This window comes from Pseudomonas nicosulfuronedens, assembly GCF_005877905.1.
Classification (GTDB): domain Bacteria; phylum Pseudomonadota; class Gammaproteobacteria; order Pseudomonadales; family Pseudomonadaceae; genus Pseudomonas; species Pseudomonas nicosulfuronedens.
The window spans coordinates 1-55,145 of the sequence record NZ_SWDV01000038.1; the positions used below are offsets into that span (position 1 = coordinate 1).

The window sequence follows — 55,145 nt, forward strand, 5'->3', positions numbered from 1 at the left end:
AACTGTTCTTTAAAAATTTGGGTATGTGATAGAAGTAGACTGAATAATCTCTTTCACTGGTGATTATTCAAGTCAAGGTAAAATTTGCGAGTTCAAGCGCGAATTTTCGGCGAATGTCGTCTTCACGTTCGAGACAATAACCAGATTGCTTGGGGTTATATGGTCAAGTGAAGAAGCGCATACGGTGGATGCCTTGGCAGTCAGAGGCGATGAAAGACGTGGTAGCCTGCGATAAGCTTCGGGGAGTCGGCAAACAGACTTTGATCCGGAGATCTCTGAATGGGGAAACCCACCCGGGATAACCTGGGTATCTTGCACTGAATACATAGGTGTAAGAGGCGAACCAGGGGAACTGAAACATCTAAGTACCCTGAGGAAAAGAAATCAACCGAGATTCCCTTAGTAGTGGCGAGCGAACGGGGATTAGCCCTTAAGCTTCTTTGAATCTAACAGAACGCTCTGGAAAGTGCGGCCATAGTGGGTGATAGCCCCGTATGTGAAAGGTTCTTTGAAGTGAAATCGAGTAGGACGGAGCACGAGAAACTTTGTCTGAATATGGGGGGACCATCCTCCAAGGCTAAATACTACTGACTGACCGATAGTGAACCAGTACCGTGAGGGAAAGGCGAAAAGAACCCCGGAGAGGGGAGTGAAATAGAACCTGAAACCGTATGCGTACAAGCAGTGGGAGCCTACTTTGTTAGGTGACTGCGTACCTTTTGTATAATGGGTCAGCGACTTATATTCAGTGGCGAGCTTAACCGTATAGGGAAGGCGTAGCGAAAGCGAGTCTTAATAGGGCGTTTTAGTCGCTGGGTATAGACCCGAAACCGGGCGATCTATCCATGAGCAGGTTGAAGGTTAGGTAACACTGACTGGAGGACCGAACCCACTCCCGTTGAAAAGGTAGGGGATGACTTGTGGATCGGAGTGAAAGGCTAATCAAGCTCGGAGATAGCTGGTTCTCCTCGAAAGCTATTTAGGTAGCGCCTCACGTATCACTCCAGGGGGTAGAGCACTGTTTCGGCTAGGGGGTCATCCCGACTTACCAAACCGATGCAAACTCCGAATACCTGGAAGTGTCAGCGTGGGAGACACACGGCGGGTGCTAACGTCCGTCGTGAAAAGGGAAACAACCCAGACCGTCAGCTAAGGTCCCAAAGTTATGGTTAAGTGGTAAACGATGTGGGAAGGCTTAGACAGCTAGGAGGTTGGCTTAGAAGCAGCCACCCTTTAAAGAAAGCGTAATAGCTCACTAGTCGAGTCGGCCTGCGCGGAAGATGTAACGGGGCTCAAACCATACACCGAAGCTACGGGTGCATCGCAAGATGCGCGGTAGAGGAGCGTTCTGTAAGCCTGTGAAGGTGAGTTGAGAAGCTTGCTGGAGGTATCAGAAGTGCGAATGCTGACATGAGTAACGACAATGGGAGTGAAAAACTCCCACGCCGAAAGACCAAGGGTTCCTGCGCAACGTTAATCGACGCAGGGTTAGTCGGTCCCTAAGGCGAGGCTGAAGAGCGTAGTCGATGGGAAACAGGTTAATATTCCTGTACTTCTAGTTACTGCGATGGAGGGACGGAGAAGGCTAGGCCAGCTTGGCGTTGGTTGTCCAAGTTTAAGGTGGTAGGCAGAGATCTTAGGTAAATCCGGGGTCTTAATGCCGAGAGCTGATGACGAGTCATCTTTTAGATGATGAAGTGGTTGATGCCATGCTTCCAGGAAAAGCTTCTAAGCTTCAGGTAACTAGGAACCGTACCCCAAACCGACACAGGTGGTTGGGTAGAGAATACCAAGGCGCTTGAGAGAACTCGGGTGAAGGAACTAGGCAAAATGGCACCGTAACTTCGGGAGAAGGTGCGCCGGCGAGGGTGAAGTATTTACTACGTAAGCCCATGCCGGTCGAAGATACCAGGCCGCTGCGACTGTTTATTAAAAACACAGCACTCTGCAAACACGAAAGTGGACGTATAGGGTGTGACGCCTGCCCGGTGCCGGAAGGTTAATTGATGGGGTTAGCGAAAGCGAAGCTCTTGATCGAAGCCCCGGTAAACGGCGGCCGTAACTATAACGGTCCTAAGGTAGCGAAATTCCTTGTCGGGTAAGTTCCGACCTGCACGAATGGCGTAACGATGGCGGCGCTGTCTCCACCCGAGACTCAGTGAAATTGAAATCGCTGTGAAGATGCAGTGTATCCGCGGCTAGACGGAAAGACCCCGTGAACCTTTACTGTAGCTTTGCACTGGACTTTGAGCCTGCTTGTGTAGGATAGGTGGGAGGCTTTGAAGCGTGGACGCCAGTCTGCGTGGAGCCATCCTTGAAATACCACCCTGGCATGCTTGAGGTTCTAACTCTGGTCCGTTATCCGGATCGAGGACAGTGTATGGTGGGCAGTTTGACTGGGGCGGTCTCCTCCTAAAGAGTAACGGAGGAGTACGAAGGTGCGCTCAGACCGGTCGGAAATCGGTCGTAGAGTATAAAGGCAAAAGCGCGCTTGACTGCGAGACAGACACGTCGAGCAGGTACGAAAGTAGGTCTTAGTGATCCGGTGGTTCTGTATGGAAGGGCCATCGCTCAACGGATAAAAGGTACTCCGGGGATAACAGGCTGATACCGCCCAAGAGTTCATATCGACGGCGGTGTTTGGCACCTCGATGTCGGCTCATCACATCCTGGGGCTGAAGCCGGTCCCAAGGGTATGGCTGTTCGCCATTTAAAGTGGTACGCGAGCTGGGTTTAGAACGTCGTGAGACAGTTCGGTCCCTATCTGCCGTGGACGTTTGAGATTTGAGAGGGGCTGCTCCTAGTACGAGAGGACCGGAGTGGACGAACCTCTGGTGTTCCGGTTGTCACGCCAGTGGCATTGCCGGGTAGCTATGTTCGGAATAGATAACCGCTGAAAGCATCTAAGCGGGAAACTAGCCTCAAGATGAGATCTCACTGGGAACTTGATTCCCCTAAAGGGCCGTCGAAGACTACGACGTTGATAGGTCGGGTGTGTAAGCGCTGTGAGGCGTTGAGCTAACCGATACTAATTGCCCGTGAGGCTTGACCATATAACACCCAAACAATTTGCGTGTTGTACGGTGAAGACGTAACGAACCGAAAGTTCGTGTGAACCGCAAATACCTGTCACATACCCGAATCTGGATGAGCGTGTGCACCTGCCACGAGCGTCCATAAAGAATTGCTTGACGACCATAGAGCGTTGGAACCACCTGATCCCATCCCGAACTCAGTAGTGAAACGACGCATCGCCGATGGTAGTGTGGAGTTTCTCCATGTGAGAGTAGGTCATCGTCAAGCTCCTATCCCAAGACCCCTGGTCAGCTTCGCTGGCCGGGGGTTTTGCTTTTATGGCGCAAAAAAGGACGCCGCTCGACATGGAAACGTTGATCTCTACCTTCATCCTGCTAGGCGTCCTGAGCCTCAGCGTCGGTCAGTTGCTTGCTTTTTGCCTGCTTGTTAAACGAGCCGGGCCAGCTGCGCTTCTCGCCTTGATCATCCCGGGTTTCGGCTTCTTTCTCGGGCGCCGGCACGGCATCTACAAATGGCTCCTGCTGCCGTACCTGGTGTGCATGGGTTGCTTCCTCGTCGCCATGATCATGGCTGGATGAGGCTCGCTATGAGCCTGTAAACGTTCGCTGGCTGAGCTGAGAGCGGCGCTAATAGCCTCTCTAGAACAGCCTTTTCAGCGTTTCTTGCCCTCTCCTGCCGGGGCGGCGTTCCTGTTACAAAACGCCTGCTGTCTTACTGATGGCATTTCATCCAGCTGTCACATTTGCGTCATAGAGTCTTCATGCGGCCTGACGATACTGGCCCCCGTTCCATCCAACCCCATTCTCCTTAAGGAGCAAGGCATGAAACTCAAGCGTTTGATGGCGGCCCTGACTTTTGTCGCCGCAGGCGTAGGCACCGCCAGTGCGGTAGCCGCGATCGATCCGGCTCTGCCGGACTACCAGAAAGCCAGCGGTGTGTCGGGTAACCTGTCGAGCGTCGGTTCCGACACTCTGGCCAACCTGATGACCATGTGGGCGGAAGAGTATAAACGCCTGTACCCGAACGTGAACGTGCAGATCCAGGCCGCCGGTTCCTCCACCGCGCCGCCGGCTCTGACCGAAGGTACCGCTAACCTCGGCCCGATGAGCCGCAAGATGAAGGACGTCGAGCTGCAGGCTTTCGAACAGAAGTACGGCTACAAGCCGACTGCTGTTCCAGTTGCCGTCGACGCCCTGGCGATCTTCGTGCACAAGGACAACCCCATCAAAGGCCTGACCATGCAACAGGTCGATGCCATCTTCTCCTCCACCCGCCTGTGCGGTGGCAAGTCGGAAGTGAAGACCTGGGGTGATCTGGGCCTGACCGGCGACTGGGCCAACAAGCCCGTCCAGCTGTTCGGTCGTAACTCCGTGTCCGGCACCTACGGCTACTTCAAGGAAGAAGCCCTGTGCAAAGGCGACTACAAACCGAACGTGAACGAGCAGCCGGGTTCGGCTTCCGTGGTGCAGTCGGTGAGCCAATCGCTGAACGGCGTTGGCTACTCCGGTATCGGTTACAAGACCGCTAGCGTGAAGACCGTTGCCCTGGCCAAGAAAGAAGGCGGCGAGTTCATCGAAGACAACGAAGCTAACGCCCTGAACGGTAGCTACCCGCTGTCCCGCTTCCTGTACGTCTACGTCAACAAGGCGCCGAACAAGCCGCTGAACCCGCTGGAAGCACAGTTCCTGAAAATGGTGCTGTCCAAGACTGGCCAGCAGGTAGTCGTCAAAGACGGCTACATCCCGCTGCCGTCCAAAGTCGCCGAAAAAGCGATCAAGGACCTGGGTCTGTAATCAGCCCTCCAACCGGACGGAGATCCCCGTCCGGCATGGGCTGACGCATACTCGACCGAGCCCGCCAGCATGGCTCTGCTGGCGGGCTTTGTCGCGTCACTTCCATGTCATCTTTCTGTCATATAGGGCCGCTAGGGTGTCACTCCATGAACGACATGGCCAACTCCCCGATGACTTCTTCTCTCCCCGAGCGGATCGATTTCAATACGCCTGCCCTGCAGCGCAAGCGCCGTATCCGGGCGCTCAAGGATCGACTGACACGTTGGTACGTCCTGGTCGGCGGGCTCGCCGTACTGGCCGCCATTACCCTGATTTTCTTCTACCTCGCTTACGTCGTGCTGCCGCTGTTCCGCGGTGCCGAACTGGAGACGCGTGACCCCCTGGCTCCGGCCTGGCTGAAGACGGCCCAGGCGCCGCTGCTGCTGAGCATCGAAGAGCAGAACATGGTGGGCATGCGCGTTGCCGCCAACGGCGAGGTGGTGTTTTTCGACGCCAAGAAAGGCGACGAGATGGACCGCGTTGCGCTGAAGCTGCCCGCCGGTACCAGCGTCACCTCCATCGCCGAGGACCAGCCGGGTCATCCTACCGTTGCGCTGGGCCTGTCCAACGGTCAGGTGCTGGTGTTCAAGCACAACTACAAGGTCACCTATCCGGACAACAAGAAGACCATCACCCCGCACATCGACTATCCCTACGGCGAAGCCCCGATGAACCTGGATCCCCAGGGCCGTCCGCTGGAGCACGTGGCGATCGTCTCGGGTGATGACAGTCTGTTGCTGGCCGCTTCTACCGGCAGCGAAATGCTGCTGCTCGGCCTGACCCAGCAGGAAAACATGCTGACCGGTGAGAGCACCCTGCAGGAAGAGCGCATCAACCTGCCGCAGATCGCCGATCCGGTGAAGGCCATCTACATGGACCCGCGCAAGCAGTGGCTCTATGTGCTCAATGGCCGCGCCCAGGCCGACGTGTTCGACCTGAACAGCCACCAGCTCAATGGCCGCTACAAGCTGCTGGACGACGCCTCTGCCGAAGTGACCGCCAGCAGCCAACTGCTGGGTGGCATCTCGCTGATGGTCGGCGACTCCAAGGGCGGCATCAGCCAGTGGTTCATGGCACGTGGCGAAGATGGTGAGCCGCGCCTGTCCCATGTGCGTGATTTCAAACTGGGTGACCAGCCGATCTCCAGCATTGCACCGGAGCAGCGCCGCAAGGGCTTCCTGGCCCTCGACAAGCAAGGCAACCTGGGTATCTTCCACAGCACCGCGCACCGCACGCTGCTGGTGGAGAACGTCGCTCCGTCCGCCGGTCCGATGGCCCTGTCGCCGCGCGCCAACCGCCTGATCGTCGAGCAGGGTGGCGAACTGCGCCGCTTCAGCCTGAGCAACCCGCATCCGGAAGTCTCCTTCAGTGCTCTGTGGGGCAAGGTCTGGTACGAGAGCTACGACAAGCCGTCCTACGTCTGGCAGTCCACCGCCGCGACCACTGACTTCGAGCCCAAGCTGAGCCTGTCGCCGCTGACCTTCGGTACGCTGAAGGCGGCGTTCTACGCGATGATCCTCGCCGCTCCGCTGGCCATCGCCGCCGCCGTCTATACCGCCTACTTCATGGCTCCGGGCATGCGCCGCAAGGTGAAGCCGGTGATCGAGTTGATGGAAGCGTTGCCGACGGTGATCCTCGGCTTCTTCGCCGGCCTGTTCCTGGCGCCGTATGTCGAAGGCCACCTGCCGGGTATCTTCAGCCTGTTGCTGCTCACGCCACTGGGCATCCTCGCTGCTGGCCTGATCTGGAGCCGCCTGCCGGAGCGCATCCGCCTGAGCCTCCCGGCCGGCTGGGAAGCGGCGATCCTGATCCCCGTCGTCCTCGCCACCGGCGCCTTCGCCCTGTGGATGAGCCCGCACCTGGAGACCCTGTTCTTCGGCGGTGACATGCGCCTGTGGATCAGCCACGACCTGGGCATCACCTACGACCAGCGCAACGCCCTGGTGGTCGGTCTGGCCATGGGCTTCGCGGTGATCCCGAACATCTTCTCCATCGCCGAAGACGCCATCTTCAGCGTGCCGCGCAGCCTGACCTACGGCTCCCTGGCCCTGGGTGCGACGCCCTGGCAGACGCTGACACGCGTGGTGATCCTGACCGCCAGCCCGGGCATCTTCTCCGCGCTGATGATCGGCATGGGCCGCGCCGTGGGCGAGACCATGATCGTGCTGATGGCCACCGGCAACACCCCGGTCATGGACGTGAACATCTTCCAGGGCATGCGAACGCTGGCGGCGAACGTCGCGGTGGAAATGCCGGAGTCGGAGGTGGGCGGGACTCACTACCGTGTGCTGTTCCTTTCGGCACTGGTGCTGCTGTCCTTCACCTTCGTGATGAACACCCTGGCAGAGCTGATCCGTCAGCGCCTGCGCAAGAAATACGCGTCGCTCTAAGCGACGCCCGACGAGGCTACGTTCCGTGAAACAGAAACAGGAATCCGTCAAAGCGTGGTTTGCCAGCGGTTCTCCCTGGGTGTGGATGAACGCGGGTGCAGTGTCCATCGCCGTGATCATGACCATCGGCCTGCTCGCCGTGATTGCCGTGCGCGGTCTCGGCCACTTCTGGCCGGCGGACGTGATCGAGGCGACCTACACCGTCCCCGGTGAAGCCCCCAAGACCCTGATCGGCGAAGAAGTGCAGATCGAGCAGGTACCGCGCGAACGTCTGCGCGGCGCCGGCTTGCCGGTGCCGGACAACGGTCCCGAGTTCATGACTCGCGAACTGCTCAAGCTGGGCAACCGCGACCTCTACGGCAGCGACTTCTCCTGGGTGATTGGCGAGTGGCTGAACGACCGTCGCCACCCGGCTGACCTGGTGACCCTGGAACGCCGCGAGTGGGGCAACTTCTATGGCTACCTGCTGAGCGTGAAGGAAAACGGCAAGGTGGTCGCCGAAGGTCCGGGCGCCATGGCCGAGTTGCAGACTCGTCTGAAGCGCGTCGATGACCTCTACGCCCAGCTGTACCGGCTGGAGAAGAGGGACATCGGCGGCATCAACCACGGCCTGGAGCGGCTGCGCCTGAAGGAACGTGGCCTGCAGCTGAACAACAAGCTGGATGCCACCGCCGAGGCTGACATCGCCGCCGGCCGCGCCGAGCTGAATGCCCAGTACAAGGTGCTGGAAGAACAGCTCAACGGCCTGCACCAGGAGTTCAACCGCGACAGCATCGTCATGCGCGACGCCACCGGCCAGCAGACCGAAATCAGCGTCGGCAAGCTGGTGCATGCCTACCAGCCGAACCAGATGGGCGTGGCCACCAAGCTGAGCTTCTACTTCAAGAAACTGTGGGAATTCCTCAGCGACGACCCGCGTGAGGCCAACACCGAAGGCGGCATCTTCCCGGCCATCTTCGGCACCGTGATGATGACCCTGGTGATGGCCGTGATCGTCACCCCGTTCGGTGTGATCGCTGCTGTCTACCTGCGCGAGTACGCTCGCCAGGGCCTGCTGACCCGCATCATCCGCATCGCGGTGAACAACCTCGCGGGCGTTCCGGCGATCGTCTACGGCGTGTTCGGCCTGGGCTTCTTCGTCTACGTGCTGGGCGGCTCGCTCGACCGGATGTTCTTCCCCGAAGCCCTGCCGGCGCCGACCTTCGGCACGCCGGGGCTGTTCTGGGCCTCGCTGACCCTGGCCATCCTCGCAGTGCCAGTGGTAATCGTTGCCACCGAGGAAGGCCTGGCGCGTATCCCGCGGGCCACCCGCGAAGGCTCCCTCGCCCTGGGCGCAACCAAGGCCGAGACCCTGTGGAAAGTGGTCCTGCCGATGGCCAGCCCGGCAATGATGACCGGCCTGATCCTCGCCGTCGCCCGTGCTGCCGGTGAAGTGGCGCCGCTGATGCTGGTGGGCGTGGTGAAGCTGGCTCCGGCGCTGCCGGTCGACGGTAACTACCCGTACGTGCACCTGGACCAGAAGATCATGCACCTGGGCTTCCACATCTACGACGTCGGCTTCCAGAGCCCGAACGTCGAGGCAGCGCGTCCGCTGGTGTACGCCACCGCGCTGCTGCTGGTGATGGTGATCGCTCTGCTGAACTTCTCGGCCATCGCGATTCGTAACCGCCTGCGCGAAAAGTACAAGGCGCTGGAAAACTGATTCTGCCGGCGGCGGGCCGTGCTCGCCGCCAAGCCTCCCAAGGAGACTGAACATGCAACATGAAACCGCATCCCACGGCATCGACATCGGCGCGCTCGGCCGCGGCGACCGTCAGGGCATGAACCTGGAAAGCGAGACCGTCGCCCTCGAAGTGCCCGGCCTGAGCCTGTTCTATGGCGAGAAGCAGGCACTGTTCGACGTCAGCATGAACATTCCCAAGCAGCGCGTGACCGCCTTCATCGGCCCGTCCGGCTGCGGCAAGTCGACCCTGCTGCGTTGCTTCAACCGCATGAACGACCTGGTCGACGGTTGCAACGTGAAGGGCGAGATCCTCCTGGACGGCCACAACATCTTCGCCAAGAACGTCGACGTCGCCGAACTGCGCCGCCGCGTCGGCATGGTGTTCCAGAAGCCCAACCCGTTCCCCAAGAGCATCTACGAGAACGTGGTGTACGGCCTGCGCATCCAGGGCATCAACAAGAAGCGCGTGCTCGATGAGGCCGTCGAGTGGGCCCTCAAGGGCGCCGCGTTGTGGGACGAGGTGAAGGACCGCCTGCACGAATCCGCACTCGGCCTCTCCGGTGGCCAGCAGCAGCGTCTGGTCATTGCCCGCACCATCGCCGTGGAGCCGGAAGTCCTGCTGCTCGACGAACCCTGCTCGGCACTGGACCCGATCTCCACCCTGAAGATCGAAGAGCTGATCTACGAGCTGAAATCCAAGTTCACCATCGTCATCGTGACCCACAACATGCAGCAGGCCGCGCGCGTCTCCGACTACACGGCGTTCATGTACATGGGCAAGCTGATCGAGTTCGGCGATACCGATACCCTGTTCACCAACCCGGCCAAGAAGCAGACCGAAGACTACATCACCGGTCGTTACGGCTAGTTTCGCGGACTTGCGTGCGCGGTAGAACTTCCCGGAGAACATCACAAGCCAGCGGCCCGGAGCCTGCGGCTTTCGCGGAGCGAACATGATCAACAAAGAAAGCCTCACCCACCACATCTCGCAGCAGTTCAACGCCGAGCTGGAAGATGTGCGCAGCCATCTGCTGGCCATGGGCGGCCTGGTGGAGAAGCAGGTCAACGACGCGGTCAACGCGCTGATCGACGCCGACTCGGGCCTGGCCCAGCAGGTGCGCGAGATCGACGACCAGATCAACCAGATGGAGCGCAACATCGACGAGGAATGCCTGCGCATCCTCGCCCGCCGTCAGCCGGCCGCCTCCGACCTGCGCCTGATCATCAGCATCTCCAAGTCGGTGATCGACCTGGAACGCATTGGTGACGAGGCGTCGAAGATTGCCCGCCGTGCCATCCAGCTGTGCGAGGAAGGCGAGTCGCCGCGCGGCTACGTCGAGGTGCGTCACATCGGCAACCAGGTGCGCAAGATGGTGCAGGAGGCGCTGGACGCCTTCGCCCGCTTCGACGCGGACCTCGCACTGTCGGTGGCGCAGTACGACAAGACCGTCGACCGTGAATACAAGACCGCCCTGCGTGAGCTGGTCACCTACATGATGGAAGACCCGCGGGCCATCTCCCGCGTGCTCAACGTCATTTGGGCCCTGCGTTCGCTGGAGCGTATCGGTGACCACGCACGCAACATCGCCGAGCTGGTGATCTACCTGGTGCGTGGCACCGATGTCCGCCACATCGGCCTGACCCGCATGAAGGAAGAAGTGCAGGGCAAGGCTGACAAGGCTGACAAGGCCGAATAAGCCAGACGCCCGTACCAGAACGAACCCGGCCAGCGCGCCGGGTTCGTCATTTTATGGCCGAGCGGTCCCTCACCAATGGCATGTAGCCACCCGGCAAGGCTATTCTTCTCCCTATCGTTTTCGGGAGATGCCGATGGGCAAGGTCAGTGTGCTGGTCGTGGATGACGCTCCGTTCATCCGTGACCTGGTGAAGAAGGGGCTGCGGGACCATTTCCCCGGTCTGCAGATCGAAGAAGCGGTCAACGGCCGCAAGGCGCAGCAGTTCCTCGCGCGCCAGGCCGTGGACCTGATCCTCTGCGACTGGGAAATGCCCGAGCTGTCGGGCATTGAGCTGCTCACCTGGTGCCGCGAGCAGGACAGCCTGAAGACCACGCCCTTCATCATGGTCACCAGCCGCGGCGACAAGGACAACGTGGTGCAGGCCATCCAGGCCGGCGTCTCCGACTTCATCGGCAAGCCGTTCTCCAACGACCAGCTGGTGAGCAAGGTGAAGAAGGCGCTGTCGCGCGCCGGCAAGCTGGAAGCCCTCGCCGCCCAGGCGCCGCAGCGCAGCCTGGTCGGCTCCATGCCCAATGACTCCCTCGCTGCGCTCACCGGCGGCAAGGCCGAGGTAGTGCGCCCGGCGGCAGCTCCCGCGGCAACGCGCCCCGCTCCGGCAGCGGCCGCCGCCGCTCTTGCCGCGCCGGCCACCCGCAGTGGCGCCAAGGGCCAGCAAGGCCAGCTGCGCCTGCCTTCGGCGAGCCTGCCCTGCGTGATCAAGGCGCTCAGCCTCAAGGAAGCGCTGCTGGTGGTGAAGCGCGGCACGCCATTGCCGCAGGTGCTGGAAAGCGCCGTGCTCGACCTGGAAGAAGACAGCGACGTTGCCCGTCTCAACGGCTACCTGCATGCCGTGGCCGCGCTGGAGCCCAAGCCGGACAGCGAATGGCTGCAACTGACCTTCCGCTTCGTCGACCGTGACCCGCAGAAACTCGACTACCTGTCCCGCCTGATCGCCCGCGGCAGCTCGCAGAAGCACTACGTGCCCGGCGCCTGATCCGGTTACAAATCCTCCCGCCGGCAATTGGGACTGTTTCACAGGCCGACCGGCGGCAGGTCGCGACGCAGGGGCGACGCTGCTAGTCTTGCCAACGTCGCCATACCTATAACCAGAGTCGACATGCTAGGGCGCAGTATCCTCCTGTGCGGCCTTTTGGCTGCATCCGGGACGGCTTCGGCCGTGACCATCTACAAGTACACCGACGCCAACGGCGTGGTCACCTACACGGACAAAGCCGTGGCGGGTGCGGCTGTCTTCGTTTTCCGCGATCGCATGGTCGAGCACCTGGAGGAACAGGTGAAGCTGGAGACGAAGAAGCACGCTGGCGGTGAGACCCTGCAGGTGCGCAACGACCTGTATGCGCCGGTGGAAGTCGAGTTGAGCGTGACCGGCGCGCAGAACGCCGTGGGTGCGCCGGAGCGGCCGATTCGCTGGGTGCTGCCGCCGCGCAGCGCGATTCGCCTGGCGACCCTGACGCCGCTCGATCCCGCCAAGCCGCTGCGCTACAAGCCCAAGCTGCGTTATGCGCTGGGCGATCCGCGGCCTACGCCGCTGTCCTACCAGTACGCACTGCCCTGGACGGGTGGCCCGTTCCGCCTGACCCAGGGTGCCAATGGCCGCTACAGCCACTTCACGCCCAAGGGCCGCTACGCCATGGACATCGCCATGCCGGTGGGCACGCCCATCGTCGCGGCACGTGGCGGTACTGTGGTGAAGGTCGAGAACGGCCAGGATGGGCGCGGCAAGAACCCCTCCGGCAACTTCGTGCGGATACTGCATGACGACGGCACCATGGGCGTGTACCTGCACCTGATGCGCGGCTCGGTGCTGGTGCGCGAGGGCCAGCGCGTCGGCACCGGGACGCCGCTGGCGCAGTCGGGCAATACCGGCAACAGCAGCGGGCCGCACCTGCACTTCGTGGTGCAGCGCAACGTCGGATTGGCGCTGGAGTCGATTCCCTACGACTTTTCCCAGCCGGTGGATTCGCTGCCGAATTTCGCGGTAGTCAGGGAGCACTGAGCGTAGCGCGGCGTCCGTGTGGGAGCGGGCTTGCTCGCGAACCCGCCCAGCTGCGGCGCATCAGCGAGCGCTGTTCGCGAGCAAGCTCGCTCCTACGAAGAGCCAAAGAAAAAGGCTGCCCGAAGGCAGCCTTTTGCATTCAGGGGCAACAAGCTCAGTCGAGCTTGACCACCTTGGCGAGGACGATCTTCGGGCCCTTCATCTTTTTCACGATGATGCGCAGGCCCTCGGTATCCAGCACTTCCTCTTCTTCCGGCACACGCTTGAGGGTGTCGTAGACCAGGCCGGCGAGGGTGTCCGCCTCGACGTGGTCCAGGTCCAGCCCCAGCAGGCGTTCCAGCTTGAACAGCGGAGTGTCGCCGCGCACCAGCAGCTTGCCGGGCTGGTAGGCGACGATGCCGCGCTCAGCCTTGCGGTGCTCGTCCTGGATGTCGCCGACCAGCACTTCCAGTACGTCTTCCATGGTCAGGTAGCCGACGACCTTGTGGTCGGCTTCCTCCACCAACGCAAAGTGCGAGCCACCCTGGCGGAACTGCTCCAGCAGGCGGGCCAGCGGCAGGTGCTTGGTGACCATTTCCAGCGGATGGGTCAGCTCGTCGAGGTCAAAGGACTCCGGCAGGCTGTCCAGTGTGGCCAGGGCCAGCAGCAGGTCCTTGATGTGCAGCAGGCCGATGAACTCGCCCTTCTCGCTGTCGTACACCGGGTAGCGGCTGTACTTGTGACGGCGGATGGTGGCGAGGATGTCGTCCAGTGGCGCGGTGCGCTCGAGGTAGACCAGGTCTTCGCGGGAGTTGGCCCAGTCGGCGACTTCCAGCTCGCCCAGCTCCACCGCCGAGGCGAGCACGCGCATGCCCTGGTCGCTGGGGTCGTGGGCGCGGCTGGAGTGCAGGATCAGCTTGAGCTCGTCACGGCTGTAGTGGTGCTCGTGGTGCGGCCCCGGCTCGCCCTGTCCGGCGATCTTGAGGATGGTGTTGGCGCTGGCGTTGAGCAGCCAGATCGCCGGGTACATCGCCCAGTAGAACAGGTACAGCGGCACCGCCGTCCACAGCGACAGCAGCTCTGGCTTGCGGATCGCCCAGGACTTGGGCGCCAGCTCGCCGACCACGATGTGCAGGTAGGAGATGATGAAGAACGCGGTGAAGAACGACACGCCGCGGATGACTTCCTCGGAGTGCACGCCGACCGCGGCCAGCAGCGGCTCGAGCAGTTCGGCAAAGGCCGGCTCGCCGACCCAACCCAGGCCCAGGGAGGCCAGGGTAATGCCCAGCTGGCAGGCGGAAAGGTACGCGTCGAGCTGGTTGTGCACCTTGCGCAGGATGGTGCCGCGCCAGCCGTGCTGGTTGGCGATGGTCTCCACACGGGTGGAGCGCAGCTTGACCATGGCGAACTCGGCGGCCACGAAGAATCCGTTGAGCACGACGAGGAACAGGGCGAACAGGATCAGGCCGAAATCGGCGAAATAGGTGAGGAAGTTGCTACTGGGGGAAGGGTCCATGGTTCTGTTGGTTTGAGAATGGACGGACAAGAATGCGGTTCAGCGGGCCCGGCTGGCAAGCCCGACTATGGCCGCGTGTGGGTCGAGCGTGGTTATGCGCGGCTCTCGACCTGCTGCGGTGGGAAGTGGCAGGTGAAGCTGCTGCCCTTGCCCGGCACGCTGCTGATGTCCAGGGTGCCGCGGTGGCGCAGCAGCACGTGCTTGACGATGGCCAGGCCCAGGCCGGTGCCGCCGGTGCTGGCGTTACGGCTGGAGTCCACGCGGTAGAAACGCTCGGTCAGGCGGGGCAGGTGCTTGGGATCGATGCCGATGCCGCTGTCCTGCACAGCCAGGTGTGCGCCTTGCTCATCCGCCCACCAACGAATGCGGATCTCGCCTTCGTCGGGGGTGTACTTCACGGCGTTGAACACCAGGTTGGAGAAGGCGCTGCGCAGCTCGGCCTCGCTGCCCTTGAGCTTCACCTTCGAGTCTGCCTCCAGGCTGATGCGGTGGCTGCGCGCGCCGGACAGCGCCTGGGCGTCGTTGCGGATCGACAGCAGCATCAGGTCCACCGCCACCGGCTTGTTGTCCGCCGGGTAATCGGTGGCTTCCAGCTTGGCCAGCAGGAGCAGGTCGTTGAGCAGGTTCTGCATGCGTCCGGCCTGCTGCTGCATCTGCTGCAGTGCGCGGGTCCAGCGCGGGTTCACGTCCTCGACGTTGTCCAGCAGCGTCTCCAGGTAACCGGCGATCACCGTCAGCGGCGTACGCAGCTCGTGGGAGACGTTGGCGACGAAGTCCTTGCGCATCTGCTCCAGCTGATGGACGCGGGTCACGTCGCGCACCAGCATCAGGTGCTCGCCGGCGCCGTAGAGGGTGATGTGGAATTGCAGGCGCAGGTTGTCGCTGATCGGCGAGGGAAGCTCCAGCGGCTCGCGGTAGTCCTCGCCCTCGAAGTATTCCTTGAAGCGTGGATGGCGCACCAGGTTGGTCACCGGCTGGCCGCCGTCCTGTGGGCTCTTGAGGCCCAGCAGGCGTTCGGCGGACTGGTTCCACCACTCCAGGTTGCCATCGCGGTCGAGCAGGATCATGCCGTCGCGCAGCGCCGCAGTGGATTCCTGCATGCGGTCGATCACCGCCTGCAGACGCCCGCGGGCGCGCTGGTTGCGCCGCTGCAGGTGGTAGATGCTGTCGAACACCTCGCCCCACAGGCCGTAGCCATCGGGCGGGGCCTCATCGGGCTGGTGGTTCTTCAGCCATTTGTGCAGACGCAGCAGCTGCCAGGTCGACCAGCCGAGGTAGGCGGCCAGCGCCACGGCGATCGCCCAGCCGTACTGGCCGGTGATCAGGCCAAGCAGTGCGCCGGCGGCGACGACTAGCAGCAGGTGGCGTATCAGCACGCCACTCCAGTTCTGGGTCACGAAATTCCGTTCCTTGTACCCGTCGAGCCAGAGACCCGATCAGCTTTTGGTCGAGAAACGATACCCGGTGCCGCGCACGGTCTGAACCAGATTTTCGTAGACCTCGCCCAGGGCCTTGCGCAGACGGCGGATGTGCACGTCGACGGTGCGCTCCTCGACATAGACGTTGCCGCCCCAGACCTGGTCCAGCAGCTGGCCGCGAGTGTAGGCGCGCTCCTGGTGGGTCATGAAGAACTGCAGCAGACGGTATTCGGTCGGGCCCATCTCGGCCGGCTTGCCGTCGATGGTCACGCGGTGGCTGATCGGGTCCAGCAGCAGGCCGCCGACTTCGATCGGCGTCTCGCTGTCGCCAGCGCCGGTGCGGCGCAGCACGGCCTTCAGGCGGGCGACCAGTTCGCGCGGGGAGAAGGGCTTGGTGATGTAGTCATCCGCGCCGACTTCCAGGCCCTGGATCTTGTTGTCCTCTTCGCCCTTGGCGGTGAGCATGATGATCGGGATGGCCGAGGTCAGCTCGTCGCGCTTGAGGCGGCGGGCCAACTCGATGCCGGAGGTGCCCGGGAGCATCCAGTCGAGCAGGATCAGGTCCGGCTTGCGATCGACGATCACCGCGTGAGCCGTCTGGGCGCTATCGGCCTCCAGGCATTCGTAGCCGGCCATCTCCAGGGCCACGGCGATCATTTCCCGGATCGGAGCTTCGTCATCGACGATGAGGATTGTCTTGCCAACCATGCTGAGGCCTCAGAAATTCTGTAATGCGCCGCATTAGATAACGGAAATATTTCATGAATGTGACACCGCGATGGTAGCTGAGCCTCGTGCCAGAGCGCTCGTCTATGCTCATTGGGTCGCCACGCGTTTACTGCGCGGCACAAGCGGAACCCACCGGCCCGGTCGGCGGTGTGCCCGGCAGAGAGCCTGCCGGAGTCTTGCGATGACGGTTGTGAGTGCGTTGTCGACGTCGCCCTGGCCGGCCCTGCCTGCAGTCCCGCCCGCCTCTGCGCCGCTGCTCGCGCCGTTTCCACCTCACCAGAGGAGAAGCGTTATGAAACTGCTATTCCCGGCCCTGGCACTGGGCCTGATGTTCCCGGCCATGTCCGCCCTGGCTGCCGGCCCTGGCATGGAAAAGAACGGCATGCTGGTCGACGCCAAGGGCATGACGCTCTACACCTTCGACAAGGACAGTGGCGGCAAGTCGATGTGCAACGGTGGTTGTGCGCAGAACTGGCCGCCCCTGATGGCTGCTGCGGATGACAGCGCCATGGGGGACTGGACGCTGATCAAGCGTGATGACGGCAGCGCCCAGTGGGCCTACAAGGGCAAGCCGCTGTACACCTTCGTCCAGGACAAGAAGGCCGGCGATATGGCCGGTGAAGGCAAGATGGGCGTCTGGCACATGGCCAAGCCGTAAAGCTATTCGTAGGAGCGAGGGGGACGCCCTGTTCTTGCTCGCGAACCTGGCCTGGCACCTTGGGTATCAAGCGGGTTCGCGAGCAAGCACGCTCCTGCGGGGTTTGCATCAGCGCAGCGCGAAGTCCAGCACGGTGCCGAGGAAGATCGCCAGCCCGGCCCAGTGATTGTGCAGGAAGGCCTTGAAGCATTTCATCGGCTCGCGGTCACGGGTCGAATGGAACTGCCAGGCGAAGCAGCCCGCCGCCACGGCCAGGCCCAGGTAGTAGGTCAGGTGCATGCCCAGCTTGTTGCCGGCGAGGATCAGCAGCAGGAGCATCAGGCCCTGTAGCGTCAGGTTGATCGCGCGGTCGGCGTCGCCGAAGAGGATCGCCGTGGACTTCATGCCCATCTTCAGGTCGTCCTCGCGGTCGGTCATCGCGTAGTAGGTGTCGTAGGCGACCGTCCACAGCACATTGGCGAAGAACAGCAGCCAGGCTACCGCTGGCAGAGTGCCGTTGGCCGCCGTGAAGGCCATCGGGATGCCCCAGGAGAACGCCGCGCCCAGCACCACCTGCGGGTAGTAGGTGTAGCGTTTCATGAAGGGGTAAAGCGCCGCCACCGCCGCGCCGCCGAAGGACAGCCAGATGGTCTGCTCGTTGGTGCACAGCACCAGCAGGAAGCTCAGGCCCAGCAGCGTGAAGAAGGCAATCCAGGCCTCGCGCACGGTGATCCTGCCGGTTGCCAGCGGGCGTGCCTTGGTGCGTTCGACGTGGCCGTCGAGCTTGCGGTCGGCGAAGTCGTTGATCACGCAGCCCGCCATGCGCATCAGCACGGTGCCGAGGACGAAGATCACCAGGTTCTTCACGCTTGGCACGCCGCCGCTGGCCATCCACAGCGCCCAGAGTGTCGGCCAGAGCAACAGGTAGATGCCGATCGGCTTGTCCATGCGCGTCAGCTGGATGAAGTCCCAGGCGCGGGGATGCAGGCGGGCGAGGGGTTTGATCAGGGCGACGAACATGGCGGCCTCCGGAAAACGATCCGGGAATTATACGGGCTGTTGTTCCACGCGGTGCCACAGCGATGGCAGGAAAACCTCGGCAACCAGCACGCCCAGGCCGTCGCGGCTGAAGCAGGAGCGACGGCCCCAGAGGCGTTCGGCGCGGACTTCGGCCGGCAGGCTGGCAGCCGGGTAGCGACAGACCTCGATGGGGCCGCGCTGGAAGGCGCGGTCGCTGAACAGCAACTCACCCAGAGAGCGCGTGCCGAGCAGGCGCAGGTCGAAGCCGGAACCTTCCAGTGCCGAGCGCGCTGCTACGCTGCGGGCGAACACCCAGGGCGTGCCGTGGCCTTTGAGGTACACCTCGCGCACCCAGCCCTGGCTGCCGTCCGGCACGCCCAGCGCGGCGCACTCGTCGGTGCGCAGGCGGTGCCAGCCCTCGGCCAGCGGTTGCACGGCAAATGCGCCATCGGACAGCGCCGTCAGCCGGCGCGTCAGCGAGCCTTCGTCGAACAACCAGTCCACGACCTGGGTGGCGGGGGCAGGGTGCAACTGGGCGGCGGTGAGCCAGCGGGGCGGGTGGATCAGGGCGGCTTCGGGCACGGCTTCGACTGCGGGTGGCCAGGGACGCGGCAGCTTAACATGGCACCTTTGCGCGGCCGATTGCGTTGTCCGCAAGAGTGCCTTACGCAAAACCCCACCAAAGGTTTGGCCGGTCGCCGGCATTTTTCCGGGGGCTTGCGCGCGGGCGGTATCGCCAGTACAAAGCCGGACATTGGATGCACTGACGTCCAAGCGACAAGAACATGAGGGTGATAGCTGATGAAGAAGTGGCAATGCGTGGTTTGTGGCCTGATCTATGACGAGACCAAGGGTTGGCCGGAAGAGGGCATCGCCGCCGGTACCCGCTGGGAAGACGTGCCGGAAGACTGGTTGTGCCCGGATTGCGGCGTCGGCAAGCTGGATTTCGAGATGATCGAGATCGGCTGATCCCGCCAGGATGGATTCCCGCGACGGCGGCCTTCGGGCCGCCGTCTGCGTTTGCGGGGCCGGCAGGCCGCGGTCAGGCGCGGTAGACTGCTTGAGTCCGGGTTGGCTTTGCTGACGCTGCCCGGCGGCAGGGGCGCCGTTGGCCGGCGCCAGTAAAGTGGGTTAGGTTCACTTCGCAATCGCAGGAGGGCTTGGCTGATGCGCAAATGGCAATGCGTGGTCTGTGGCTTCATCTACGACGAAGCACTGGGACTGCCCGACGAGGGCATCGCCCCTGGCACGCGCTGGGAAGACATCCCGCCGGACTGGGTCTGCCCGGATTGTGGCGTCGGCAAGATCGACTTCGAGATGATCGAAATCTCCTGAGCCCGCCCCAGCACGACGAATTCATGCGGCGGCCCGGTGGCCGCCGTGCTGTCTTCAGACAATGAACATTTTCAGAAGTGGAGAGCGCAATGAGCGAAAACGCACCGTTGGTCATCATCGGCACGGGCCTGGCCGGCTACAACCTGGCCCGCGAGTGGCGCAAGCTGGACAGCGAGACGCCGCTGCTGCTGATCACCGCCGACGACGGTCGCTCCTACTCCAAGCCGATGCTCTCCACCGGATTCTCCAAGGACAAGGATGCCGACGGCCTGGCCATGGCCGAAGCGGGCGCCATGGCCGACCAGCTCAAGGCGCGCATCCTCACCCACACCCGTGTCACCGGCATCGACCCGGGCCATCGGCGCATCTGGATCGGCGAGGAAGAGATCCACTACCGCGACCTCGTGCTGGCCTGGGGTGCAGAAACCATTCGCGTACCGGTCGAGGGTGATGCCCAGGACCTGATCTTCCCGATCAACGACCTGGAAGACTACGCACGCTTCCGCAGCGCCGCCGCTGGCAAGCGTCGGGTGCTGCTGCTGGGTGCCGGCCTGATCGGCTGCGAGTTCGCCAACGACCTCTCCAGCGGCGGCTTCCAGATCGACGTAGTGGCGCCCTGCGAGCAGGTCATGCCCGGCCTGCTCCATCCGGCAGCCGCCCTGGCGGTGCAGCAGGGGTTGGAAGGCCTCGGCGTGCGCTTCCACCTCGGTCCGGTGCTGAACCGCCTGGTTCGCGCCGGCAATGCCCTGGAAGCGCACCTCTCCGATGGTCAGGTGATCGCCTGCGACCTGGTCGTCTCCGCCGTCGGCCTGCGCCCGCGCATCGACCTGGCCGCTGCCGCCGGCCTGGATATCAACCGCGGCGTGATGGTCAACCGCGAACTGCGTTCCTCCCATGCCAATATCTACGCCCTGGGTGATTGCGCCGAGGTCGACGGTCTCAACCTGCTCTACGTGATGCCACTGATGTCCTGCGCCCGCGCGCTGGCGCAGACCCTGGCCGGCAAGCCGACGCCGGTGGCCTACGGTGCCATGCCGGTGACCGTGAAGACGCCGGTTTGCCCGCTGGTGGTGTCGCCGCCGCCGCGTGGCAGCGAGGGCGAATGGCAGGTGGAAGGCTCTGGCCCGGACCTCAAGGTGCTGTGCCGGGATACCGCCGGTCGATTGCTCGGATACGCCCTGACGGGGGCCGCTGTGAGTGAAAAACTCTCCCTGAACAAGGAGTTGCCAGCGCTGCTGGCGTGACAGGCGTCGCCTATGGCGGATTTGCCGTGGGAAAGAGCCCGCAAATTGTCAGACGATACTGGCGTACCAGCTTTCGGCGTGCCATTCTCCCCCCGTCTGCCGCAGCCTAGAGCCTGTACGGCAAGCCTGCGGTGCCTTGGGGCGCTGTTGGGAAGACAGCACGGACACAACAACAACAAACCGTCAAAGAGGCATTTATGCGTAAACCAGAACTCGCCGCCGCGATCGCCGAGAAGGCCGACCTCACCAAAGAACAAGCCAACAAGGTGCTGAATGCGCTGCTGGATGAAATCACTGGCGCGCTCAACCGCAAGGACAGCGTTACCCTTGTCGGTTTCGGTACCTTCGTTCAGCGCCACCGTGGCGCCCGTACCGGCAAGAACCCGCAAACCGGCCAGCCGGTCAAGATCAAAGCCAGCAACACCGTTGCCTTCAAACCAGGCAAGGCGCTGAAAGACGCCGTCAACTGATCGCGTCTGACCCGGAGCCAGAGCGGCTCCGGGTTGCTTCCTCCGGTTACATAATCCCTCCAAAAGACCAGATGTAGTCTGTTTTCAAACTGGCTACAATGCGCAGACTATTGTCTCGAACGTCGAGGTTTGTGCATGAAATTCCGTCTACTCCTGTGGATGCTCGGTCGCCTGATGGCCAAGGCCAGCCGCGAAAACCCCGCGTTCCAGAAGCAGCTCGAAGGCAAGGACCTGGTGTTCCAGCTCCACACGCTCGACGGCAAGGTCGCCCGCCACTACATCGTCAAGGATCTCAAGGTCAGCGCCCGTCGCGGCACCCATCCGCAGCCGGCCTTCGCGCTGGGCTTCAAGGGCGGCGCCTACGGCTTCGCTACCATGACCTCGAAGAATCCGCAGCTGGCCTTCATGCAGGGTATCCAGAACAAGGACATCCAGATCCAGGGCAACCCCGGCCTGGTGATCTGGTTCCAGGGTCTGGTGAAGTACCTCAAGCCGAAGAAGAAGGCCGCGCCGGCCAGCGACAAGAAAGCCGCCTGAGTTTCCTGCGCGCTCGAAAAAGGCCCCCGACGGGCCTTTTTCATTTCTGCCGGAAGAAATGCGTTGGAAGGGCACTCGTAGGATGGGTGGAGCGAAGCGATACCCATGCTGTCGGTGCATTCGGATTGATGGGTATCGCTCCACGCCATCCTGCGGCGAGGTCAGGCCCGCTTCAGTGCGCGGGATTGAACTGGCTGGCCAGCTCGCGCAGCACCGCTTCGGCGTCGAGTACCTTGCGCACGGCGTCTTCGGCCTTCTCGCGCGGGATATCCAGGCGATCCAGCAGGTCCTGCGGAATGTCGGTCTCGGGGCCGCTGCCGATGCCGTGGTTGCGCAGCAGGCGGGTCGCCAGGCAGACCAGGTTGGCGTAGGCCGAGCAGTCGCCGGCATAGGTCGGGTCGTGCTGGAAGCGCAGCGCGGTGTAGATCTCTTCCGGCATGTCCCAGGTGCGCATCAGCCAGGCGCCGATCTGCTCGCGGGTAATGCCCAGCAGGTGCTGCTCGACGAGGTTGTGCTCGACGTGCGGATTCACCTCCAGGTGCCGGCAGATCAGCGAGAAGTGCGGCGGGAAGATGTGTGCCAGGACCAGGTAGCCGATGCTGTGCAGCAGGCCGCCCAGGTAGGTCAGGCCGGCTTCCGGACGCTCGGCGCGTGGCACGGCGCGGGTCAGCCCCTCGATCACTGCGGCGGTGTAGATTGCCTGGTGCCAGTAGGGCGTGGCGTGCTGCGGCTGGTCCTTGGGCAGGCTCAGGGTCTTGCCCAGGGCCAGGCCGAGGGCCAGGTTGATCACCAGGTCGAAGCCCAGTACGCGGACGATGGCGTCCTCCACCGAGCGGATCTTGCCGGGCGCGGCGTAGTAGGGCGACGCCGCCCAGCTCACTACCTGCGCGGCCAGTGCCGGGTCGGTCTCCACCACGCCGGTGATGTCGTCCACCGTGGCGTTGGGATCGACGCGCAGCTTGATGATCTTCTGTGCGGTTTCCGGCAGCGGTGGAATCTCGATGGTTTCCTCGAGGCGCTGCTGGATGCGGCGGGCGGTGAACGCCTGCACGGCCTGGGTGATTTCCTTGCGGTCGTCGTCCGGGCGGTCGAGGTTCGGCCGGATCGATTCCAGCGCCACGCCGAAGCGTGCCGCGCTGGCTTTCTCCAGCAGGCTGCGGAAGGACGCGGTGGGAATCTCCAGTAGCGTACCTGCGGTGCCGGACTCGATCAGCAGCTGGGGTTCCTGCAGCAGGCGCTCGTCATACAGGCAGGGCGAGCTGGTCAGCGGTGGCAGCGCCGGCAGGCGGCCGAGCTGGTGCTTGCCGAGCATGCGCTCCAGGCGGTCGGGCTTGACCGCCACCAGCTTGCGCCCGGTGAGTTCGGCCAGGCGGTTCAGGTCCAGCAGCTGGCTTTGCGGGAACAGCACCAGCAGGGTGCCGACGGCATCTTCCAGCAGGCTGGCCTGCACCCGGCGCGCGGCCGGAAGCGTCGTGACGTCGCAGACTTCGCGAGACGGTATGCCCAGCTTGGCGAGCAGCTGCAGGATGACCTCGGGGGCCTGCGAGGAGTCGGATGGGGCGCGTGCGGCGTCGCTCATGAATGTGATCCGGTTATCAACGGCTGGGTCGGAGTATAACCACGCAGTCAGCGTGACCGAGCAGTCAACTGACCGATGAAAGTGAAATAGATCACACTTGCCCGTATTGCTGCCCGTGTCGCAGCCAGCGCGCCAGCAACGGGCTGACCGATTGCGGCCAGTGTGCCAGCAGGGCCTGGGCCGCATCACGTACTGCCGGCAGCAGGTCGGCGTCGCGCATCAGGTCGGCCACCTTGAATTGCAGCAGGCCAGTCTGGCGGGTGCCGAGCATTTCGCCGGGACCACGCAGTTCCAGGTCCTTTTCGGCGATGACGAAGCCGTCGCAGGTCTCGCGCATGATTCCCAGGCGCTCACGGCCGATCTGCGACAGCGGCGGGTGGTAGAGCAGCACGCAGTGGCTCGCCGCACTGCCCCGGCCGACGCGGCCACGTAGCTGGTGCAATTGGGCCAGGCCAAGGCGCTCGGGGTTCTCGATGATCATCAGGCTGGAGTTGGGCACGTCCACGCCGACCTCGATCACCGTGGTAGCCACCAGCAGCTGCAGCAGGCCTTCCTTGAAGGCTTCCATGACCACGGCCTTGTCCGCCGGCTTCATACGTCCGTGAATCAGCCCCACGCGCAGTTCGCCCAGCGCCGAGGAGAGTTCCTCGTAGGTGGTTTCGGCGGCCTGGCAGGTCAGTTCTTCGGATTCCTCGATCAGCGTGCACACCCAGTACGCCTGTCGCCCTTCGGCGCAGGCCGCACGAACACGCTCGATCACTTCGATGCGGCGGCTGTCGGCCACCAGCACGGTGTTCACCGGGGTACGGCCGGGCGGCAGCTCGTCGAGGATCGAGGTGTCCAGGTCGGCGTAGGCGCTCATCGCCAGGGTCCGCGGGATGGGCGTGGCGGTCATGATCAGCTGGTGCGGGCAGAGCCGGCCGTCGACACCTTTCTGGCGCAGGGCGAGGCGCTGCTGCACGCCGAAGCGGTGCTGCTCGTCGATGATCACCAGAGCCAGGCGCTTGAACTTCACTTCGTCCTGGAACAGCGCGTGGGTGCCGACGATCATCGGCGCGCCGCCGGCAATCTGCTCCAGTGCGCTGGCGCGGGCCTTGCCCTTGAGCTTGCCGGCCAGCCAGGCGACTTCGATGCCCAGCGGCTGCAGCCATTTGGTGAAGTTGAGGAAGTGCTGCTCGGCAAGGATCTCGGTGGGCGCCATCAGCGCCACCTGGTAGCCGGCTTCCAGTGCCTGAAGGGCGGCGAGGGCGGCGACCACGGTCTTGCCGGCGCCGACATCGCCTTGTACCAGGCGCAGCATGGGTTCGGGCTGGGCGAGGTCGTAGGCGATCTCCGCGCCCACGCGCTGCTGCGCGCCGGTGGGCTTGAAGCCGAGATTTTTCAGGTACAGCGCCGGTAGGCGCTTGGCCGGTGGCAGTTGCGGCGCGGCCTGGGAACGCACGCTCTCGCGCAGGCGCTGCAACGACAGCTGGTGGGTCAGCAGCTCCTCGAAGGCGAGGCGGTGCTGGGCCCAGTGGCGGCCTTCGGCGAGCTCTTCCAGGTCAGCGTCCGGCGGTGGCCGGTGCAGGTAGCGGATGGCTTCGTCCAGCGGGCCCAGTCGGTAGTCGCGGGCCAGCTCCGCTGGCAGCCAGTCCGGCAGGCTCGACGGGCCCAGGCGCGCCAGGGTCTGCTCGCTGAGCTGGCGCAGGCGCTGCTGGGTGAGGCCCTCGGTGGTCGGGTAGATCGGCGTGAGCGTCTGCTCCACCGGCGCCGCGGCGGCATCGGTGAGCGAGCGGTATTCGGGGTGGTAGATCTCCAGGCCGGAAGCGCCGGGACGCGCCTCACCGTAGCAACGCAGGTGCGTGCCGCGCTTGAGATTCTCTTTCTGCGCCTGGCTGAAGTGGTAGAAGCGCAGGCTCAATACGCCGGTGCCGTCCTGCAGGCGCACCAGCAAACTGCGGCGCTTGCCCATCACCACGTCAGCGCCGGAGACCACGCCTTCGACCACCGCATCCTGTCCCGGACGAAGCGCGCCGATGGGGGTGATGCGGGTGCGGTCCTGGTAGCGCAGCGGCAGGTGGAAGAGGATGTCCTGGAGGTTTTCCAGGCCGACCTTCGCCAGCTTCTCTTCCAGCGCGGCGCCCACGCCCTTGAGCGCGGTGACCGGGACGTTCGACAGATCGGTCATGCCGGCTCGGCTTCACCCTTGACGGTCGGTTTGGCGACCGAGCACAGGCGGATCGAGTCGGCCAGCACCTCGATGGCGCGCGGCCGCGGGAAGCTGGCGCGCCAGGCGATGGCGACGGTGCGGAAGGGGACCGGCGCGCTGAACGGGCGCACTTCCAGCACGCCCGGTGCGTAGTGGTGGCTGTCCACGGCGGAGAAGGGCAGCACGGATACGCCAAGGCCGGAGGCGACCATGTGGCGAATGGTTTCCAGCGAGCTGGATTCCACGGTGGTGTGTTTGTTTTCGCTGCCCTTGTGGGTTGTCGGGCAGGCTTCCAGGACCTGGTCGCGGAAGCAGTGGCCCTCGCCCAGCAGGAGCAGGCTCTTGTCGTTGAGCAGCTCCGGGTCGATGGTTTTCTTCGCGGTCCACGGGTGGTCCGCTGGCATCAGCACGTAGAAGGGCTCATCGAACAGCTGCAGGGTCAACACGTCGGCTTCCTGGAACGGCAGGGCGATGATGATCGCGTCCAGCTCGCCGGTGCGCAGCTTGTCGCGCAGGATGTGGGTGAAGTTTTCCTCGATGTACAGCGGCATCTGCGGGGCGACCCGGTGCAGCTGCGGGATCAGGTGCGGGAACAGGTACGGGCCGATGGTGTAGATCGCACCGACCTTGAGCGGCGAGGTCAGCTGGTTCTTGCCGGCCTGGGCCAGCTCACGGATGCCCTGGGCCTGCTCGAGCACCTTCTGCGCCTGCGCCACGATGCCTTCGCCGACCGGGGTCAGGCGCACCGCACTCTTGCTGCGCTCGAAGATCAGTACGCCGAGCTCGTCTTCCAGCTTCTTCACGCCCACCGACAGGGTCGGCTGGCTGACGTGGCAGCGCTCCGCGGCGCGGCCGAAGTGTTGCTCCTGGGCAAGCGTGACGATGTAGCGCAGTTCGGTAAGGGTCATGGCGACTAAGTCCGTTGAGGTGGCCCAAGCATAGCGGCTGCACCGCCGCGAACCAACCGCGCTAAACTGCCGAGCTTTGATTCGCGGAGCCAAGCATGAGCAAGAGCACCTTCCCCAGCCTGATGATCGTTGGTTGTGGTGACGTCGGAAGCCGCCTGGGACGCCAGCTGGCCGCGCGGGACTGGCGCGTCCACGGCTTGCGCCGCCACATTGCCGCGTTGCCGCTGGAAGTGCTGCCTGTGGCCGGCGATCTGGGCCAGCTGGAGTGCCCCGACTCCTGGCCGATCGGCCCGCTCGATTACCTGGTGTACTGCGCCGCCGCGACCCAACACGACGAGGCCGGTTATCGCGCCGCCTACGTCGAAGGCCTGCGCAATACGCTCGGTTGGTTGCAGCAGCGCGGGCAAACACCCAAGCGCCTGTTGTTCGTATCCAGCAGCGGTGTGTACGCCCAGAAGGATGGCGAGTGGATCGACGAGACCTCGCCCGCCGAAGCCCAGAGCTATTCCGGCAGCGTGATGCTTGAAGCTGAGCAGGTGGCGTTGCAGAGCGGCATTCCCGCCAGCGTCGTGCGCCTCACCGGTATCTACGGCCCTGGCCGCGAGTGGCTGCTCAAGCAGGTGCGCGAAGGCTATCGCGTGGCCAGCGAGCCGCCGTTGTATGCCAACCGCATCCACGCCGAAGACTGCGCCGGCCTGCTGGCCCATCTGCTGGAATCCGACCGCAGCGGCGTTGCACTGGAAGCTTGCTACCTCGGCGTCGACAACGACCCGGCGGCGCTGCACGAGGTGGTCGGCTGGCTGCGCGAGCAACTGGGCGTCAGCCAATGGTCTGAAGAGCAGACCGTGCGCCGCGCCGGCAGCAAGCGCTGCAGCAACGCCCGCGCCCGTGCGCTGGGCTGGGAGCCGCGCTACCCGAGCTTCCGTGAAGGCTACGCGGCGATCCTCGCCGGCAAACAGGACTGAGATGGACGCCAACCGGCTGCTGGCACGCCCCTGGTTGCCGGGGGTGGAGTTGTTCCATGCGGACTTCTCCGGCCAGCCGTTTGGCCGCCACAGCCACGATGCCTTTGCCATCGGCGCGATCCTCCACGGCGCTGGCGGCTACCAGTGCCGTGGCGCGCACCATGTACTGCCGGCCGGCACCCTGTCGCTGATGAACCCGGAGGAGCCGCACACCGGCAATGCCGAGTCCGAGCGCCTGGTCTATCGCATGCTCTACATCGAGGAATCGCGCCTGCTCCCGCTGCTCGGCCGCAAGCAGCTGCCGCGTGGTTTCCAGGCGCTCAATCCGCATGATGACGGCCGGGTTGCCGAGGCGCTGCGGCGCGTCGCCACGGAGTTCGAGCGCAACGACGCGCTGGCGCTGGAGAGCGAGCTGCTGGCGTTGCTGGAGCTGGTGTTCGTCCGCCACGGCGGCATGCGCCCGACAGCTTCGGCATCGCGCGATGGCAGCGTCACTGCCAAGTTGCGGGATTACCTGGAAGCGCATTACCGCGAGGCGGTCAGTCTCGAGGAGCTTGCTGCGCTGCTGCAGCGTCATCCGCGCCACCTGATCGAAGCCTTCCGTAACGCTTATGGTGTGCCGCCGCATACCTACCTGTTGCAGCGACGCATCCGCGAGGCCAAGCGCCTGCTGGTGGCCGGCGAGAAGCCGCTGGAGGTCGCGCTGACCCTGGGTTTCTACGACCAGGCGCATTTCTCCGGCACCTTCCGCCGCTTCACCGGCGTCACCCCTGGGCGCTTCCTGCGCGCCACGCGTACCTGACTTTCTTCCAAGACCGGCGAACCCCGGCACTTCCAGACTGCGCGACGCCGCTATCCGGGAGATCACCATGTTCGCCGCCTTCGCGCTGGTCGCCAGCACCCACTTCGCCGCCCTGCTGTCACCGGGACCGGACTTCTTCCTGCTGATCCGCGCTGCGCTGCTACGGGGTCGGCGCCATGCCGACGGCTGTGCGGCGGGCATCGCCCTGGCCAATCTGGCGAGCATGTTGCTGGTGCTGTTCGTCCTCGGCCTACTGCCGGAAGTGGCCAGCCACGGGCTGCGGGTAGTGCAGTTGCTGGGAGGCGCCTACTTCGTCTGGCTCGGCGCGCAGGCACTGCTGGCGCGGCGGGAGCTGGAGATTCCCCCTGGGCTGGGCGAGCCACGCAGCGGGGGATTTCTGCGGGGTATGCGCGAAGGCCTGCTCGCCAGCAGCCTGAACCCCAAGTTGCCGATCTTCTACACCGGGCTGTTTGGCGTGCTCGGGCAGTTCCACCTGCCGGGCTGGGCGCTGGGCGTCTGCGTGCTGTGGATGGGCGCAGTGGTGCTGCTGTGGGACATGGCGCTGGTGCGCCTGCTGGATCGCCCACGCTGGCGCGCCTGGCTGAAGCGCCGGGTGACGGCGCTGGACCGCCTTTGCGGCGGCCTGCTGCTGGTGCTGGGCGGCTGGCTGCTGTGGAGCGGGCTGCGCTGAACCTGTCAGCCCGCTCGCTCGCGGATCAGTCGCGTTCCAGGGTCCAGACCTTGTTGCCCGGCGCGTACTGCGGCATCTCGTCGGACTGGGCGCGGTTCACTGCCTCGAACAGCTCCAGCTTGTCGCCGTCGCGCTCGAACAGGAATTCACGGCCCTGCTGGCCCTGTTGCAGCCAGATGCTGTCGTTGTCGCCGCTCATCGCCGCACAGTCGCCGGCCAGGCAAAGCGCGTAGCGATCGAAGCCGGGCATGCCTTCGAGGCTGCCGTTGGAGGCGAACTTGACCTTGCTGCCCTTGCCTTCGCCTTCCTCGATGATCCAGGTGCCGCTGAGGTAGGCGGCGTAGAGGGCGTTCTCGAAGGTGCTGCCGGCCGGGCTCTGCGCGGCGGGCTGCTCCTTGGGACGCAGGAAGCGCTGCTCGGGCCAGTTGTCGCTGCCCACCTGCACCAGCTCCTTGCCGTCCAGCTCCAGGGCTTCCTGGTTGCTGCCGTAGAAGTCGACGCGGTAGTGCTTGGGATCGGTCTGGGTCAGCTGGCCTTCGCCCAGCTCGAAACCATTGCTGAAAGTGGCCTGGTCGGCCTGGGTGTCCAGCTTCCATTCCAGGTTCGGGCCGTAGGCCAGCAGCGCCTCGCGCAGCTTGCCACCCTTGCCGGCGGCATCGATGGCGGCCTGGTTGACCCAGACCCCGGAAGGGTCGGACGGGGTGCCGGCGCAGCCGGTGAGCAGGCCGATCAGGGCGCTCAGGATCAGGGCGCGACGCATGTTTGCTCCTTGCAGACAAAGGAACGGGGCCGCTGGGGCCCCGTAGGTATTTCGTGACGCTTATTCCAGGACGACGATGGCGTCCATCTCGACCTGGGCGCCCTTGGGCAGGGCGGCAACGCCGATGGCGGCGCGGGCCGGGTAGGGCTGGACGAAGTACTTGCCCATGATCTCGTTGACCTTGGCGAAGTGCGACAGGTCGGTGAGGAAGATGTTCAGCTTGGCGACGTCGTGCAGGTAGCCGCCGGAAGCCTCGATGACTGCTTTCAGGTTCTCGAAGACCTGGACGGTCTGCTCTTCGAAGCCCTCGACCAGTTCCATGGTTTTCGGGTCCAGCGGGATCTGACCGGAGACATAGACGGTGTTGCCAGCCTTGATGGCCTGGGAGTAGGTACCGATGGCGGCCGGGGCTTTGTCGGTATGGATTACGGTCTTGGTCATGTCGACTCCTTAGGGTGGGATCAGCTGCGCATGCGGGTGATGCGGATCACGCCCTTGAGCGCGCGCAGCTTCTTGATGACGCGGGCCAGGTGCACACGGTCATGCACGCTGACGACGAGCTGGACCACGCTGATGCGGCCGTCGCGCTCGTCCATGCTGATCTTCTCGATGTTGCCGTCGGCGGCGTTGACGCTGGTCGCCAGCAGGGCGATCAGGCCGCGCTGGTGCTCCAGCTCGACGCGCAGCTCGACGTTGAATTCGCCGGTGACATCCTTGGCCCAGCTGAGCTGGATGCACTTTTCCGGATTGTGGCGAATTTCGCTGATGTTCCGGCAGTTCTCCAGGTGCACGACCATGCCCTTGCCGGCGGACAGGTGGCCGACGATCGGGTCGCCCGGGATCGGCGTGCAGCACTTGGCGTAGCTGAGTACCAGGCCTTCGGTGCCGCGGATCGCCAGCGGACCTTCGGCGCTCGGCGCTTCTGCGCCTTCGCTGGACAGCAGCCGGCGCGCGACCACGTAGGCCATGCGATTGCCCAAGCCGATCTCTTCGAGCAGGTCCTCGAAGACTTCCATGCGGTACTCGGTGAGCACGCCCTGGATGCGCTCCTGCGGGATCTTCTCCAGGTGGCTGTCGAAGCCGGCCAGGGTCTTGTTCAGCAGGCGCTCGCCGAGGTTGATCGACTCGGAGCGGCGTTGCAGCTTGAGCGCGTGGCGGATGTGCGTGCGCGCCTTGCCGGTGACCACGAAGTTGAGCCACGCCGGGTTCGGCCGGGTGCCTGGCGCAGTGACGATTTCCACGGTCGCACCGCTTTGCAGGGGCTCGGACAGCGGCGCCAGGCGGCGGTTGATGCGGCAGGCGATGCAGCTGTTGCCGACGTCGGTGTGCACCGCGTAGGCGAAGTCGACGGCCGTGGACCCCTTGGGCAGCTCCATGATGCGGCCCTTGGGCGTGAAGACGTAGACCTCGTCCGGGAACAGGTCGATCTTCACGTTCTCGATGAATTCCAGCGAGTTGCCGGCGCGCTGCTGCAGTTCGAGGATGCCCTTCACCCACTGGCGGGCGCGGGCATGGGTGCCTTTCTGCGCTTCCTCTTCACTGGATTTGTACAGCCAGTGCGCGGCGATGCCGTGGTTGGCCATCTCTTCCATCTCGCGGGTGCGGATCTGGATCTCGATGGGCACGCCATGCATGCCGAACAGCGTGGTGTGCAACGACTGGTAGCCGTTGGCCTTGGGAATCGCGATGTAATCCTTGAAGCGACCGGGGAACGGCTTGTACAGGTTGTGCACGGCGCCGAGCACGCGGTAGCAAGTGTCGACCTTGTCGACGATGATGCGGAAGGCGTAGACGTCCATGATCTCGTTGAACGCCTTGCGCTTGCCGCGCATCTTCTTGTAGATGCTGAACAGGTGCTTCTCGCGGCCCAGGACTTGGCCTTCCATGCCTTCGCGGGCGAGGCAGTTGACCAGCGACTCCTGGATCTTGCCGACGATCTCGCGGCGGTTGCCGCGGGCCTTCTTCACCGCCTGGCGGATGCGCTCGGAGCGCATCGGGTGCATCGCCTTGAAGCCCAGGTCTTCGAATTCCACGCGCATGCTGTGCATGCCCAGCCGGTTGGCGATGGGCGCGTAGATTTCCAGGGTTTCCTTGGCGATGCGCCGGCGCTTCTCGCCGGACAGGACTTCCAGCGTGCGCATGTTGTGCAGGCGGTCGGCCAGCTTCACCAGGATCACGCGGATGTCGCGCGCCATGGCCATGGCCATCTTCTGGAAGTTCTCGGCCTGTGCCTCGGCCTTGGACTCGAAGTTCATCTGGGTCAGCTTGCTGACCCCGTCCACGAGTTCCGAGACGGTTTCGCCGAACTGCGCGGTGAGCGCTTCCTTGGCGATGCCGGTGTCCTCGATCACATCGTGCAGCATGGCTGCCATCAGGCTCTGATGGTCCATGTGCATGTCGGCGAGGATGTTGGCGACGGCGAGCGGATGGGTGACGTAAGCCTCACCGCTGCGGCGGCGCTGCCCGTCGTGGGCCTGCTCGGCGTAGTAGTAGGCGCGGCGAACCAGGTTGACCTGATCCGGGCCCAGGTAGCTCGACAGACGGTCGGCGAAGGCGTCTATGCTCGGCATGGGCTTACCCCCTGCCGAGCGGCATATCGCGGTGCGCCAATTCGTCGGCCGGACATCGACTTACAGGGCCTCGTTGTTGGCCTCGTCTTCAAAGGCAGCGAACAGCGGCTCTTCTTCAACCACGTCCTCCTGCTGAACGATGTCAGCGTCCACCAGGCCCGAGGCGATTTCGCGCAGGGCGACAACGGTGGGCTTGTCGTTTTCCCACGGTACCTTGGGCTCTTTGCCGCCGGTAGCCAGCTGGCGCGAACGCTTGGTGGCGAGCATGACCAGCTCGAAACGGTTATCGACGTTGTCCAGGCAGTCTTCAACGGTGACGCGGGCCATGGTGTTCCTCATTACGCAAATGGAGACCCGGAGAAATACCGGGCGGACTGGATAGTCTAAAAAATCGCCAATCTTTATGGAAGTGCCTTCTCTCGCCCGAATCAGGCGAGCAGGCGTTGCAGCAGGTCGGTATGACGCTGTTGCTGGGCATCCTGGCGCAGCTGTCGGGCGCGGAAGATCGCCTTGAGGTCTTCCAGTGCGTGGGCGAAATCGTCGTTGATCACCAAGTGATCGTATTCCACATAGTGGCTCATTTCGCTGACGGCTTCCTGCATGCGCCGTTCGATCACCTCGTCGCTGTCCTGGCCGCGGTTGGTCAGGCGCTGGCGCAGGGCTTCCTGGGTCGGCGGCAGGATGAAGATCGATTGCGCCTGGGGCATCAGCCGGCGCACCTGCTGCGCGCCCTGCCAGTCGATCTCCAGGATCAGGTCGTTGCCTTCGGCGAGGGTCTTCTCGACCCAGCGCTGCGAGGTGCCGTAGAGGTTGTCGAAGACCTGCGCGTGTTCGAGGAATTCGTTGCGCTCGAGCATGGCCCGGAAGGTGTCGTGGCCGACGAAGTGATAGTTCACCCCGTCCACTTCGCCCGGACGCATGCCGCGGGTGGTATGGGAGACGGAGACGCGCACGTTGGGCATGGCGTCGAGCAGGGCCTTGACCAGACTGGTCTTGCCGGCGCCCGACGGCGCGGAAACGATGTACAGGGTGCCGGACATGGCGCTTTCCTGGAGTTGCGGTGGATTGGGGCCGGAGGCGTCCGGCTTACTCGATATTCTGGACCTGTTCGCGCATCTGCTCGATCAGGACCTTGAGGTTGACCGCGGCCTGGGTAGAGCGCGGGTCGAAAGCCTTCGAACCTAGAGTGTTGGCCTCGCGGTTGAGTTCCTGCATCAGGAAGTCCAGGCGTCGGCCGGCGGCACCACCAGCCTTGAGCACGCGGCGTACTTCGGTGACGTGGGTGGTCAGGCGATCGAGTTCCTCGGCGACATCGCTCTTCTGCGCCAGCAGGACCATTTCCTGCTCCAGGCGCTGCGGGTCGAGCTCGGCTTTCATTTCGGTGAAGCGGTCCAGCACTTTCTGGCGCTGGTTGGCGAGCATTTCCGGCACCAGCTGGCGCAGGTTGGCAACGTCTTCCTGCATGGCAGTCAGGCGCTCATCGATGATCTTCGAAAGCTCTGCACCTTCGCGGGCGCGGCCAGCCTTGAGCTCGTCCAGGGCCTGGGTGAAGGCGGCCAGTGCGCTGGCGTTGAGCGCCTGCGGGTCGGCGGCATCGCCCACCAGTACTCCCGGCCAGGCCAGCACGGCCAGCGGGTCGAGCGGGGCGGGACTCTTGATCAGGTCGGCGACGGTCTCGGCGGCGGTGACCAGCTGCGCGGCGCGCTCGCGGTCAACCTGCAGTGCCTTGCCGGCGTTTTCCTCGTTGAAGCGCAGGGTGCATTCCACCTTGCCGCGCGACAGGCCCTGGCGCAGCGCCTCGCGTACCGCGCCTTCGAGGTCGCGGAAGGCTTCGGGCAGGCGCAGGTTGGGCTCGAGATAGCGGTGGTTGACCGAGCGCAGCTCCCAGCTCAGGGTTCCATGGGTGCTGGCGCGCTCGACGCGGGCGAAGGCGGTCATGCTGTGGACCATGGAGTCACCTCTCTGAATGGGCTGGGAAAACGGCCGACAGGTCGTCGGAAACCGGTAATTGTACCCCAGCGTAGCGCGCCGCAGCACGCCGGCGGTGGTTGCGCCCGTCCGCTGGCCTCTATAATGGCGGACATTCCCCCGCCAGTAATCTGTACAGGATGCCTCCATGAACCGTCCCAGTGGCCGCGCCGCCGACCAACTGCGCCCGATCCGTATCACCCGCCATTACACCAAGCACGCCGAGGGCTCCGTGCTGGTCGAGTTCGGCGACACCAAGGTGATCTGCACCGTCAGCGCCGAATCCGGTGTGCCGCGCTTCCTCAAGGGCCAGGGCCAGGGCTGGCTGACCGCCGAGTACGGCATGCTGCCGCGTTCCACCGGCGAGCGTAACCAGCGTGAAGCCGCGCGCGGCAAGCAGGGTGGCCGCACCCTGGAAATCCAGCGCCTGATCGGCCGCTCCCTGCGTGCCGCGCTGGACCTGTCCAAGCTGGGCGAGAACACCCTCTACATCGACTGCGATGTGATCCAGGCCGACGGAGGCACCCGCACCGCTTCCATCACTGGCGCCACCGTAGCGCTGATCGATGCCCTGGCCGTGCTGAAGAAGCGCGGCGCGCTCAAGGGCAACCCGCTCAAGCAGATGGTCGCTGCGGTTTCCGTGGGCATGTACCAGGGCGAGCCGGTATTGGACCTGGATTACCTGGAAGACTCCGCCGCCGAGACCGACCTGAACGTGGTCATGACCGATGCCGGCGGCTTCATCGAGGTCCAGGGAACTGCCGAGGGCGCCCCCTTCCAGCCGGCCGAGCTCAATGCCATGCTGGAACTGGCCCAGAAAGGCCTGCAAGAGCTGTTTGAGCTGCAGCGCGCAGCGCTGGCCGACTGATCTGACGGGCGGCGAGGCCGCCCGACTTTCAAGTGCAAGGAGCGAAAGGATGAGCGACGAAGTACCGGTACAGCAGGCTCAGCCGAGCCAGGAAGCCCGGCAGTGGGCGATGTTCTGCCACTTCGCTGCCTTCCTCGGCTTCATCTTCCCCTTCGGCAACCTGCTCGGGCCGCTGATCGTCTGGCAGATCAAGCGTGAATCGGACCCGTTCGTGGATCGCCAGGGCAAGGAGGCGCTGAACTTCCAGATCACCGTGAGCCTCGCGGTGGTGGTCAGCTTCCTGCTGATGCTGGTGGTGATCGGCTTCTTCCTGCTGGGCCTGGTGAGCATCGGTGCGCTGGTGCTGACCATCATCGCCGGGATCAAGGCCAACGAAGGGCTGGACTACCGCTACCCCTTCACTTGGCGTCCGATCAAGTAAGCGCGCTCCAGACACGAAAAAGCCGGCTCGAAGCCGGCTTTTTTCTGTCTGCCTTGCGGCGGCGCGACAGGACTCAGATGCTCAGGGTCCAGTCGTAATCGACGATCAGCGGCGCATGCTGGGAGAAGCGCGGCTGCCGCGGCAGCTTGGCGCTGCGCACGAAGCGGCGCAGACCCGGCGTGAGGATCTGATAGTCGAAGCGCCAGCCCAGGTTGAGCAGCTCGGCCTGTTCGCTTTCCGGCCACCAGCTGTACTGGTCGCCTTCGCGGTTGACCTCGCGCAGGGCGTCGACGTAGCCCATGGTGCCGAAGATCTCATCCATCCAGCCACGCTCCGGCGCCATGAAGCCCGGAGATTGCTGGCATTCGCGCCAGTTCTTCACGTCCAGCTTCTGGTGCGCAACGTACAGCGAGCCGCAATAGATGTATTCGCGGCGCTTGCGGCGCTGCTTGTTCATGTACTGGGCGAAATCGTCCATGAACTTGAACTTGTGGTTCAGGTTCTCGTCTCCTTCCTGCCCGGTAGGCAGCAGGAGAGTGGCGATACTCACCTTATCGAAATCGGCTTGCAGGTAGCGCCCGTAACGATCGGCCATCTCGAAACCCAGGCCGCTTATGACAGCCTTGGGTTGCAGACGACTATAGAGTGCGACGCCGCCCTGACTGGGCACTTCGGCATCGCAGGCGTACAGGAAGTAGCCATCCAGTTGGTAGGATGGGTCATCCAGATCGAAAGCGGAGGCGCGGGTATCCTGCAAGCAGATCACGTCGGCATTCTGGGCTTGCAGCCAACTGAGCAAACCACGCTCGGCTGCAGCCTGAATACCATTCACGTTCACACTGATGATCCGCATAAATGGCCCCCAAAATCACGTGTGTGTATGATACCCGAGCTCAAACGGTTTAGCTAAATTCATACCGGCCGGTTCTCTCCCATGCACGCATATCAACGCGATTTCATCCGCTTCGCCATCGAGCGCGGCGTTCTTCGCTTCGGCGAATTCACCCTCAAGTCCGGGCGCACCAGTCCGTACTTCTTCAATGCCGGCCTGTTCAACACCGGCGTTGCGCTGTCCCAGCTGGGTCGTTTCTACGCCAGCGCGGTGGTCGATAGCGGCATACCTTTCGACGTGTTGTTCGGCCCGGCCTATAAAGGAATTCCGCTGGCGGCCGCTACAGCCATTGCGCTGGCAGAACAGCACGGCCGCGACCTGCCCTGGTGCTTCAACCGCAAGGAAGCCAAGGACCATGGCGAAGGCGGCACGCTGGTCGGCGCTCCGCTGGCCGGTCGCGCGCTGATTATCGATGACGTGATCACTGCCGGCACGGCGATCCGCGAGGTCATGCAGATCATCGACGCCCAGGGTGCCCAGGCAGCCGGTGTGTTGATCGCGCTGAACCGCCAGGAGCGTGGCAAGGGCGAACTGTCTGCGATCCAGGAAGTTGAACGGGACTTCTCGATCCCGGTCGTAAGCATTGTCTCGCTGGAACAAGTGCTGGAGTATCTGGCCGGCGACGGTCAGCTCAAGCAGCACCTCGGGGCCGTCGAGGCCTATCGGGCGCAGTACGGTATCTAACCGGAACAAGGGTGTCGGCATGGCCAAGCAGGGTGCTTACCGCTACAGGGTGTTGATGGGGCTTCTGGGGGCCGTGCTCGCGGGGCAGGCGGCGGCTGCCGGTCAGCCGACCAGCCAGGTGGAGATGTACCGCTACGTCAATGACAAGGGCATCACCGTCATCGACCGCCTGGGCGTGCCGCCGCAGTACATTGGCAAGGGCTACCAGGTGCTCAACGACCAGGGCCGGGTAATCCGTGAGGTGCCGCCGGCGCCGACCGCCGCCGAGATCGAGCAGCGCAAGGCGGACGCCGCCCGCGCCAGTTCCGACCAGCAGCTGATGCGCATGTACACCAGCGTGGAAGACGTCGACCGTGCCCGCGACCGCAAGCTCGCCGAGCTCGATGGGCTGACCAGCGTGGCCAAGGGCAACCTGCAGTCGCTGAAAACGCAGCAGGCCAACCTGCAGGCCCGCGCCGCCGATCAGGAGCGTGCCGGGCGCCAGGTGCCGGATGACCTGGTCGCGCAACTGAGTAACCTGCGCAGCGACGAACAGCGCCTGCAGCAGGACATCGCCCGCTATCAGCAGCTACGCACCCAGGCGGTGAGCAGCTTCGGCGAGGACCGCGCCCGCGTAGCCCAGCTGATGGGAAACTGAGCCCGCCTTTCGCCGCTCACTGTTGCGGAGAGACGCGCTCGAATTCGTTTATCTTCCCGCGCAGCCAGTCCGGCAAGGGCTGGCTTGTCCGGTCTTCTCCGGCATAGGCGTAGATCAGCTCCCCCAGCGTCAGCAGGGTTTCATCACACCAGATCGATACCTGGAAGGTCAGGCTGCTGCGGCCCAGCCGACTGACGCGCACGCCCATTTCCAGCCAGTCGTCGAAGCGCGCGGGCGCCAGGTATTCCAGGGTGGTCTTCACCGCGAACAGATCGCCACCGCCGCGCAGCAGGTCAGCCGGGTAGCTCACGCCCAGGTGGCGGTAGTACTCGGTGGTGGCGACATCGGCGTAGGTCAGGTAGTTGCCGTTGAAGACGATGCCCTGGGGGTCGACCTCCGACCAGCGCACGCGCAGGCCGTGGAAGAAGCTGAAATCGTTGCGGGAAACGGGGGACGCGGCCATGCAAAATCTCCTGAAGACCTGTTCGAGGCAGGACGCCCATCAGGCTGAAGGGGTCCCGAACAGGCAGAAAAACACCCGCGAGGATCGCTCCTGGCGGGTGTCTTTGATCAGCGCTGCTTGCGATTGGTGATCAGGGTGCCGACGCCACTGTCGGTGAAGATCTCCAGAAGCACGGCATTGGGCACACGGCCATCGATGATGTGCGCGCTGGTCACGCCGCCTTGCACCGCTTCCAGGGCGCAGCGGATCTTCGGCAGCATGCCGCCGTAGATGGTGCCGTCGGCGATCAGCTCGTTGACCTGCTCGGTGGTCAGGCCGGTGAGCACCTGGCCCTGCTTGTCCATCAGGCCGGCGATGTTGGTGAGCAGCATCAGCTTCTCGGCCTTCAGCGCCTCGGCCACCTTGCCGGCCACGAGGTCGGCATTGATGTTGTAGGACTCGCCGTTGGCGCCCACGCCGATCGGTGCGATGACCGGGATGAAGTCACCCTGCACCAGCATGTTCAGCAGGTCGACGTTGACCCCGGTGACTTCGCCCACATGGCCGATGTCGATGATTTCCGGCTTGGTCATCTCCGGCGTCTGGCGGGTAACGGTGAGCTTCTTCGCGCGGATCAGTTCAGCGTCCTTGCCGGTCAGGCCGATGGCGCTGCCGCCATGGCGGTTGATCAGGTTGACGATGTCCTTGTTCACCTGGCCGCCGAGGACCATCTCCACCACGTCCATGGTCTGCGCGTCGGTGACGCGCATGCCATCGATGAAGTGGCTCTCGATCGACAGGCGGCTGAGCAGGTCGCCGATCTGCGGACCACCACCATGGACCACCACCGGGTTGATGCCGACGGCTTTCATCAGCACCACGTCGCGGGCGAAGCTGTTCTTCAGCTCGTCCGTTTCCATGGCGTTGCCGCCGTACTTGATCACCAGCGTCTTGCCGACGAACCGGCGGATATAGGGCAGGGCTTCGGCAAGGACGCGGGCAACCTGGGCGGCGTCATCGCGGCTCTGGGTCATGGTGGGCTCCGGCATAGTCTTACTTGAGGGTCAGAAGGGCAGGCTGAGGGCGGGATCGACCGCTTTCAGCTGGGTGCGGAACACTTCCTTGATGCGTTCCAGTTCTTCCTGGGAATCCGCCTCGAAACGCAGGACCAGCACCGGAGTGGTGTTGGACGCACGAACCAGGCCCCAGCCTTTGGGGTAATCCACGCGCACGCCGTCGAGGGTGGTGAGGTTGGCTTCACCCCACTGGCCACGGGCCTGCAGCGCTTCGATCAGGGCGAACTTGCCCTCGTCGGTGACGGTGATGTTGATTTCCGGGGTGGAGATGTCCATCGGGAACGCGGAGAACACGCGCTCGGCGTCGCGCTTGTCCAGGCTGATGATTTCCAGCAGGCGCGCGGCGCTGTAGATGCCATCGTCGAAGCCGTACCAGCGTTCCTTGAAGAAGATATGGCCGCTCATTTCGCCAGCGAGCAGCGCGCCGGTTTCCTTCATCTTCTTCTTGATCAGCGAGTGGCCGGTCTTCCACATCACCGGGCGACCGCCGTAGCCGCTGATCAGCGAGATCAGGCGACGGGTGCATTTGACGTCGAAGATGATGTCGGCGCCCGGATTGCGCGATACCACGTCCTTGGCGAACAGCATCAGCAGGCGGTCGGGGTAGATGATGGTGCCTTCGTTGGTCACCACGCCCACGCGGTCGCCGTCGCCGTCGAAGGCCAGGCCGAGGTCGGCGCCGGTCTCTTTCACCTTGGCGATCAGGTCTTCCAGGTTCTCGGGCTTGCCCGGGTCCGGATGGTGGTTGGGGAAGGTGCCGTCGACGTCGCAGTACAGCGGGATCACGGTGCAGCCCAGGGCCTCGATCAGTTGCGGGGCGATCACACCGGCCACGCCGTTGCCGCAGTCCACCACCACTTTCAGCGGCTTGGCCAGGGCGATGTCGTCGCGGATCTGCTGGAAGTAGCGCGGCAGAATGTCGACCTGCTGCACGCTGCCCACGCCGGAGGCGAGATCGCCATTCTGGATGCGCTCGCGCAGCGCCTGGATCTGCTCGTTGGCCAGGGTCTCGCCGGCGACGACGATCTTGAAACCGTTGTAGTCCGGCGGGTTGTGGCTGCCGGTGAGCATCACGCCCGACTTGCCTTCCAGGACGTTGGCCGCGTAGTACAGGACCGGAGTCGGCACCATGCCGACGTCGGTGACCTGGCAGCCGCAGTCGAGCAGACCCTGGATGAGGTGCTGGACCAGCTCGGGGCCGGACAGGCGGCCGTCGCGGCCCACGGAAACGCACGGCTCGCCGCGCGCAAGGCTTTCGGAGCCGATCGCACGGCCGACCCAGTAGGCGGTCTCGGTGGTCAGGGTGTCGCCGACCACGCCACGGATGTCGTAGGCGCGGAAGATGCTGGCGGGCAGCTGCGGGGCTTTAGGCGTGCTCATAGCGGGTGTTTGCTCCAATCCCAGGAGATCCTGGTCTTCATCAAGAATGTCGATGTCCAGAATGTCGGTGTTCTGGAATAGCGGATCGACCAATGGCGTATCAGTGGCAGCGGCCGGGGCGCTGGCAGCGGCAACAGCCGGAACCGGCTGGGCGGCGACTGCAGGCGCGGCGGGGACGCCGGCACCGGGTGTTTCGGTCTTGCGGCGCGGCTGACGGGCCAGCGCCTGAGCCAGCGCCTGCAGGCTCGGCAGGCTCAGCTCAGGAGCTTTGGCAGTGCGTTGGCCGGCGAGTTCCTGAATGAACTGCCCCAGGGCCTGGGCATCCTTGCTGACGCGGCGCTGCATCGCACTTTGCGCAAGATAGAGACCGAGCAGGCCGCCCACCAGGGCGAGCAGCGCGGCGATGCCCAGCAGGGTCGGCGAGTACAGCGGGTTGGTGATGGTCGGGCCCGGGGTGAAGCTCAGCTTCCAGTTGGGGTTGCCGCTGGACAGACTGATTGGCGCGGCGTCACCGGCCTGGCCGCGCTGCAGCAATACCTGCGCTGGCGAGTTGCCAAACTGCTGGGACAGCTGCAGCTGGCCGATATCGGTGGACATCGGCGGCAGACTGCCGAGCAGGCGCTGCAGGTCGACCACCAGCAGCAGCGAGCCCTGGATGGTGTTGTCCGCACCGCGCAGGGCAATGGGGCTGTAGACCAGCCAGCGGGTGCCGACCTTGTAGGCCTCCGGCGCCACGGCCTGGCCGCTCTCGACGCGGTGCAGCATGTCCAGCGCGGCATAGTTGAGCGGGCCGGGGCGGGACGTGTCCTGCACGGCCTGGCCATTGGCGTTCAGGTGAACGTCCAGCAGTGCGTCCAGATGGCCCTGGGTCAGGGTCTTCTCCAGCGCGGCGATGCGTGTCGGATCATTGCTCTGCAGGGCCGGCAGCAACTGCGGGTCGCTCGCCATGGCGCGGCTGTCCGCGGCCAGCAGGCTGAGAGACTGGCGCAGCGTACCGGCCTGGCTTTCCGACCAGGCGCTGCTCAGTTGTGCGACGTGGGTCCTGTCTGCCTGGCCGAACAGGCTGAACCACAGCAGCGCGCCGGCCGCCGCCACGCCACCGACGGTAAGTGCGAGGGCGGGCAGCAGCGGCTTGAGGTCGACCTTGGCCGCGGGGCCTTTGACGGCCTTCTCCGCCGGAACCAGTTCCGGCAGTTCGGCGCTGTCCTTGGCAGTGCGTTGGAAAAGTTTCATGCAACGTCTCCTCGGCGATTCATCCTGAAAGGGTAAAGGGTCAATGGCTGCCGGAATGACCGAAGCCGCCGGCGCCGCGCTGGCTTTCGTCGAAACTCTCGACCAGCTCGAAGTGCGCCTGCACCACCGGCACCAGTACCAACTGGGCGATGCGCTCGCCAATGGCGATCTTGAAGGCCGTCTGGCCGCGGTTCCAGCAGGAGACCATCAGCTCGCCCTGGTAGTCCGAGTCGATCAGGCCGACCAGGTTGCCCAGCACGATGCCGTGCTTGTGGCCCAGGCCCGAGCGTGGAAGGATCAGCGCGGCCAGGCCGGGATCGGCGACATAGATGGACAGGCCAGTGGGGATCAGTACGGTCTGGCCCGGCTCGAGGACGCAGTCCTCCTTGAGCATGGCGCGCAGGTCGAGGCCGGCGGAACCCGGGGTGGCGTACTGCGGCAGCGGGAAGTCGCTGCCCAGGCGGGGGTCGAGGATCTTGGCTTGCAGGGAATGCATTGAGTTCTCAGTGTTGATTGATGCGTTCGGCGATGAAGGCGATCAGCTGGCGGGCGATCTTGCCCTTGCTGGTCTGGGCGAACGCAGTCTTGTGCAATTCGCGGTCGATGACCGTGATGGCGTTCTCTTCACTATTGAAGCCGATGGACGGATTTGCGACGTCATTGGCGACAATCAGGTCGAGATTCTTGTCCTTGAGCTTGCGCGAGGCGTACTCGAGCAGGTTCTCGGTCTCCGCGGCGAAGCCGACACTGAAGGGCCGGTCCTCGCGCAGCGAGAGGGTGGCGAGGATGTCGGGATTGCGCACCAGCTGCAAGAGCAGGCCGTCACCGGTGGTGGGGTCTTTCTTGAGTTTCTGCGTGGCGACCAGTTCCGGGCGGTAGTCGGCTACGGCGGCGGAAGCGATCAGGATGTCGGCCGGCATCGCCGCTTCGCAGGCGGCGAGCATGTCGCGGGCGCTGACTACGTCGACGCGGCTCACGCGGTCCGGGGTCGGCAGGTGCACGGGGCCGGTCACCAGGGTCACGCGGGCGCCGGCTTCGGCGGCCGCTTCGGCCAGGGCGAAGCCCATCTTCCCGGAGCTGTGGTTGGTGATGTAGCGCACCGGGTCGATGTTTTCCTGAGTCGGCCCTGCGGTGATCAGGATGTGCTGGCCGGTCAGGGCCTTGAACTCGAAGCAGTCGGCGGCCAGTTGTGCCAGCTCCTCGGCCTCGAGCATGCGCCCTGGTCCGACGTCGCCGCAGGCCTGGCTGCCCGCGGCGGGGCCGAAGAAGTGCAGGCCGCGGCTACGCAGCAGCTCGGCATTCACCTGGGTGGCCGGGTCGCGCCACATGGCCTGGTTCATCGCGGGGGCCAGGGCGACCTGCGCGTCGGTGGCGAGCACCAGGGTGGTCAGCAGGTCATTGGCCACGCCCTGGGCCAGGCGCGCCATCAGGTCGGCGGTGGCGGGGGCGATCAGTACCAGGTCGGCCCAGCGGGCCAGCTCGATATGCCCCATGGCCGCTTCGGCGGCAGGGTCGAGCAGGTCCAGGTGCACCGGGTGTCCGGAAAGGGCCTGAAGGGTGAGCGGCGTGATGAACTCGCGGCCACCCTGGGTCATCACGACACGCACCTCGGCGCCCTGGTCGCGCAACCGGCGGACCAGTTCGGCGCTCTTGTAGGCGGCGATACCGCCGCCGACGCCCAGAACGATGCGTTTACGATAGAGCCGCTGCATAGGCCAGCCTTAAATACGGAAATGGATGACGCGCGCTGAAGCCGATGACGCCTCCCCAGGCCTCCGGCCGCGCGCAGCGAGGGGGCTAAGATAGCACAGCGCCTGCGCCGGAACAGCGGGCGGACCAGACCTGGGAGGTTGCGTGAGAATTCTGGATTGGCCTGCGTCGGAGCGCCCCCGGGAGCGCTTGCTCGAACAGGGAGCAGCAAGCCTGAGCGATGCTGAATTGCTGGCCATCTTCCTGCGCACCGGTGTCACCGGTTGCAGTGCCGTCGACCTGGCGCGCCGGCTTCTGGTTGAGTTCGGCAGTTTGCGCGCGCTGCTGGAGGCCGACCTTGACGCGTTCTGCAGCCATCGCGGGTTGGGGCCGGCCAAGTTCACCCAGCTCCAGGCGGTGCTGGAAATGGGGCGCCGGCACCTGGCCGAGGACATGGACCGTGGCCCCGCCCTGGAAAGCCCGCAGGCAGTGCGTGACTTCCTCAAGGCGCGGCTGCGCCACGAGCCCCACGAGGTCTTCGCCTGCCTGTTCCTGGACAATCGACACCGCCTGCTGGACTTCGAAGTGCTGTTCCACGGTTCCATCGACAGTGCCAGCGTCTACCCCCGGCAGATCGTCAAGCGCGCCCTGGCGCATAACGCCGCTGCGCTGATCCTGGCCCACAACCACCCCTCAGGGATCGCCGAGCCGAGCCAGTCCGACGACCTGCTGACCCGCCGCATCGTACAGGCGCTGGCGCTGATCGACGTGCGCGTGCTCGATCACTTCATCGTTGGTGACGGCGAGCCACAGTCAATGGCCGAGCTGGGGATGCTCTGAGACGCGCCGCTGGATGTCGCGCAGCAGGCGCCGGCGGATCAGTCCGCTGACCGGGCGGATAGCGAGCCAGTAAGGGGTGAACAGCAGGCGGCTGCGGCGGTCCGGACAGTGCACGCGGGTTTCCGTGCGGACATGGGTGAAGCCGTCCTGCTCTGCCGGTGCGCAGGAAAAATGCAGCATCAGCCTGGGCGTACCGGGTTCGGCGAAGCGCCGGAAGGCGTCGCCGTCGGCGCACGGACGCAGGCCGAAGTCGCTGCGCCAGAAGCGCCCGACCAGTCCATAGGCGATCTCGTGATTGCCATGGCGGCCCAGCAGGGTGAATTCATGCAAGCCGAAGCGTGGACGATCCTCCAGGGCATTGCGCAGCCCCAGGTGCAGGGCGAGCCGTGCAGGCGCCTCGCGGATCTGCAGGAGGCGCTGCACCAGCGGGTCGTGCTCGGCGGTCAGCTGGCTCACTGCGTCCAGCACCTGCCCGGGCGACGCCCGCATGGTCAGCGAGTGCCGCTCGGCGAACTGGAACTCGGGCAGCAGATGGTCGAGCAATTCGCTGCTCAGAGCTGCACCTTCGAGTAGTCCTGGCGGCCGAAAGGGTTCACCGTGTAGCCCTTGACGTTCTGGCGGGTCAGCGCCGAGGCGGTCGGGTGTGCCAGCGGCAGCCACAGCGCCTGGTCGTGGATGATTTGCTGCGCCTGGTGATACAGCTCGCTGCGCTTGGCCTGGTCCGCTACCGCCTTGCCCTGGCTGATCAGGCCGTCGAGCTTGTCGTCGCAGTAGCGCGCGAAGTTCAGCCCGGATTTCACGCTGGCGCAGGAGAACTGCGGGGTGAGGAAGTTATCCGGGTCGCCGTTGTCGCCGGCCCAGCCCATGAACAGCAGGTCATGCTCGCCGGCCTTGGCGCGGCGGATCAGCTCGCCCCACTCGATCACGCGGATCTCGGCCTGGATGCCGATCTGTGCCAGGTCCGCCTGCAGCAGCTGCGCGCCGACGCTGGGGTTGGGGTTGAGCAGGCTGCCGGAGGGGCGGGTCCAGATAGTGGTCTTGAAGCCGTCCTTGTGCCCGGCCTCGGCCAGCAGCGCGCGAGCCTTGTCCAGGTCGCGGGGGTAGCCGGGGATGTCCTTGGCGTAGCTCCAGGTGTTGGGCGGGTAGACGCCATCGGCGGTGGTGGCGCTGCCGGCGAACACGCTCTTGAGGTAGGTGTCCTTGTCGAAGGCGAGGTTGATCGCCTGGCGTACCTTGGGATTGTCCAGCGGCGGGTGCTGGCTGTTGATGCCGACGAAGGCGGTCATGAAGGCCGGGGTCTGTTCGACCTTCAGGCTGGCGTCCTTGGTAGCGGCCTCTACGTCCAGCGGCTTGGGCGACAGGGCGATCTGGCATTCGCCGCGCTTGAGCTTCTGCAGGCGCACGCTGGCGTCCGGGGTGATGGCGAACACCAGGTTATCCACAGCTGGCTTGCCGCCGAAGTACTCGGTGTTGGCGGCGTAGCGCACCACGGCGTCCTTCTGGAAACGCTTGAAGACGAAGGGGCCGGTGCCGATCGGCTGGGCGTTGAGCTTCTCCGGGGTGCCGGCCTTCATCAACTGGTCGGCGTACTCGGCCGAATAGATGGAGGCGAAGCCCATGCTGAGCATTGCCAGAAAGGTGGCGTCCGGGTGGTTGAGGCTGAAGCGTACATGGTGCTCATCGACCTTCTCCACGGCCTTGACCAGGCTCGGCAGCTGCATCGACTGGGCATGGGGGAAGCCGCTCTGGGCGACCTTGTGCCAGGGCTGGGCCGGGTCGAGCATGCGCTGGAAGCTGAACACCACGTCGTCGGCGGCAAGCGTCCGGCTCGGCTTGAAGTAGTCGGTGTGGTGGAAGGCCACGCCGTCGCGCAGCTGGAAGTCATAGGTCAGGCCATCGTCGGAGACCTTCCAGCTCTCGGCCAGGCTCGGCACCACTTCGCCGCGGGCGGCATCGAAGTCCACCAGGCGGTTCATCAGCACGTCGGCCGAGGCGTTGGTGGTGGTCAGCGAGTTGTACTGGACCACGTCGAAGCCTTCGGGGCTGGCTTCGGTGCACACGCTCAGCGAGGCGGCGCTGGCGAGAGCAGGGGAAAGCAGGAGGGCGAGAAGGGCAAGACGCATGACGGACTCCGTGTAAGCTGGCAAGATGCCCATCCGCGAGGCTGGGCGGGTCATGCAAGGCTGTTGGCAGCCTCGAAGGAGCTACCCTAGACCAAGCCGCCGCCCGTCACAACGATGACAGGCGACGAACGGCACCAGTGCCGCGGCCCGCGGGGGCTGGCGTCGGCTTTTTCGAGTCATGCTTTCCCTTGCAGCTGGAAGTGTCTTTCTGATATAAAGCTGCGCTCTTTTCTGGGGCCCTGCTCTGATCCTGCGACTCGATCGCGGCGAAGCGGCAGTTAAGACCCCGGTGAAACTGAGAATCCTATTGAGTTAAGCAGCCAACCCATGCCGGGTTTGGCATGTGGTTTACAGAGGGCTGAGCCATGTCGAGAGTTTGCCAAGTGACCGGTAAGGGTCCGGTTACCGGGAACAACATTTCCCACGCACACAACAAAACCCGCCGCCGTTTCCTGCCGAACCTGCAGCACCACCGTTTCTGGGTTGAATCCGAGAAGCGCTTCGTGCGTCTGCGCGTTTCCGCCAAAGGCATGCGTATCATCGACAAGCGTGGCATCGAGGCCGTTCTGAACGACCTGCGCGCCCGCGGCGAAAAATTCTAAGGAGCTGCAGTCATGCGCGAACTGATCCGTTTGGTGTCCAGCGCCGGTACCGGCCACTTCTACACCACCGACAAGAACAAGCGTACCAAGCCTGAGAAAATCGAGATCAAGAAATACGATCCGGTTGTTCGCAAGCACGTGATCTACAAGGAAGCCAAGATCAAGTAATTGATCTTCGCCCTTGTGAAGAAACCCGCCCCTCGTGGCGGGTTTTTTCTTGCCTGCCGTTTTTCCTGTGAAACGGCAGGCACAAAAAAGCCCGCCATTCGGCGGGCTTTTTCAGGTTCGGGTGCTCAGGCCTTCTGCTCGAAGATCACATAGACCTTGCGGCAGGGCTCCAGTACTTCCCAGGTGCCGCTGAAGCCGGCCGGGATGACGAAGCGGTCGCCGACGCGCACGGTCTTGGCGCCGCCATTGGCGTCACGGATCACCGACACACCCTGGAGAATCTCGCAGTACTCGTGCTCGGTGTAGCTGACGTTCCAGTGGCCCGGCTCGCCTTCCCAGATGCCCACGTTGAACTGGCCGCAGTCGCTGGCGTAGTGGTTGCGTACGTTCTGCGCCGGGTCGCCCTTGATGATGCGGTCCGGGGCGGGACGGTAGTGTTCGGGGGCGGTGGTGGCCTGGGCGAAATCGACGATCTGCTCGACGTTCATGGCGGTCTCGGTTCTTTAGAGTTGTTGGCGAGAGTGCGTGCGGGCACGCGCAGCGCTGTTGGATATTTACTCCGAAGCGGCTGTCGGAAAACCATCAGCCGACGAATCGAGGCAGTCTATGTTTAATAAAACGAACGTGACAAGGCCATTTGGCCGCTTAGTGTAAAAAATATTGAAAATTGGCTGCCTCCGGTTTAGGGTGGCGAACAGCATGCGTTCGCTCCGCCTTGCGATATTTTTGACAGCGCGCCCGCCGGGCGCCTGCACCTGATAAGTACATTAATAAGAGGACACGTTGTCATGGGTACCCTCACTCGCGCCGATTGGGAAGCTCGCGCCAAGGACCTGAAGATCGAAGGCCGCGCCTTCGTCAACGGTGAATACGTCGACGCCGCATCCGGCGCCACCTTCGATTGCATCAGCCCTGTGGATGGCCGCTTCCTGGCCAAGGTCGCCAGCTGCGACCTGGCCGATGCCGAAAGTGCCGTGCAGGTTGCCCGTGCCGCCTTCGATTCCGGCTCCTGGTCGCGTCTGGCCCCGGCCAAGCGCAAGAAGGTCATGATCCGTTTCTCCGAGCTGCTGCTGGAGAACGCCGAGGAACTGGCCCTGCTGGAAACCCTCGACATGGGCAAGCCGATCAGCGATTCGCTGAGCATCGACGTGTCCAGCGCCGCCAACAGCCTGCGCTGGAGCGGTGAAGCGATCGACAAGATCTACGACGAAGTCGCCGCCACCGCCCACAACGAACTGGGCTTGGTCACCCGCGAGCCGGTCGGCGTCGTTGCCGCCATCGTGCCGTGGAACTTCCCCCTGCTGATGACCTGCTGGAAACTCGGCCCGGCGCTGTCCACCGGTAACTCGGTGATCCTCAAGCCTTCCGAGAAGTCCCCGCTGACCGGCATCCGCATCGCCCAGCTGGCCATCGAGGCCGGTATTCCGAAAGGCGTGTTCAACGTCCTGCCGGGCTTCGGCCACACCGTCGGCAAGGCCCTGGCCCTGCACATGGACGTCGATACCCTGGTGTTCACCGGTTCGACCAAGATCGCCAAGCAGCTGATGGTCTACGCGGGCGAATCGAACATGAAGCGCGTCTGGCTGGAAGCCGGTGGCAAGAGCCCGAACATCGTCTTCGCCGACGCTCCGGACCTGAAAGCCGCTGCTGAAGCTGCCGCCAGCGCCATCGCCTTCAACCAGGGCGAAGTCTGCACCGCCGGCTCGCGTCTGCTGGTGGAGAAGTCGATCAAGGCCGAGTTCGTGCCGATGGTCGTCGAAGCCATCAAGGCCTGGAAGCCGGGCAACCCGCTGGACCCGGAAACCAACGTCGGTGCGCTGGTCGACACCACCCAGATGAACAACGTGCTGAGCTATATCCAGGCTGGCCACGACGACGGCGCCAAGCTGGTGGCCGGCGGCAAGCGCACCCTGGAAGAGACCGGCGGTACCTACGTCGAGCCGACCATCTTCGACGGCGTGACCAACGCCATGCGCATCGCCCGTGAAGAGATCTTCGGCCCGGTGCTGTCGGTCATCGAGTTCACCGATGCCGAAGAAGCCGTGCGCATCGCCAACGACACCCCGTACGGCCTGGCCGCCGCGGTGTGGACCAGCGACCTGTCCAAGGCCCACCTGACCGCCAAGGCGCTGCGCGCCGGCAGCGTGTGGGTGAACCAGTACGACGGCGGCGACATGACCGCTCCGTTCGGTGGCTTCAAGCAGTCCGGCAACGGTCGCGACAAGTCGCTGCACGCCTTTGACAAGTACACCGAGCTGAAAGCCACCTGGATCAAGCTCTGATCCTCGGCTGAAGCAGGTCGGTCCCGATCCAGGGGCCGGCTCTGACAAAGAGCCACACCCGCGGCCGGGTTTCCCTCAGGGAAACCCGGCCGCTGTGCATTGCGCATCGGGCACCCTCGCGCCTGGCGTGCGCTCCGGATGGAACGGGAGAAAGACAATGCGTTGGGGTCCATATTTTGCTGTGTGTGCTGCCGTGATCAGCATCGGTCTGGCTCTGGGCCTGACCATGCCGCTGGTCTCGTTGCGCCTGGAAGGCTGGGGCTATGGCAACTTCGCCATCGGCGTCATGGCGTCCACGCCGGCGGTGGGTGTGCTGCTGGGTGCGATGATTGCCGGGCGCCTCGCGGCGCGCGTCGGCACGCCGCTGTTGATGCGCCTGTGCCTGCTTTCCGGGGCCTTCTCGGTCGGCCTGCTGGCGCTGCTGCAGAGCTACCCGATCTGGCTGTTCCTGCGCCTGCTGATCGGCGTGCAACTGACCGTCGTGTTCATCCTCGGTGAGAGCTGGATCAACCAGCTGGCCATCGAGAAATGGCGCGGTCGCCTGGTTGCCCTGTACGGTACCGGCTACGCGTTGAGCCAGCTGTCCGGCCCGGTGCTGCTGACCTTCATCGGCACCGCCGATAACCGTGGCTTCTGGTTCAGCGTCTGCCTGCTGGTGGGCGGCTCCCTGCTGCTGCTCGGCCGTACCGGCGCCCCCAAGGTCGACCCGCACAGCGCCAACGGGCGCGGGCTTTTCGCCTTCTGCGGCCAGCTCCCGGCGATTGCCTGGGCGGTGGTGCTGTTCGCCGGCTTCGAGGCGATGATCCTCACCCTGCTGCCGGTCTACGGCATCCAGCAGGGCTTCACCCAGGCGGTGGCGCTGGCGATGGTGAGCACCGTGGTGGTCGGCGATGCGCTGCTGCAACTGCCCATCGGCTGGCTGGCTGACCGTATCTCGCGGCAGACGCTGTTCAAGGGCTGCGGCATCGTGCTGTTCCTCAGTAGCCTGGCCATGCCGCCACTGCTGCATCACATCGCCATCTGGCCGGTGCTGGTGCTGTTCGGCGCGAGTGCCGGCGGGCTGTTCACCCTGTCGCTGATCCTCATCGGCGAGCGTTATCGCGATGACGCGCTGGTCCGCGCCAATGCCCACATTGCCCAGCTGTGGGGCATCGGTTGCCTGATCGGGCCGCTGGCCACGGGAGCAGCCAGCCAGTGGATCAGCGGCCACGCGCTGCCGTTGGTGATGGCGCTGGGGGCGGTCGGCTTCGTGATCCTGGTGAGCCTGCGCGGCTTGCCGCCGGTGATGCGCTCGACCGACGCCGAACTGCAGCAGGAGCGTTCCTAGAGCATCTTCTCCAGGCCGATGGCGCCGGCGATCCATGCGTTGAGCCGGCGCCAGGCGTTGCCCGGCTCACGATCCAGCGCCACCAGCTTGCCGCCGCGCTCCTCGATCCAGACCAGCTTCGGCGGGTCGCTGTTCGGCGCGACCTTCACCTGGTAGCTGACGCTCGGCGACATGCTCGCCAGCGCCAGGCGGCGCACCTGATCGGCCAGCTCCGGGCTGTCGACGATGATGCCGACCTCGGTGTTCCACAGCACCGAGCGCGGGTCGAAGTTCAGCGAGCCGACGAACACTTTCTGCTGGTCGAACACCGCCGCCTTGCTGTGCAGGCTGGCGCTGCTCGACCCGCGCACCATCCATGGCGCCCCGGACAGGCGCTGGTCCGGATCGGCGCGCAGCTCGTAGAGCTTCACCCCGTGCTCCAGCAGTTCCAGTCGATAGGGCGCATAGCCGGCGTGCACGGCGGGCACATCGGTCGCCTCCAGCGAGTTGGTCAGCAGGCGCACGCTGACGCCGCTGTCCGCGCGCTGGGTCAGGTAGTCGACGCCGGCGCTGGTCGGCACGAAGTAGGCCGAGACCAGGATCAGCTCCTTCGACACGCCATCGAACAGCGGCTGCAGCTGGGTGCTGAGCAGCTGCTCACCCTTCGGGTCGCCCTGGTCGAGCACTTTCAGTGGCGTATCCCAGACCGCCTTGCCCGGCGCCCAGACCAGGTCGTCCAGCCAGTTCTGCAGGTGCGGGCGATCGCTGTTGCGGTTCAGCCGCGCAATGTAGCTGGAGCTTTTCACCCGCTCCTTCGCCAGGTAGTGATCCAGCTTGCGGCGCATGCGGTTGAGTTCGTCGAGGTCCGGCTCACCCCACAGGTAGTCCTCGATTGGGCGGCTGATGCGGCTGTTCCAGTACTGGTCGAAGCTCTGCCCCAGCGACTGCGCCACCGGGCCGACGCCCATCAGGTCGAGGTCGCTGAAGTTCATCTCGGCCTTGGCGTCGAAGTACTCGTCGCCCAGGTTGCGGCCCCCGACGATGGCCACGCTGTTGTCCGCCAGCAGCAGCTTGTTGTGCATCCGTCGATGCTGCTCGGAGAGGTTGAACAGTCGCCCGAGGTTGCGCGTGACGCCGGTACTGCGGCCCAGATGCAGGGGGTTGAACAGGCGGACCTGGATGTTCGGGTGGGCGGCGAGGGCGCCCAGCTCGTAGTCCCAGCCATCGCTGCTGGTGTCGTCGATCAGGATACGCACGCGCACGCCGCGGTCCGCTGCGTGTAGCAACTCGCGGATCAGCGCACGGGTAGTGAGGCCGTCGTGGACGATGTAGTACTGGACGTCGAGGCTGCGCTGGGCCTTGCGGATCAACTCGGCGCGGGCGAGGAAGGCGTCGACGCTGGAGGCCAGCAGGTGGAAGCCTGACTGGCCGGGATGGGAGGCGGCCTGCTCGCTGATCTGGTTGTCCAGCCGGGTGCCCTGCACCGGCAGCACGTGCGAAGGCTCGGGCGGCGGCGCGCTGGCGCAGCCACCCAGGGCCAGCAGGATCAGCAGGATCAGGCGTGGAAGCAAAGAGGAGTCTCCGACAAGCCCGCCGGTGACGGGCTGCGGAAGATTCTAGCCGCTGGAGCGTAGCGGCGGTCAGCCGCCGAGGGTTTCCTTGAAGCGGTACCAGGCCATGCCCAGGGCCAGCAGTGGCGAGCGCAGCAGCTTGCCGCCGGGGAAGGTGATGTGCGGCACCTTGGCGAACAGCTCGAAGCCGCTGCCCTGCTGGCCGGCGATGGCCTCGGCGAGCAGCTTGCCGGCCAGGTGCGTGGCATTGACGCCGTGGCCGGCATAGGCCTGGGCGAAGTACACGTTGGGTTGGTCGGGCAGGCGACCGATCTGCGGCAGGCGGTTGGCGCCGATGCCGATCATGCCGCCCCACTGGTAGTCGATGCGCACGTTCGCCAGGTGCGGGAATACCTTGAGCATCTTCGGTCGCATGTACGCGGCGATGTCCGCTGGGTCGCGCCCGGAGTAGTGGCAGGCGCCGCCGAACAGCAGGCGGTTGTCGGCGGAAAGCCGGTAGTAGTCCAGAGCCACGCGCTGGTCGCACACTGCCATGTTCTGCGGCAATAGCGCGTGCGCCTGCTCGGCGGACAACGGTTCGGTGGCGATCACGTAGCTGCCGGCGGGCAGTACCTTGCCGTCGAGATAGGGGTTCAGCCGGTTCTGGTAAGCGTTGCAGGCGATCACCAGGGACTTGGCGCGCACGCTGCCGTTGGCGGTGCGCACACGCACTTCGTTGCCATAGTCGATGCCGGTGACGGCAGAGTTCTCGAACAGCCTGACGCCCAGGCTCTGCGCTGCGGCGGCTTCGCCGAGGGCGAGATTGAGTGGGTGCAGGTGGCCCGAGCCCATGTCCACCATGCCGCCGACGTACTGGTCGGAGCCGACGATGGAGCGCATATCCTCTTTCGGGACCATGCGCAGTTCGTGGCGGTAACCGAGGCCTTTCAGTTCGTCGAAATCTTCCTGGAAGCCCTCGACATCCGAGGGCTTGTTGGCCAGGTCGCAGTAGCCCCAGGTCAGGTCGCAATCGATGGTGTACTGCTCGACGCGGCGACGGACGATCTCCACCGCTTCCAGGCCCATCAGCTTCATGGCGTGGACGCCGTCGGCGCCCATCACCGGCTCGAACTGCTCCAGGCCGTGGCCGACGCCGCGGATCAGTTGACCGCCGTTGCGCCCGCTGGCGCCCCAGCCGATCTGGTGGGCCTCCAGCAGGATCACCGAGAGCCCGCGCTCGGCCAGCTCGATGGCCGTGTTCAGCCCGGAGAAGCCACCGCCGATGACGCACACGTCGGCCTTTTCCTCGCCGGCCAGGGGCGGTACTTCGAGGCGGCGGTTGACGCTCGCGGCGTAGTAGGACGGGGCGTGGCGGTCGGTGTGCACCGGCTGGTGAACGCGGGCGTTCATGTGCGATATCCTGATTTTTGTGTTGTTAAAATTTTACGCAGGATAAACGCCGACTTCCCGCGCAGCCAATAGCCTTGGCCGGAAAAAGCGCTGGGAAGTCGTAAATAAATCGGTCGAGCTTGCCGCGAACGGCGGGAAATCAGTCCGGCTATTTAGTCGGGGATGGGCAGCGTGAGGCTTTCCTTGACCTCTTCCATCACGATGTAGCTCTTGGATTCGCGCACGTGGGGCAGCTTGAGCAGGATGTCGCCCAGCAGTTTGCGGTAGGAGGCCATCTCGGAGATGCGCGCCTTCACCAGGTAGTCGAAGTGGCCCGACACCAGGTGGCATTCCAGCACGTGGGGCAGCTTGAGCACCGAGCGGCGGAAGTCCTCGAAGGTATCGCCGGACTTGTAGTCCAGGCTGATCTCGACGAACACCAGCAGGCTGGCCTTGAGGTACTGCGGGTTCAGCCGGGCGTTGTAGCCCATGATGATTCCCTCGCGCTCCAGCCGGCGCACGCGCTCGGTGCACGGCGTGGTGGAGAGGCCGACGCGTTCGCCCAGTTCGGTGAAGGAGATGCGACCTTCTTCCTGCAGGATCCGCAGGATGTTGCGGTCGATCTTGTCCAGTTCGCGGCGGCTTTGATGCTGGGTTCTCATGGGAAGGACTCTGAAGTCGAGCGATGAGCTTTGGGGGAATGTCGGCAATATAGTCGGTTGTGCAGGGAATATCACTGGCATCCCTTGAACTTCCCGCGCCGGACGGCCAGCCTGTAGGCCAACGCTTCGTCCCTTTCGGCGAGGCCGGCCGCTTTCCGCCGAGGTTTTCGCATGTCGCTTCCCCGCTGGCGCACCGTTCTCCTGCTGCTATTGCTGCTCCTGGCAATGGCGGTCGGTGCTGTGTGGCTGGCGGTTCCGCGCCTGTTGGCGAATGCCGGGGTGAGCGTCGAGCAATGGCAGGGCCTGGGCGTCTCCCGGCAAGGCCTGGCGCTGCAGCGCCTGGCCCTCCAGCGCCAGACACCGGACGGTTCGCGACTCGCGATCCAGCTGCAGGACCTGCGCGTCGGTTGGCCCGAGCATGAAGACGGGCGTTGGCGGCTCAAGGAACTGGGCGCCCGCAGCGTCGATGTACGCCAATGGCCGGGGCAAGCGGCGTTGGAGGAAGACGCCGCGCTGCCGGATATTGCCCAGCTCAACCGCTGGCTGGCCCTGCTGCCCGGTCGGCTGGCGCTGGAGCACATCGCTGTCGAGCTGCCCTGTGCCCGCGAGCAGCGCTGCACCCTCAATGGCAGCGCGCACTGGCAGCAGATCCAGGGCGGCGCCGCCGCGCTGGGCGGAGAGCTGCGCCAGGGCGGCCAGCAACTGGCGTTCAACGGCCTGCTGCAACCCGGCGATGGCCGGTGGCGCCTGCAACTGGACAGCTACCTGGACAACGAGCAGCTGCTTTCCCTGGACTCCAGCTGGGCGCCGGCCAGCCGCCAGCTCAGCGGCAACATCGCCAGCCCCGCCGT

At 64.4% G+C, this 55,145-nt stretch carries 53 protein-coding genes and 2 rRNA genes (1 of these 55 running past the window's edge); 29 read left to right on the plus strand and 26 right to left on the minus strand.

Annotation, left to right across the window (positions count from 1 at the left end; genetic code table 11):
• Nucleotides 1–161: 161 nt before the first annotated feature.
• The 10 genes from FAS41_RS24110 (at nucleotide 162) to FAS41_RS24155 (ending at nucleotide 12,734) form a co-directional block, all read left to right on the plus strand.
• Nucleotides 162–3,053, plus strand: a 23S ribosomal RNA gene (locus FAS41_RS24110).
• Between the two features lie 134 nt (nucleotides 3,054–3,187).
• A 5S ribosomal RNA gene (gene rrf / locus FAS41_RS24115) occupies nucleotides 3,188–3,303 on the plus strand.
• Nucleotides 3,304–3,380: 77 nt separating this feature from the next.
• Complete coding sequence (locus tag FAS41_RS24120; protein WP_138525910.1) at nucleotides 3,381–3,614, plus strand: hypothetical protein; 234 nt, start codon at nucleotides 3,381–3,383, stop codon at nucleotides 3,612–3,614.
• Nucleotides 3,615–3,857: 243 nt separating this feature from the next.
• Complete coding sequence (locus FAS41_RS24125; protein WP_054910037.1) at nucleotides 3,858–4,829, plus strand: phosphate ABC transporter substrate-binding protein PstS; 972 nt, start codon at nucleotides 3,858–3,860, stop codon at nucleotides 4,827–4,829.
• Between the two features lie 395 nt (nucleotides 4,830–5,224).
• Nucleotides 5,225–7,258 carry an ABC transporter permease subunit gene (locus tag FAS41_RS24130; protein ID WP_138525964.1) on the plus strand — a complete coding sequence of 678 codons (2,034 nt, stop codon included), beginning with the start codon at nucleotides 5,225–5,227 and terminating at the stop codon, nucleotides 7,256–7,258.
• A 25-nt stretch (nucleotides 7,259–7,283) separates the two neighbouring features.
• Nucleotides 7,284–8,960 carry a phosphate ABC transporter permease PstA gene (gene pstA / locus FAS41_RS24135; protein WP_138525911.1) on the plus strand — a complete coding sequence of 559 codons (1,677 nt, stop codon included), beginning with the start codon at nucleotides 7,284–7,286 and terminating at the stop codon, nucleotides 8,958–8,960.
• Nucleotides 8,961–9,012: 52 nt separating this feature from the next.
• Entirely contained in the window at nucleotides 9,013–9,849 is an 837-nt protein-coding gene (pstB, locus tag FAS41_RS24140) for a phosphate ABC transporter ATP-binding protein PstB (protein ID WP_138525912.1), read from the plus strand.
• A gap of 85 nt (nucleotides 9,850–9,934) precedes the next feature.
• On the plus strand, nucleotides 9,935–10,678 hold the full coding sequence (gene phoU / locus FAS41_RS24145) for a phosphate signaling complex protein PhoU (protein WP_138525913.1): 744 nt from the start codon (nucleotides 9,935–9,937) through the stop codon (nucleotides 10,676–10,678).
• A gap of 133 nt (nucleotides 10,679–10,811) precedes the next feature.
• Entirely contained in the window at nucleotides 10,812–11,711 is a 900-nt protein-coding gene (locus FAS41_RS24150) for a response regulator (RefSeq protein ID WP_138525914.1), read from the plus strand.
• Between the two features lie 123 nt (nucleotides 11,712–11,834).
• Entirely contained in the window at nucleotides 11,835–12,734 is a 900-nt protein-coding gene (locus FAS41_RS24155) for a peptidoglycan DD-metalloendopeptidase family protein (protein WP_138525915.1), read from the plus strand.
• 154 nt (nucleotides 12,735–12,888) lie between these two features.
• Here the strand turns inward: FAS41_RS24155 and FAS41_RS24160 are convergent, their stop codons facing one another.
• The 3 genes from FAS41_RS24160 to phoB all read right to left on the minus strand — a co-directional run bounded on the left by FAS41_RS24160 (nucleotide 12,889) and on the right by phoB (nucleotide 16,355).
• A complete protein-coding gene (locus FAS41_RS24160) occupies nucleotides 12,889–14,229 on the minus strand; it encodes a hemolysin family protein (RefSeq protein WP_138525916.1) in 1,341 nt (446 codons plus the stop codon).
• Between the two features lie 92 nt (nucleotides 14,230–14,321).
• Nucleotides 14,322–15,626, minus strand: a complete 1,305-nt coding sequence (phoR, locus tag FAS41_RS24165; protein WP_138525917.1) for a phosphate regulon sensor histidine kinase PhoR — start codon at nucleotides 15,624–15,626, stop codon at nucleotides 14,322–14,324.
• Nucleotides 15,627–15,665: 39 nt separating this feature from the next.
• Nucleotides 15,666–16,355: a phosphate regulon transcriptional regulator PhoB gene (gene phoB, locus FAS41_RS24170; RefSeq protein WP_024762043.1), complete on the minus strand. Its 690-nt coding sequence runs from the start codon at nucleotides 16,353–16,355 to the stop codon at nucleotides 15,666–15,668.
• A 313-nt stretch (nucleotides 16,356–16,668) separates the two neighbouring features.
• Between phoB and FAS41_RS24175 the strand changes: the two genes are divergently transcribed.
• Entirely contained in the window at nucleotides 16,669–17,034 is a 366-nt protein-coding gene (locus tag FAS41_RS24175; protein ID WP_138525918.1) for a COG4315 family predicted lipoprotein, read from the plus strand.
• A 108-nt stretch (nucleotides 17,035–17,142) separates the two neighbouring features.
• On the opposite strand, the gene ubiA is transcribed toward FAS41_RS24175, so the two are convergent.
• Complete coding sequence (gene ubiA / locus FAS41_RS24180) at nucleotides 17,143–18,033, minus strand: 4-hydroxybenzoate octaprenyltransferase (RefSeq protein ID WP_138525919.1); 891 nt, start codon at nucleotides 18,031–18,033, stop codon at nucleotides 17,143–17,145.
• A 27-nt stretch (nucleotides 18,034–18,060) separates the two neighbouring features.
• A complete protein-coding gene (locus FAS41_RS24185; RefSeq protein ID WP_138525965.1) occupies nucleotides 18,061–18,600 on the minus strand; it encodes a chorismate lyase in 540 nt (179 codons plus the stop codon).
• A 234-nt stretch (nucleotides 18,601–18,834) separates the two neighbouring features.
• Here FAS41_RS24185 and FAS41_RS24190 point away from each other — a divergent pair, with 234 nt between their 5' ends.
• The 5 genes from FAS41_RS24190 to FAS41_RS24215 all read left to right on the plus strand — a co-directional run bounded on the left by FAS41_RS24190 (nucleotide 18,835) and on the right by FAS41_RS24215 (nucleotide 21,619).
• Complete coding sequence (locus tag FAS41_RS24190) at nucleotides 18,835–19,002, plus strand: rubredoxin (protein WP_015479573.1); 168 nt, start codon at nucleotides 18,835–18,837, stop codon at nucleotides 19,000–19,002.
• A gap of 198 nt (nucleotides 19,003–19,200) precedes the next feature.
• The gene (locus tag FAS41_RS24195) at nucleotides 19,201–19,368 is read left to right on the plus strand and encodes a rubredoxin (protein WP_138525920.1); all 168 of its coding nucleotides are present in this window, start codon (nucleotides 19,201–19,203) and stop codon (nucleotides 19,366–19,368) included.
• 89 nt (nucleotides 19,369–19,457) lie between these two features.
• Nucleotides 19,458–20,612: an NAD(P)/FAD-dependent oxidoreductase gene (locus FAS41_RS24200; protein WP_138525921.1), complete on the plus strand. Its 1,155-nt coding sequence runs from the start codon at nucleotides 19,458–19,460 to the stop codon at nucleotides 20,610–20,612.
• A gap of 197 nt (nucleotides 20,613–20,809) precedes the next feature.
• Nucleotides 20,810–21,082 (plus strand): HU family DNA-binding protein, encoded by a 273-nt coding sequence (locus FAS41_RS24210; protein ID WP_017520695.1) that lies wholly within the window; start codon nucleotides 20,810–20,812, stop codon nucleotides 21,080–21,082.
• Between the two features lie 135 nt (nucleotides 21,083–21,217).
• Nucleotides 21,218–21,619: a helicase gene (locus FAS41_RS24215; protein WP_138525922.1), complete on the plus strand. Its 402-nt coding sequence runs from the start codon at nucleotides 21,218–21,220 to the stop codon at nucleotides 21,617–21,619.
• 172 nt (nucleotides 21,620–21,791) lie between these two features.
• On the opposite strand, the gene FAS41_RS24220 is transcribed toward FAS41_RS24215, so the two are convergent.
• The 3 genes from FAS41_RS24220 to FAS41_RS24230 all read right to left on the minus strand — a co-directional run bounded on the left by FAS41_RS24220 (nucleotide 21,792) and on the right by FAS41_RS24230 (nucleotide 26,294).
• Nucleotides 21,792–23,198 (minus strand): aminoacyl-tRNA deacylase and HDOD domain-containing protein, encoded by a 1,407-nt coding sequence (locus FAS41_RS24220; protein WP_138525923.1) that lies wholly within the window; start codon nucleotides 23,196–23,198, stop codon nucleotides 21,792–21,794.
• Between the two features lie 91 nt (nucleotides 23,199–23,289).
• A complete protein-coding gene (recG, locus tag FAS41_RS24225; protein WP_138525924.1) occupies nucleotides 23,290–25,365 on the minus strand; it encodes an ATP-dependent DNA helicase RecG in 2,076 nt (691 codons plus the stop codon).
• Nucleotides 25,362–26,294 carry a hydrogen peroxide-inducible genes activator gene (locus FAS41_RS24230; RefSeq protein WP_138525925.1) on the minus strand — a complete coding sequence of 311 codons (933 nt, stop codon included), beginning with the start codon at nucleotides 26,292–26,294 and terminating at the stop codon, nucleotides 25,362–25,364. Before FAS41_RS24230 ends, recG begins: the two co-directional genes overlap by 4 nt.
• 95 nt (nucleotides 26,295–26,389) lie before the next feature.
• Here FAS41_RS24230 and FAS41_RS24235 point away from each other — a divergent pair, with 95 nt between their 5' ends.
• The 3 genes from FAS41_RS24235 to FAS41_RS24245 all read left to right on the plus strand — a co-directional run bounded on the left by FAS41_RS24235 (nucleotide 26,390) and on the right by FAS41_RS24245 (nucleotide 28,752).
• The gene (locus tag FAS41_RS24235) at nucleotides 26,390–27,259 is read left to right on the plus strand and encodes an SDR family oxidoreductase (RefSeq protein WP_138525926.1); all 870 of its coding nucleotides are present in this window, start codon (nucleotides 26,390–26,392) and stop codon (nucleotides 27,257–27,259) included.
• 1 nt (nucleotide 27,260) lies between these two features.
• Nucleotides 27,261–28,061 carry a helix-turn-helix transcriptional regulator gene (locus FAS41_RS24240; RefSeq protein ID WP_138525927.1) on the plus strand — a complete coding sequence of 267 codons (801 nt, stop codon included), beginning with the start codon at nucleotides 27,261–27,263 and terminating at the stop codon, nucleotides 28,059–28,061.
• Nucleotides 28,062–28,128: 67 nt separating this feature from the next.
• Nucleotides 28,129–28,752, plus strand: coding sequence for a LysE family translocator (locus FAS41_RS24245; protein ID WP_138525928.1), 624 nt, complete (start codon nucleotides 28,129–28,131; stop codon nucleotides 28,750–28,752).
• A gap of 25 nt (nucleotides 28,753–28,777) precedes the next feature.
• Here the strand turns inward: FAS41_RS24245 and FAS41_RS24250 are convergent, their stop codons facing one another.
• The 6 genes from FAS41_RS24250 to FAS41_RS24275 form a co-directional block, all read right to left on the minus strand.
• Entirely contained in the window at nucleotides 28,778–29,512 is a 735-nt protein-coding gene (locus FAS41_RS24250) for a putative periplasmic lipoprotein (RefSeq protein WP_138525929.1), read from the minus strand.
• A 60-nt stretch (nucleotides 29,513–29,572) separates the two neighbouring features.
• Nucleotides 29,573–29,953, minus strand: coding sequence for a RidA family protein (locus FAS41_RS24255; RefSeq protein ID WP_017520704.1), 381 nt, complete (start codon nucleotides 29,951–29,953; stop codon nucleotides 29,573–29,575).
• A gap of 20 nt (nucleotides 29,954–29,973) precedes the next feature.
• A complete protein-coding gene (gene spoT / locus FAS41_RS24260; protein ID WP_138525930.1) occupies nucleotides 29,974–32,082 on the minus strand; it encodes a bifunctional GTP diphosphokinase/guanosine-3',5'-bis pyrophosphate 3'-pyrophosphohydrolase in 2,109 nt (702 codons plus the stop codon).
• A gap of 60 nt (nucleotides 32,083–32,142) precedes the next feature.
• Complete coding sequence (gene rpoZ / locus FAS41_RS24265) at nucleotides 32,143–32,409, minus strand: DNA-directed RNA polymerase subunit omega (protein ID WP_024762058.1); 267 nt, start codon at nucleotides 32,407–32,409, stop codon at nucleotides 32,143–32,145.
• Between the two features lie 101 nt (nucleotides 32,410–32,510).
• A complete protein-coding gene (gene gmk, locus FAS41_RS24270; RefSeq protein WP_138525931.1) occupies nucleotides 32,511–33,122 on the minus strand; it encodes a guanylate kinase in 612 nt (203 codons plus the stop codon).
• Between the two features lie 46 nt (nucleotides 33,123–33,168).
• Nucleotides 33,169–34,032 (minus strand): YicC/YloC family endoribonuclease, encoded by an 864-nt coding sequence (locus FAS41_RS24275; RefSeq protein ID WP_138525932.1) that lies wholly within the window; start codon nucleotides 34,030–34,032, stop codon nucleotides 33,169–33,171.
• A 166-nt stretch (nucleotides 34,033–34,198) separates the two neighbouring features.
• Between FAS41_RS24275 and rph the strand changes: the two genes are divergently transcribed.
• A complete protein-coding gene (gene rph / locus FAS41_RS24280) occupies nucleotides 34,199–34,918 on the plus strand; it encodes a ribonuclease PH (protein ID WP_138525933.1) in 720 nt (239 codons plus the stop codon).
• A gap of 49 nt (nucleotides 34,919–34,967) precedes the next feature.
• A complete protein-coding gene (locus FAS41_RS24285; protein ID WP_138525934.1) occupies nucleotides 34,968–35,339 on the plus strand; it encodes a DUF4870 domain-containing protein in 372 nt (123 codons plus the stop codon).
• A 73-nt stretch (nucleotides 35,340–35,412) separates the two neighbouring features.
• Here the strand turns inward: FAS41_RS24285 and FAS41_RS24290 are convergent, their stop codons facing one another.
• On the minus strand, nucleotides 35,413–36,192 hold the full coding sequence (locus tag FAS41_RS24290) for an exodeoxyribonuclease III (RefSeq protein WP_138525935.1): 780 nt from the start codon (nucleotides 36,190–36,192) through the stop codon (nucleotides 35,413–35,415).
• A gap of 81 nt (nucleotides 36,193–36,273) precedes the next feature.
• Here FAS41_RS24290 and pyrE point away from each other — a divergent pair, with 81 nt between their 5' ends.
• Nucleotides 36,274–36,915, plus strand: a complete 642-nt coding sequence (pyrE, locus tag FAS41_RS24295; protein ID WP_138525936.1) for an orotate phosphoribosyltransferase — start codon at nucleotides 36,274–36,276, stop codon at nucleotides 36,913–36,915.
• Between the two features lie 19 nt (nucleotides 36,916–36,934).
• Nucleotides 36,935–37,552, plus strand: coding sequence for a DUF4124 domain-containing protein (locus FAS41_RS24300; protein ID WP_138525937.1), 618 nt, complete (start codon nucleotides 36,935–36,937; stop codon nucleotides 37,550–37,552).
• 16 nt (nucleotides 37,553–37,568) lie between these two features.
• On the opposite strand, the gene FAS41_RS24305 is transcribed toward FAS41_RS24300, so the two are convergent.
• The 5 genes from FAS41_RS24305 to coaBC form a co-directional block, all read right to left on the minus strand.
• Complete coding sequence (locus tag FAS41_RS24305) at nucleotides 37,569–38,015, minus strand: acyl-CoA thioesterase (RefSeq protein WP_138525938.1); 447 nt, start codon at nucleotides 38,013–38,015, stop codon at nucleotides 37,569–37,571.
• Between the two features lie 107 nt (nucleotides 38,016–38,122).
• Nucleotides 38,123–39,028: an acetylglutamate kinase gene (argB, locus tag FAS41_RS24310; protein WP_024762065.1), complete on the minus strand. Its 906-nt coding sequence runs from the start codon at nucleotides 39,026–39,028 to the stop codon at nucleotides 38,123–38,125.
• A gap of 30 nt (nucleotides 39,029–39,058) precedes the next feature.
• Nucleotides 39,059–41,683: a phosphomannomutase/phosphoglucomutase gene (locus FAS41_RS24315; RefSeq protein ID WP_138525939.1), complete on the minus strand. Its 2,625-nt coding sequence runs from the start codon at nucleotides 41,681–41,683 to the stop codon at nucleotides 39,059–39,061.
• 40 nt (nucleotides 41,684–41,723) lie between these two features.
• Nucleotides 41,724–42,179, minus strand: coding sequence for a dUTP diphosphatase (dut, locus tag FAS41_RS24320; RefSeq protein WP_081515156.1), 456 nt, complete (start codon nucleotides 42,177–42,179; stop codon nucleotides 41,724–41,726).
• Nucleotides 42,180–42,186: 7 nt separating this feature from the next.
• Entirely contained in the window at nucleotides 42,187–43,395 is a 1,209-nt protein-coding gene (coaBC, locus tag FAS41_RS24325; RefSeq protein WP_045217692.1) for a bifunctional phosphopantothenoylcysteine decarboxylase/phosphopantothenate--cysteine ligase CoaBC, read from the minus strand.
• 142 nt (nucleotides 43,396–43,537) lie between these two features.
• Between coaBC and radC the strand changes: the two genes are divergently transcribed.
• Nucleotides 43,538–44,212 (plus strand): RadC family protein, encoded by a 675-nt coding sequence (gene radC / locus FAS41_RS24330; protein ID WP_138525940.1) that lies wholly within the window; start codon nucleotides 43,538–43,540, stop codon nucleotides 44,210–44,212.
• Here the strand turns inward: radC and FAS41_RS24335 are convergent.
• The gene (locus FAS41_RS24335; protein WP_246084932.1) at nucleotides 44,186–44,755 is read right to left on the minus strand and encodes a hypothetical protein; all 570 of its coding nucleotides are present in this window, start codon (nucleotides 44,753–44,755) and stop codon (nucleotides 44,186–44,188) included. The genes radC and FAS41_RS24335 overlap by 27 nt on opposite strands.
• A gap of 8 nt (nucleotides 44,756–44,763) precedes the next feature.
• Complete coding sequence (locus FAS41_RS24340; protein WP_138525941.1) at nucleotides 44,764–46,335, minus strand: ABC transporter substrate-binding protein; 1,572 nt, start codon at nucleotides 46,333–46,335, stop codon at nucleotides 44,764–44,766.
• A 365-nt stretch (nucleotides 46,336–46,700) separates the two neighbouring features.
• Here FAS41_RS24340 and rpmB point away from each other — a divergent pair, with 365 nt between their 5' ends.
• Together rpmB and rpmG are read left to right on the plus strand one after the other, a co-directional pair.
• Nucleotides 46,701–46,937, plus strand: coding sequence for a 50S ribosomal protein L28 (rpmB, locus tag FAS41_RS24345; protein ID WP_009614118.1), 237 nt, complete (start codon nucleotides 46,701–46,703; stop codon nucleotides 46,935–46,937).
• A 12-nt stretch (nucleotides 46,938–46,949) separates the two neighbouring features.
• Nucleotides 46,950–47,105, plus strand: coding sequence for a 50S ribosomal protein L33 (gene rpmG / locus FAS41_RS24350; protein ID WP_017520721.1), 156 nt, complete (start codon nucleotides 46,950–46,952; stop codon nucleotides 47,103–47,105).
• A 125-nt stretch (nucleotides 47,106–47,230) separates the two neighbouring features.
• Here rpmG and FAS41_RS24355 read toward each other — a convergent pair whose 3' ends face one another.
• A complete protein-coding gene (locus FAS41_RS24355; protein WP_024762072.1) occupies nucleotides 47,231–47,593 on the minus strand; it encodes a cupin domain-containing protein in 363 nt (120 codons plus the stop codon).
• A gap of 300 nt (nucleotides 47,594–47,893) precedes the next feature.
• Here FAS41_RS24355 and FAS41_RS24360 point away from each other — a divergent pair, with 300 nt between their 5' ends.
• On the plus strand, nucleotides 47,894–49,387 hold the full coding sequence (locus tag FAS41_RS24360) for an aldehyde dehydrogenase (protein ID WP_045217682.1): 1,494 nt from the start codon (nucleotides 47,894–47,896) through the stop codon (nucleotides 49,385–49,387).
• 157 nt (nucleotides 49,388–49,544) lie between these two features.
• Nucleotides 49,545–50,714, plus strand: a complete 1,170-nt coding sequence (locus tag FAS41_RS24365; protein ID WP_138525942.1) for an MFS transporter — start codon at nucleotides 49,545–49,547, stop codon at nucleotides 50,712–50,714.
• Here the strand turns inward: FAS41_RS24365 and FAS41_RS24370 are convergent.
• From FAS41_RS24370 to dadR, 3 genes are all read right to left on the minus strand, one after another.
• The gene (locus FAS41_RS24370; protein ID WP_138525943.1) at nucleotides 50,711–52,264 is read right to left on the minus strand and encodes a phospholipase D family protein; all 1,554 of its coding nucleotides are present in this window, start codon (nucleotides 52,262–52,264) and stop codon (nucleotides 50,711–50,713) included. The two genes, FAS41_RS24365 and FAS41_RS24370, sit on opposite strands and share 4 nt — an antisense overlap.
• Before the next feature lie 69 nt (nucleotides 52,265–52,333).
• Nucleotides 52,334–53,653, minus strand: a complete 1,320-nt coding sequence (locus FAS41_RS24375) for an NAD(P)/FAD-dependent oxidoreductase (protein WP_138525944.1) — start codon at nucleotides 53,651–53,653, stop codon at nucleotides 52,334–52,336.
• Nucleotides 53,654–53,805: 152 nt separating this feature from the next.
• Nucleotides 53,806–54,294 (minus strand): transcriptional regulator DadR, encoded by a 489-nt coding sequence (gene dadR / locus FAS41_RS24380; RefSeq protein WP_015479539.1) that lies wholly within the window; start codon nucleotides 54,292–54,294, stop codon nucleotides 53,806–53,808.
• Between the two features lie 171 nt (nucleotides 54,295–54,465).
• Between dadR and FAS41_RS24385 the strand changes: the two genes are divergently transcribed.
• On the plus strand, nucleotides 54,466–55,145 hold the 5' portion of the coding sequence (locus FAS41_RS24385) for an intermembrane phospholipid transport YdbH family protein (protein ID WP_138525945.1). It continues 1,885 nt past the right edge of the window; the window shows 680 of its 2,565 coding nt (coding positions 1–680); the start codon lies at nucleotides 54,466–54,468; its stop codon lies off the right edge, out of view.

Bases quoted from the DNA above. Each gene is read 5' to 3' on its own strand.
- FAS41_RS24120 (WP_138525910.1), top strand. From the start codon at position 3,381: ATGGAAACGTTGATCTCTACCTTCATCCTGCTAGGCGTCCTGAGCCTC.
- FAS41_RS24125 (WP_054910037.1), top strand. From the start codon at position 3,858: ATGAAACTCAAGCGTTTGATGGCGGCCCTGACTTTTGTCGCCGCAGGC.
- pstB (WP_138525912.1), top strand. From the start codon at position 9,013: ATGCAACATGAAACCGCATCCCACGGCATCGACATCGGCGCGCTCGGC.
- phoU (WP_138525913.1), top strand. From the start codon at position 9,935: ATGATCAACAAAGAAAGCCTCACCCACCACATCTCGCAGCAGTTCAAC.
- FAS41_RS24150 (WP_138525914.1), top strand. From the start codon at position 10,812: ATGGGCAAGGTCAGTGTGCTGGTCGTGGATGACGCTCCGTTCATCCGT.
- FAS41_RS24155 (WP_138525915.1), top strand. From the start codon at position 11,835: ATGCTAGGGCGCAGTATCCTCCTGTGCGGCCTTTTGGCTGCATCCGGG.
- FAS41_RS24160 (WP_138525916.1), bottom strand. From the start codon at position 14,229: ATGGACCCTTCCCCCAGTAGCAACTTCCTCACCTATTTCGCCGATTTC.
- phoB (WP_024762043.1), bottom strand. From the start codon at position 16,355: ATGGTTGGCAAGACAATCCTCATCGTCGATGACGAAGCTCCGATCCGG.
- FAS41_RS24175 (WP_138525918.1), top strand. From the start codon at position 16,669: ATGAAACTGCTATTCCCGGCCCTGGCACTGGGCCTGATGTTCCCGGCC.
- ubiA (WP_138525919.1), bottom strand. From the start codon at position 18,033: ATGTTCGTCGCCCTGATCAAACCCCTCGCCCGCCTGCATCCCCGCGCC.
- FAS41_RS24190 (WP_015479573.1), top strand. From the start codon at position 18,835: ATGAAGAAGTGGCAATGCGTGGTTTGTGGCCTGATCTATGACGAGACC.
- FAS41_RS24195 (WP_138525920.1), top strand. From the start codon at position 19,201: ATGCGCAAATGGCAATGCGTGGTCTGTGGCTTCATCTACGACGAAGCA.
- FAS41_RS24200 (WP_138525921.1), top strand. From the start codon at position 19,458: ATGAGCGAAAACGCACCGTTGGTCATCATCGGCACGGGCCTGGCCGGC.
- FAS41_RS24210 (WP_017520695.1), top strand. From the start codon at position 20,810: ATGCGTAAACCAGAACTCGCCGCCGCGATCGCCGAGAAGGCCGACCTC.
- FAS41_RS24215 (WP_138525922.1), top strand. From the start codon at position 21,218: ATGAAATTCCGTCTACTCCTGTGGATGCTCGGTCGCCTGATGGCCAAG.
- FAS41_RS24220 (WP_138525923.1), bottom strand. From the start codon at position 23,198: ATGAGCGACGCCGCACGCGCCCCATCCGACTCCTCGCAGGCCCCCGAG.
- recG (WP_138525924.1), bottom strand. From the start codon at position 25,365: ATGACCGATCTGTCGAACGTCCCGGTCACCGCGCTCAAGGGCGTGGGC.
- FAS41_RS24230 (WP_138525925.1), bottom strand. From the start codon at position 26,294: ATGACCCTTACCGAACTGCGCTACATCGTCACGCTTGCCCAGGAGCAA.
- FAS41_RS24235 (WP_138525926.1), top strand. From the start codon at position 26,390: ATGAGCAAGAGCACCTTCCCCAGCCTGATGATCGTTGGTTGTGGTGAC.
- FAS41_RS24240 (WP_138525927.1), top strand. From the start codon at position 27,261: ATGGACGCCAACCGGCTGCTGGCACGCCCCTGGTTGCCGGGGGTGGAG.
- FAS41_RS24245 (WP_138525928.1), top strand. From the start codon at position 28,129: ATGTTCGCCGCCTTCGCGCTGGTCGCCAGCACCCACTTCGCCGCCCTG.
- FAS41_RS24250 (WP_138525929.1), bottom strand. From the start codon at position 29,512: ATGCGTCGCGCCCTGATCCTGAGCGCCCTGATCGGCCTGCTCACCGGC.
- FAS41_RS24255 (WP_017520704.1), bottom strand. From the start codon at position 29,953: ATGACCAAGACCGTAATCCATACCGACAAAGCCCCGGCCGCCATCGGT.
- spoT (WP_138525930.1), bottom strand. From the start codon at position 32,082: ATGCCGAGCATAGACGCCTTCGCCGACCGTCTGTCGAGCTACCTGGGC.
- rpoZ (WP_024762058.1), bottom strand. From the start codon at position 32,409: ATGGCCCGCGTCACCGTTGAAGACTGCCTGGACAACGTCGATAACCGT.
- gmk (WP_138525931.1), bottom strand. From the start codon at position 33,122: ATGTCCGGCACCCTGTACATCGTTTCCGCGCCGTCGGGCGCCGGCAAG.
- FAS41_RS24275 (WP_138525932.1), bottom strand. From the start codon at position 34,032: ATGGTCCACAGCATGACCGCCTTCGCCCGCGTCGAGCGCGCCAGCACC.
- rph (WP_138525933.1), top strand. From the start codon at position 34,199: ATGAACCGTCCCAGTGGCCGCGCCGCCGACCAACTGCGCCCGATCCGT.
- FAS41_RS24285 (WP_138525934.1), top strand. From the start codon at position 34,968: ATGAGCGACGAAGTACCGGTACAGCAGGCTCAGCCGAGCCAGGAAGCC.
- FAS41_RS24290 (WP_138525935.1), bottom strand. From the start codon at position 36,192: ATGCGGATCATCAGTGTGAACGTGAATGGTATTCAGGCTGCAGCCGAG.
- pyrE (WP_138525936.1), top strand. From the start codon at position 36,274: ATGCACGCATATCAACGCGATTTCATCCGCTTCGCCATCGAGCGCGGC.
- FAS41_RS24300 (WP_138525937.1), top strand. From the start codon at position 36,935: ATGGCCAAGCAGGGTGCTTACCGCTACAGGGTGTTGATGGGGCTTCTG.
- FAS41_RS24305 (WP_138525938.1), bottom strand. From the start codon at position 38,015: ATGGCCGCGTCCCCCGTTTCCCGCAACGATTTCAGCTTCTTCCACGGC.
- argB (WP_024762065.1), bottom strand. From the start codon at position 39,028: ATGACCCAGAGCCGCGATGACGCCGCCCAGGTTGCCCGCGTCCTTGCC.
- FAS41_RS24315 (WP_138525939.1), bottom strand. From the start codon at position 41,683: ATGAAACTTTTCCAACGCACTGCCAAGGACAGCGCCGAACTGCCGGAA.
- dut (WP_081515156.1), bottom strand. From the start codon at position 42,179: ATGCATTCCCTGCAAGCCAAGATCCTCGACCCCCGCCTGGGCAGCGAC.
- coaBC (WP_045217692.1), bottom strand. From the start codon at position 43,395: ATGCAGCGGCTCTATCGTAAACGCATCGTTCTGGGCGTCGGCGGCGGT.
- FAS41_RS24340 (WP_138525941.1), bottom strand. From the start codon at position 46,335: ATGCGTCTTGCCCTTCTCGCCCTCCTGCTTTCCCCTGCTCTCGCCAGC.
- rpmB (WP_009614118.1), top strand. From the start codon at position 46,701: ATGTCGAGAGTTTGCCAAGTGACCGGTAAGGGTCCGGTTACCGGGAAC.
- rpmG (WP_017520721.1), top strand. From the start codon at position 46,950: ATGCGCGAACTGATCCGTTTGGTGTCCAGCGCCGGTACCGGCCACTTC.
- FAS41_RS24355 (WP_024762072.1), bottom strand. From the start codon at position 47,593: ATGAACGTCGAGCAGATCGTCGATTTCGCCCAGGCCACCACCGCCCCC.
- FAS41_RS24360 (WP_045217682.1), top strand. From the start codon at position 47,894: ATGGGTACCCTCACTCGCGCCGATTGGGAAGCTCGCGCCAAGGACCTG.
- FAS41_RS24365 (WP_138525942.1), top strand. From the start codon at position 49,545: ATGCGTTGGGGTCCATATTTTGCTGTGTGTGCTGCCGTGATCAGCATC.
- FAS41_RS24375 (WP_138525944.1), bottom strand. From the start codon at position 53,653: ATGAACGCCCGCGTTCACCAGCCGGTGCACACCGACCGCCACGCCCCG.
- dadR (WP_015479539.1), bottom strand. From the start codon at position 54,294: ATGAGAACCCAGCATCAAAGCCGCCGCGAACTGGACAAGATCGACCGC.